At 30.5% G+C, this 57,671-nt stretch carries 58 protein-coding genes and 1 pseudogene; 16 read left to right on the top strand and 43 right to left on the bottom strand.

Annotated features, from left to right (window positions below; translation table 11 throughout):
* Positions 1 to 199: 199 nt before the first annotated feature.
* The 4 genes from AXY43_RS16240 to AXY43_RS16225 form a co-directional block, all read right to left on the bottom strand.
* Positions 200 to 1,087: a phosphatidylserine decarboxylase gene (locus AXY43_RS16240; RefSeq protein ID WP_105412514.1), complete on the bottom strand. Its 888-nt coding sequence runs from the start codon at positions 1,085 to 1,087 to the stop codon at positions 200 to 202.
* 314 nt (positions 1,088 to 1,401) lie between these two features.
* Positions 1,402 to 1,605 (bottom strand): 4Fe-4S binding protein, encoded by a 204-nt coding sequence (locus AXY43_RS16235; RefSeq protein ID WP_242986168.1) that lies wholly within the window; start codon positions 1,603 to 1,605, stop codon positions 1,402 to 1,404.
* An 11-nt stretch (positions 1,606 to 1,616) separates the two neighbouring features.
* The gene (locus AXY43_RS16230) at positions 1,617 to 2,540 is read right to left on the bottom strand and encodes an SIR2 family NAD-dependent protein deacylase (RefSeq protein WP_105411796.1); all 924 of its coding nucleotides are present in this window, start codon (positions 2,538 to 2,540) and stop codon (positions 1,617 to 1,619) included.
* A gap of 90 nt (positions 2,541 to 2,630) precedes the next feature.
* Positions 2,631 to 3,041 carry a pyridoxamine 5'-phosphate oxidase family protein gene (locus AXY43_RS16225; protein ID WP_242986169.1) on the bottom strand — a complete coding sequence of 137 codons (411 nt, stop codon included), beginning with the start codon at positions 3,039 to 3,041 and terminating at the stop codon, positions 2,631 to 2,633.
* Between the two features lie 172 nt (positions 3,042 to 3,213).
* Between AXY43_RS16225 and AXY43_RS16220 the strand changes: the two genes are divergently transcribed.
* The gene (locus AXY43_RS16220) at positions 3,214 to 3,609 is read left to right on the top strand and encodes a winged helix-turn-helix transcriptional regulator (RefSeq protein ID WP_105411794.1); all 396 of its coding nucleotides are present in this window, start codon (positions 3,214 to 3,216) and stop codon (positions 3,607 to 3,609) included.
* A 37-nt stretch (positions 3,610 to 3,646) separates the two neighbouring features.
* The gene (locus AXY43_RS16215) at positions 3,647 to 4,480 is read left to right on the top strand and encodes a protein-ADP-ribose hydrolase (RefSeq protein WP_105411793.1); all 834 of its coding nucleotides are present in this window, start codon (positions 3,647 to 3,649) and stop codon (positions 4,478 to 4,480) included.
* A gap of 614 nt (positions 4,481 to 5,094) precedes the next feature.
* On the opposite strand, the gene AXY43_RS16210 is transcribed toward AXY43_RS16215, so the two are convergent.
* The 4 genes from AXY43_RS16210 to AXY43_RS16195 form a co-directional block, all read right to left on the bottom strand.
* A complete protein-coding gene (locus AXY43_RS16210; protein ID WP_105411792.1) occupies positions 5,095 to 5,508 on the bottom strand; it encodes a GNAT family N-acetyltransferase in 414 nt (137 codons plus the stop codon).
* A gap of 48 nt (positions 5,509 to 5,556) precedes the next feature.
* Entirely contained in the window at positions 5,557 to 5,790 is a 234-nt protein-coding gene (locus AXY43_RS16205; RefSeq protein ID WP_242986170.1) for a winged helix-turn-helix transcriptional regulator, read from the bottom strand.
* Positions 5,791 to 5,906: 116 nt separating this feature from the next.
* Positions 5,907 to 6,494: a LysE family transporter gene (locus AXY43_RS16200; protein ID WP_105411791.1), complete on the bottom strand. Its 588-nt coding sequence runs from the start codon at positions 6,492 to 6,494 to the stop codon at positions 5,907 to 5,909.
* A 294-nt stretch (positions 6,495 to 6,788) separates the two neighbouring features.
* Complete coding sequence (locus AXY43_RS16195; RefSeq protein WP_105411790.1) at positions 6,789 to 7,163, bottom strand: winged helix-turn-helix transcriptional regulator; 375 nt, start codon at positions 7,161 to 7,163, stop codon at positions 6,789 to 6,791.
* Between the two features lie 66 nt (positions 7,164 to 7,229).
* Between AXY43_RS16195 and AXY43_RS16190 the strand changes: the two genes are divergently transcribed.
* Positions 7,230 to 7,994: an NADPH-dependent F420 reductase gene (locus AXY43_RS16190; RefSeq protein WP_278337358.1), complete on the top strand. Its 765-nt coding sequence runs from the start codon at positions 7,230 to 7,232 to the stop codon at positions 7,992 to 7,994.
* 151 nt (positions 7,995 to 8,145) lie between these two features.
* On the opposite strand, the gene AXY43_RS16185 is transcribed toward AXY43_RS16190, so the two are convergent.
* The 7 genes from AXY43_RS16185 to AXY43_RS16155 all read right to left on the bottom strand — a co-directional run bounded on the left by AXY43_RS16185 (position 8,146) and on the right by AXY43_RS16155 (position 15,061).
* Entirely contained in the window at positions 8,146 to 9,495 is a 1,350-nt protein-coding gene (locus AXY43_RS16185; protein ID WP_105411788.1) for a dihydrolipoyl dehydrogenase family protein, read from the bottom strand.
* A gap of 207 nt (positions 9,496 to 9,702) precedes the next feature.
* Complete coding sequence (locus AXY43_RS16180; RefSeq protein WP_105411787.1) at positions 9,703 to 10,665, bottom strand: zinc-binding dehydrogenase; 963 nt, start codon at positions 10,663 to 10,665, stop codon at positions 9,703 to 9,705.
* Positions 10,666 to 11,016: 351 nt separating this feature from the next.
* Entirely contained in the window at positions 11,017 to 11,331 is a 315-nt protein-coding gene (gene trxA, locus AXY43_RS16175) for a thioredoxin (RefSeq protein ID WP_105411786.1), read from the bottom strand.
* A 141-nt stretch (positions 11,332 to 11,472) separates the two neighbouring features.
* Complete coding sequence (trxA, locus tag AXY43_RS16170) at positions 11,473 to 11,790, bottom strand: thioredoxin (protein ID WP_105411785.1); 318 nt, start codon at positions 11,788 to 11,790, stop codon at positions 11,473 to 11,475.
* A 28-nt stretch (positions 11,791 to 11,818) separates the two neighbouring features.
* Positions 11,819 to 12,682 carry an NAD(P)/FAD-dependent oxidoreductase gene (locus AXY43_RS16165; RefSeq protein WP_105411784.1) on the bottom strand — a complete coding sequence of 288 codons (864 nt, stop codon included), beginning with the start codon at positions 12,680 to 12,682 and terminating at the stop codon, positions 11,819 to 11,821.
* Positions 12,683 to 12,732: 50 nt separating this feature from the next.
* Positions 12,733 to 14,370 carry a methyl-accepting chemotaxis protein gene (locus AXY43_RS16160; RefSeq protein ID WP_105411783.1) on the bottom strand — a complete coding sequence of 546 codons (1,638 nt, stop codon included), beginning with the start codon at positions 14,368 to 14,370 and terminating at the stop codon, positions 12,733 to 12,735.
* Positions 14,371 to 14,626: 256 nt separating this feature from the next.
* Positions 14,627 to 15,061: a MarR family transcriptional regulator gene (locus AXY43_RS16155; RefSeq protein WP_105411782.1), complete on the bottom strand. Its 435-nt coding sequence runs from the start codon at positions 15,059 to 15,061 to the stop codon at positions 14,627 to 14,629.
* A gap of 569 nt (positions 15,062 to 15,630) precedes the next feature.
* On the opposite strand from AXY43_RS16155, the gene AXY43_RS16150 reads away from it, so the two are divergent.
* From AXY43_RS16150 to AXY43_RS28655, 3 genes are all read left to right on the top strand, one after another.
* Positions 15,631 to 16,122: a MarR family winged helix-turn-helix transcriptional regulator gene (locus AXY43_RS16150; protein WP_105411781.1), complete on the top strand. Its 492-nt coding sequence runs from the start codon at positions 15,631 to 15,633 to the stop codon at positions 16,120 to 16,122.
* A 145-nt stretch (positions 16,123 to 16,267) separates the two neighbouring features.
* Positions 16,268 to 17,023: a MalY/PatB family protein gene (locus AXY43_RS28660; RefSeq protein ID WP_347501307.1), complete on the top strand. Its 756-nt coding sequence runs from the start codon at positions 16,268 to 16,270 to the stop codon at positions 17,021 to 17,023.
* Complete coding sequence (locus tag AXY43_RS28655) at positions 16,966 to 17,451, top strand: aminotransferase class I/II-fold pyridoxal phosphate-dependent enzyme (RefSeq protein ID WP_347501306.1); 486 nt, start codon at positions 16,966 to 16,968, stop codon at positions 17,449 to 17,451. Before AXY43_RS28660 ends, AXY43_RS28655 begins: the two co-directional genes overlap by 58 nt.
* Before the next feature lie 102 nt (positions 17,452 to 17,553).
* Here the strand turns inward: AXY43_RS28655 and AXY43_RS16140 are convergent, their stop codons facing one another.
* Positions 17,554 to 19,479 (bottom strand): NAD(P)/FAD-dependent oxidoreductase, encoded by a 1,926-nt coding sequence (locus AXY43_RS16140; RefSeq protein WP_105411780.1) that lies wholly within the window; start codon positions 19,477 to 19,479, stop codon positions 17,554 to 17,556.
* 190 nt (positions 19,480 to 19,669) lie between these two features.
* Between AXY43_RS16140 and AXY43_RS16135 the strand changes: the two genes are divergently transcribed.
* The gene (locus AXY43_RS16135; protein ID WP_181246082.1) at positions 19,670 to 20,860 is read left to right on the top strand and encodes an AraC family transcriptional regulator; all 1,191 of its coding nucleotides are present in this window, start codon (positions 19,670 to 19,672) and stop codon (positions 20,858 to 20,860) included.
* Between the two features lie 90 nt (positions 20,861 to 20,950).
* Here the strand turns inward: AXY43_RS16135 and AXY43_RS16130 are convergent, their stop codons facing one another.
* The 4 genes from AXY43_RS16130 to AXY43_RS16115 all read right to left on the bottom strand — a co-directional run bounded on the left by AXY43_RS16130 (position 20,951) and on the right by AXY43_RS16115 (position 24,168).
* Positions 20,951 to 21,274 (bottom strand): thioredoxin family protein, encoded by a 324-nt coding sequence (locus tag AXY43_RS16130; RefSeq protein WP_105411778.1) that lies wholly within the window; start codon positions 21,272 to 21,274, stop codon positions 20,951 to 20,953.
* Positions 21,275 to 21,491: 217 nt separating this feature from the next.
* Positions 21,492 to 22,022, bottom strand: coding sequence for a nitroreductase family protein (locus AXY43_RS16125; RefSeq protein WP_105411777.1), 531 nt, complete (start codon positions 22,020 to 22,022; stop codon positions 21,492 to 21,494).
* A gap of 209 nt (positions 22,023 to 22,231) precedes the next feature.
* Complete coding sequence (locus tag AXY43_RS16120; RefSeq protein ID WP_105411776.1) at positions 22,232 to 23,641, bottom strand: sensor domain-containing diguanylate cyclase; 1,410 nt, start codon at positions 23,639 to 23,641, stop codon at positions 22,232 to 22,234.
* A gap of 140 nt (positions 23,642 to 23,781) precedes the next feature.
* Positions 23,782 to 24,168, bottom strand: a complete 387-nt coding sequence (locus AXY43_RS16115) for a winged helix-turn-helix transcriptional regulator (protein WP_105411775.1) — start codon at positions 24,166 to 24,168, stop codon at positions 23,782 to 23,784.
* A 317-nt stretch (positions 24,169 to 24,485) separates the two neighbouring features.
* Here AXY43_RS16115 and AXY43_RS16110 point away from each other — a divergent pair, with 317 nt between their 5' ends.
* The 6 genes from AXY43_RS16110 (at position 24,486) to AXY43_RS16085 (ending at position 28,051) form a co-directional block, all read left to right on the top strand.
* Positions 24,486 to 24,773 (top strand): hypothetical protein, encoded by a 288-nt coding sequence (locus AXY43_RS16110; protein WP_105411774.1) that lies wholly within the window; start codon positions 24,486 to 24,488, stop codon positions 24,771 to 24,773.
* A 381-nt stretch (positions 24,774 to 25,154) separates the two neighbouring features.
* A complete protein-coding gene (locus AXY43_RS16105) occupies positions 25,155 to 25,499 on the top strand; it encodes a winged helix-turn-helix transcriptional regulator (RefSeq protein WP_105411773.1) in 345 nt (114 codons plus the stop codon).
* 146 nt (positions 25,500 to 25,645) lie between these two features.
* The gene (locus AXY43_RS16100; protein WP_105411772.1) at positions 25,646 to 26,296 is read left to right on the top strand and encodes a Crp/Fnr family transcriptional regulator; all 651 of its coding nucleotides are present in this window, start codon (positions 25,646 to 25,648) and stop codon (positions 26,294 to 26,296) included.
* A gap of 101 nt (positions 26,297 to 26,397) precedes the next feature.
* Positions 26,398 to 26,889, top strand: a complete 492-nt coding sequence (locus AXY43_RS16095; RefSeq protein WP_105411771.1) for an OsmC family protein — start codon at positions 26,398 to 26,400, stop codon at positions 26,887 to 26,889.
* A gap of 116 nt (positions 26,890 to 27,005) precedes the next feature.
* Positions 27,006 to 27,257, top strand: a complete 252-nt coding sequence (locus AXY43_RS16090) for a TIGR03905 family TSCPD domain-containing protein (RefSeq protein WP_105411770.1) — start codon at positions 27,006 to 27,008, stop codon at positions 27,255 to 27,257.
* Between the two features lie 248 nt (positions 27,258 to 27,505).
* Complete coding sequence (locus AXY43_RS16085; protein WP_105411769.1) at positions 27,506 to 28,051, top strand: glutathione peroxidase; 546 nt, start codon at positions 27,506 to 27,508, stop codon at positions 28,049 to 28,051.
* A 115-nt stretch (positions 28,052 to 28,166) separates the two neighbouring features.
* On the opposite strand, the gene AXY43_RS16080 is transcribed toward AXY43_RS16085, so the two are convergent.
* From AXY43_RS16080 to AXY43_RS16070, 3 genes are read right to left on the bottom strand one after another with little or no spacing between them, the layout of a single operon-like run.
* Positions 28,167 to 29,087, bottom strand: coding sequence for a DMT family transporter (locus AXY43_RS16080; RefSeq protein WP_105411768.1), 921 nt, complete (start codon positions 29,085 to 29,087; stop codon positions 28,167 to 28,169).
* 35 nt (positions 29,088 to 29,122) lie between these two features.
* A complete protein-coding gene (locus AXY43_RS16075; RefSeq protein WP_105411767.1) occupies positions 29,123 to 29,818 on the bottom strand; it encodes an aspartate/glutamate racemase family protein in 696 nt (231 codons plus the stop codon).
* Positions 29,819 to 29,820: 2 nt separating this feature from the next.
* Positions 29,821 to 30,345, bottom strand: a complete 525-nt coding sequence (locus tag AXY43_RS16070; RefSeq protein WP_105411766.1) for a GNAT family N-acetyltransferase — start codon at positions 30,343 to 30,345, stop codon at positions 29,821 to 29,823.
* A gap of 206 nt (positions 30,346 to 30,551) precedes the next feature.
* On the opposite strand from AXY43_RS16070, the gene AXY43_RS16065 reads away from it, so the two are divergent.
* Positions 30,552 to 31,205 (top strand): TetR/AcrR family transcriptional regulator, encoded by a 654-nt coding sequence (locus tag AXY43_RS16065; protein WP_181246083.1) that lies wholly within the window; start codon positions 30,552 to 30,554, stop codon positions 31,203 to 31,205.
* An 85-nt stretch (positions 31,206 to 31,290) separates the two neighbouring features.
* On the opposite strand, the gene AXY43_RS16060 is transcribed toward AXY43_RS16065, so the two are convergent.
* The 15 genes from AXY43_RS16060 to AXY43_RS15995 all read right to left on the bottom strand — a co-directional run bounded on the left by AXY43_RS16060 (position 31,291) and on the right by AXY43_RS15995 (position 47,703).
* Positions 31,291 to 32,037, bottom strand: a complete 747-nt coding sequence (locus AXY43_RS16060) for a hypothetical protein (protein WP_105411764.1) — start codon at positions 32,035 to 32,037, stop codon at positions 31,291 to 31,293.
* A 56-nt stretch (positions 32,038 to 32,093) separates the two neighbouring features.
* Positions 32,094 to 32,831: a hypothetical protein gene (locus AXY43_RS16055; RefSeq protein WP_105411763.1), complete on the bottom strand. Its 738-nt coding sequence runs from the start codon at positions 32,829 to 32,831 to the stop codon at positions 32,094 to 32,096.
* Between the two features lie 405 nt (positions 32,832 to 33,236).
* Entirely contained in the window at positions 33,237 to 33,359 is a 123-nt protein-coding gene (locus AXY43_RS28500) for a hypothetical protein (RefSeq protein ID WP_278337357.1), read from the bottom strand.
* Between the two features lie 23 nt (positions 33,360 to 33,382).
* The gene (locus AXY43_RS16050) at positions 33,383 to 33,649 is read right to left on the bottom strand and encodes a sugar phosphate nucleotidyltransferase (protein WP_105411762.1); all 267 of its coding nucleotides are present in this window, start codon (positions 33,647 to 33,649) and stop codon (positions 33,383 to 33,385) included.
* 115 nt (positions 33,650 to 33,764) lie between these two features.
* A complete protein-coding gene (locus AXY43_RS16045; protein ID WP_011967667.1) occupies positions 33,765 to 34,442 on the bottom strand; it encodes a transaldolase family protein in 678 nt (225 codons plus the stop codon).
* Positions 34,443 to 34,651: 209 nt separating this feature from the next.
* Positions 34,652 to 35,587, bottom strand: coding sequence for a glycyl-radical enzyme activating protein (locus tag AXY43_RS16040; RefSeq protein WP_039772610.1), 936 nt, complete (start codon positions 35,585 to 35,587; stop codon positions 34,652 to 34,654).
* Between the two features lie 3 nt (positions 35,588 to 35,590).
* A complete protein-coding gene (locus tag AXY43_RS16035; RefSeq protein WP_039772611.1) occupies positions 35,591 to 37,945 on the bottom strand; it encodes a glycyl radical protein in 2,355 nt (784 codons plus the stop codon).
* Between the two features lie 281 nt (positions 37,946 to 38,226).
* A complete protein-coding gene (locus AXY43_RS16030; protein ID WP_039772613.1) occupies positions 38,227 to 39,138 on the bottom strand; it encodes a hypothetical protein in 912 nt (303 codons plus the stop codon).
* 18 nt (positions 39,139 to 39,156) lie between these two features.
* Entirely contained in the window at positions 39,157 to 39,729 is a 573-nt protein-coding gene (locus AXY43_RS16025) for an RNA polymerase sigma factor (protein ID WP_039772615.1), read from the bottom strand.
* Between the two features lie 337 nt (positions 39,730 to 40,066).
* On the bottom strand, positions 40,067 to 41,470 hold the full coding sequence (locus AXY43_RS16020; RefSeq protein WP_011967662.1) for an FAD-binding oxidoreductase: 1,404 nt from the start codon (positions 41,468 to 41,470) through the stop codon (positions 40,067 to 40,069).
* Positions 41,471 to 41,473: 3 nt separating this feature from the next.
* Positions 41,474 to 42,664 (bottom strand): electron transfer flavoprotein subunit alpha, encoded by a 1,191-nt coding sequence (locus tag AXY43_RS16015; RefSeq protein ID WP_105411761.1) that lies wholly within the window; start codon positions 42,662 to 42,664, stop codon positions 41,474 to 41,476.
* 55 nt (positions 42,665 to 42,719) lie between these two features.
* Positions 42,720 to 43,508, bottom strand: a complete 789-nt coding sequence (locus AXY43_RS16010) for an electron transfer flavoprotein subunit beta/FixA family protein (protein WP_039772617.1) — start codon at positions 43,506 to 43,508, stop codon at positions 42,720 to 42,722.
* A gap of 523 nt (positions 43,509 to 44,031) precedes the next feature.
* Complete coding sequence (locus AXY43_RS16005; protein ID WP_011967659.1) at positions 44,032 to 44,733, bottom strand: FadR/GntR family transcriptional regulator; 702 nt, start codon at positions 44,731 to 44,733, stop codon at positions 44,032 to 44,034.
* Positions 44,734 to 44,916: 183 nt separating this feature from the next.
* Positions 44,917 to 45,759, bottom strand: coding sequence for a patatin-like phospholipase family protein (locus AXY43_RS16000; protein WP_023976421.1), 843 nt, complete (start codon positions 45,757 to 45,759; stop codon positions 44,917 to 44,919).
* A gap of 234 nt (positions 45,760 to 45,993) precedes the next feature.
* Positions 45,994 to 47,703, bottom strand: a complete 1,710-nt coding sequence (locus AXY43_RS15995; protein ID WP_039772619.1) for a methyl-accepting chemotaxis protein — start codon at positions 47,701 to 47,703, stop codon at positions 45,994 to 45,996.
* A gap of 587 nt (positions 47,704 to 48,290) precedes the next feature.
* On the opposite strand from AXY43_RS15995, the pseudogene AXY43_RS15990 reads away from it, so the two are divergent.
* Positions 48,291 to 50,953 (top strand): annotated as a pseudogene (locus tag AXY43_RS15990) (cation-translocating P-type ATPase).
* Between the two features lie 103 nt (positions 50,954 to 51,056).
* On the opposite strand, the gene adhE reads toward AXY43_RS15990, so the two are convergent.
* The 4 genes from adhE to AXY43_RS15970 all read right to left on the bottom strand — a co-directional run bounded on the left by adhE (position 51,057) and on the right by AXY43_RS15970 (position 55,237).
* Positions 51,057 to 53,651 (bottom strand): bifunctional acetaldehyde-CoA/alcohol dehydrogenase, encoded by a 2,595-nt coding sequence (adhE, locus tag AXY43_RS15985; RefSeq protein ID WP_023976424.1) that lies wholly within the window; start codon positions 53,649 to 53,651, stop codon positions 51,057 to 51,059.
* 298 nt (positions 53,652 to 53,949) lie between these two features.
* On the bottom strand, positions 53,950 to 54,276 hold the full coding sequence (locus AXY43_RS15980) for a DMT family transporter (RefSeq protein WP_069187767.1): 327 nt from the start codon (positions 54,274 to 54,276) through the stop codon (positions 53,950 to 53,952).
* A gap of 8 nt (positions 54,277 to 54,284) precedes the next feature.
* Complete coding sequence (locus tag AXY43_RS15975; RefSeq protein WP_242986172.1) at positions 54,285 to 54,614, bottom strand: DUF5360 family protein; 330 nt, start codon at positions 54,612 to 54,614, stop codon at positions 54,285 to 54,287.
* A 179-nt stretch (positions 54,615 to 54,793) separates the two neighbouring features.
* The gene (locus AXY43_RS15970; RefSeq protein WP_236887883.1) at positions 54,794 to 55,237 is read right to left on the bottom strand and encodes a MarR family transcriptional regulator; all 444 of its coding nucleotides are present in this window, start codon (positions 55,235 to 55,237) and stop codon (positions 54,794 to 54,796) included.
* A gap of 203 nt (positions 55,238 to 55,440) precedes the next feature.
* Here AXY43_RS15970 and hydE point away from each other — a divergent pair, with 203 nt between their 5' ends.
* Positions 55,441 to 56,487 carry a [FeFe] hydrogenase H-cluster radical SAM maturase HydE gene (gene hydE / locus AXY43_RS15965; RefSeq protein WP_039772624.1) on the top strand — a complete coding sequence of 349 codons (1,047 nt, stop codon included), beginning with the start codon at positions 55,441 to 55,443 and terminating at the stop codon, positions 56,485 to 56,487.
* 241 nt (positions 56,488 to 56,728) lie between these two features.
* Here the strand turns inward: hydE and AXY43_RS15960 are convergent, their stop codons facing one another.
* Positions 56,729 to 57,484: a DUF3298 and DUF4163 domain-containing protein gene (locus tag AXY43_RS15960; protein ID WP_023976425.1), complete on the bottom strand. Its 756-nt coding sequence runs from the start codon at positions 57,482 to 57,484 to the stop codon at positions 56,729 to 56,731.
* Positions 57,485 to 57,671: the final 187 nt, after the last annotated feature.

Below are 57,671 nucleotides of genomic sequence, written 5' to 3'. Positions count from 1 at the left end.
AAATATAAATCTGCAACTTATCAATCACTGCAATTACTCCCTCTTCTTTACCCACGTTACTCACTCAAAAAAAACTTTTTAATTATTGATCTTATTGCATTCTTTCATCTTTGTATTCATATTATTATAGTGTGAATTTTATATCAACAAATAAATTCTATATCTGTGTTAGTACAGATATAGAATTATAATTAACTCCCTAAATTTTACAGCCAACTTTTTCTCCCATAATCACCTTAGTTTCAAAGCCTTTCTTAGTTTGATATATTATATCACTATCTATCTTCACCATGCCTTTTTGGAACAGCATTATAATTGTAGATCCTCCAAATTTGAAATACCCCTTTTCATCTCCTTTAGTAACATATATATTAGGTTCATAAGTTTGAATTATTGAACCAACACAAGTTGCTCCGATCTCAATGTATAGCACACGTCCAAAATTTTCAGTTACAAAAATACTCCATTGCCTTTCATTTCTACAAAAAATCTCTGGAATCTTACTTAATGCAATCGGATTTACTGAATAGTAATCTCCATGTATTCTAAAGCTATCACTACATATCCCATTGTCTATGAAATGAAATCTATGATAGTCTGTGGGAGAAAGTCTTAAAATAAAACAAGTTCCACCTAAAAACTCTTTAGATATATTCTCATTATTAATTAGTTCATTTATCCTATATCTAGAACCTTTAATGTGAACCATTTTATTCAAATCAATCTTCTCATAAACTGCCAACTTTCCATCTCCTGGCGAGATTAAAGATTTCCCCTGCAAATCTATTGGTCTAAATTCCGTTTTTAACTTTCTTGTAAAAAAATCATTAAAGGATTCAAACTCACTTACTTTCTTTTTAAAAATTGAAGAATCTATCTTAAAATCATTTATAAATGAATTAATTTTCTTTCTACTTATCTTACTATCACAAAAATATCCATATAGTTTTGAAAAAAATTTCTTTTTAATTATTATTTCTAATAAACTCATTCCTATAGGCGACGAATATATATAATTAAGATACTTGTCACCCGCGACTTTTTCAATTTCGTATTTTTTTGTATTTCTATCAAAATACTTAATCATAATTATATCCTCTCTTTTTATTGCATCAATACTTAATTTCCTCATTTACTCCATCTTTTAATTCCTTTAATAATTCTCTCTTAGAATAAAAAATGTAATACTGAAAACTCTTATTGCTCTAGGTATTCCCTTTATACCTTTACTTTTTATCCATTATTGTAATATATACTTATATATTATTTTGATACTTATTAAGTTCTGCGTAAGTCTTGATTACAATACAAAACACCATAAAATTTTTGTGAATAATACGGTGCTTCATACTCTATGGAATAATCCAGTGTATATATTAAGAAATCGAAACAATAAATTATCTATACAATAATATATGGGGCACTCTTGTGGCAGATTTGGACACAGTTACCACAGGCACTGCATTTTTCTTGATCAACACTGCTTATCCAGCCGAGCTGCATAAAAATGGCATGTGTCGGACAGTTCTCAATACATGCTCCACATCCTACGCAACGGGCAAAATCAATATATGCTTTTCCTTTAAGCAGTTTTTTATCTGTCAACAATGTTCACCTCATTTCAATTGTTCTAAAATAGTTCCGATATCTTCATCGATGCAGATAGATTTGCTTTCTATTTCCTTAGGAACAATGGCCTCTCCTTTATTGATACAGACATATGCAGCATTAGGCCAACTTGCAGTCATATTCCAAAATGGATATTTAATAATGCCTGGGGTATTCCATCCTATACCCAAATCAAGAAATAGAATAGGATTATTTTTGTGCTTTTCAAGGAAATTCTGATACTGTTTCTGTGCTTTATGCCATCCTTCATCTTCAACAAAAGTAGAATCATTACGTAGATTCATATTCATCGGTTTATCACATAATGGGCACCTAGGAATCATATCTGTTGGAATACTCATCTTAGGAATTATATTTGGTGGAATAACCAGTTCATTATTTTCACCTATTTCATATCCCTGAGCTTTCAGCAGTTGAATTACCTGTTCTTTATTGTCATAGGTTTTTTGGTGACATGGTACAGAACACTGCCATAAGCCGTATTCTCCCTGTGTATAAAACAATCTCTCCTTTTGAAATCCGCTTTTTTGGAAACAGTGGTCAATATTTGTAGTCACCACAAAGTAGTCTTTATCTTTTACAATATCAAAAAGTGTGTGATAAGTGGGCTTTGGTGGATACATGTATCGGTTTAGCCAGCAGCTCCTTCTCCAGAAAGCCCATATATCTTCTAATGATTCATACTGAACAAACATACCAGAGTACATATCATGAAAAGCATATTTCTCCTCGAAATCACTGAAATATTTATAGAAACGTTCACCACCATAATTAAATCCAGCTGAAGTTGATAAACCAGCTCCGGCTCCTATGATGACCGTATTTGTTTTTTCTAATTCTTTTTTTAATTTTTCTATGTTTGTTAATGCATCAAAAGATGCTCCGCTCGAAGATTTTTTATTTAAAAACATGAAATCCTCCTATCATAAAAGGTGCAGGCCATTTTATGGCACTACACCTAACTGTCTCATGTAAAATCACGATATTGAATTTTACTGAAATTACAATTCTTTCTTATTTTCAGAACCAGGTGTTGTAACGATGACCTTTTCTGGAGTAATAATTAGCGCTCCCTTTGCTGTTGCAGCGCCATTGAACATTTTTTCTACCATTGCCTTAAATGTGTCAACAATGTTACCTTTTGTCACATATTCAGCTTTACCCTTGATTTGATAACCTTCAAGATTTTGTGCGTCGTACACTGAAATAGCAATCTTCCCAGCATTGGCTTGGATGTTTTTCAAAGTAGTCTCGAGAAACACATCTCCTATGATAAGTTTACCGTCTTCTGTTACATCTTTGAACGCAACAGGTACAACATTGGGTTCATTGTCTTTGCATGTTGCTAGATCCCACATGCTTTCTTTTAATACCTTTTTTACATTTTCATTTAACATTCTAAATACCTCCATCAGAATTTTTTTGTTGTTTACTTTGTTCACTTACGGTACTTATTATAGAAAATCACCTTTTGAATAACAAGATATTAAGAAATTAATTAGCTACTATTAAATTTCATAGTAACTTGTCAGTGTATAGAGAGTTACGTATAATAACTACAGACAAAGTAGGAGGCGAGGAAACATGTATCAAAAAAAATTGGATAAGGATATCCGCTGTCCTTTGGAATACGGTCTTGAAATTTTCGGCGGGAAATGGAAATCTAGGATTATCTGTGTGCTTAATGAAAAGAAAGTCTTGCGTTACAGTGAAATAAGGAAAGAAATGATGAACATCACGGATGCAGTACTAGCTTCGGCTTTAAAGGAACTGATTCGGGATGAGATTGTACACAGAAAGTCATATGATGAGATCCCTCCCAGAGTAGAGTACAGTCTTACGAAAAATGGGGAGTCTGTAGTTCCAATCCTGCAGAGTATCTGTGTCTGGTCTGGCATTTTTCATAAGAAAGACAATGACTATGTGTTGACGCAATGTCAGAAGTGCGATTATGATGCTCCGACTTCCGAGATACTGTAATCGAGAATATTCAAAAATTAAACAAGGAGGATGTGAGATGGTACAGAATAAAAAACAAGAGGAAAGACTTGATTATCTGTTACATGAATTCAAAAAAGATTCCGTAAAGTATAAAGATGTAGCGGTAAATGACAGTTATAATGATAAGAGACGGTTGCTCCGTTCTCTTATGAATATCCGTATGCCGGGGCGTATGGAGAAAAATGTGATGAAAGTACAGGATGAATTTCTGGCAGAGGAAGCACACGAAAATGGTATAATAACATTAACAGATATTTTAACTGTGAACCAACAGTATGGAAGTAAGAATCCATATGCAGATAAAATATCTGTCTATCAGGGGGATATTACAATGCTTGCGGTGGATGCCATCGTGAATGCGGCAAATTCGCAAATGCTGGGTTGTTTCGTCCCATGCCACGGATGTATTGACAATGCCATACATTCTGCTGCCGGAATACAGCTGCGTGAAGAATGCAACTGTATGATGAGGATACAAGGACATGAGGAAGAAACAGGGACAGCGAAACTAACTAAAGGATACAATTTGCCTTGTAAGCATATAATACATACGGTAGGACCGATTATCCGAGGAAGTTTGACGGAAAGAGATTGTCAATTGCTACGTTCATGTTACCGTTCTTGTCTGGAAATGGCTGATACAAATGGCTTAAAGTCTATTGCATTTTGCTGTGTATCAACAGGAGAATTTCATTTTCCAAATGAGAAAGCTGCAGAAATTGCAGTGGATACGGTAACAGAATATCTGAAAAACAGTGGCCTTGAAAGGGTGATTTTTAACGTATTTAAAGACTATGATTTAATCTTATATGAAGATATTTTGAAAGGGTGGGCTAGTCCTTATATATAGTAAACTGCTACCTATATAAAACAAAGTAATATATACTATTTTAATTATAAATACATTATCTTTAGATTTCTATAGAACCTTATTCAGAATACATTTATCCTTTAATTTATCACATTAATACCTGCTTAAAACAAATCAGCTATATCTGCCTATATTATTTCTAGATTACTTATTTATTTTTTATAGCAGAAAATTTTTATCAAAACAATGCATCTTGGATCTGTATAAGTCAGGACCACCCGTAAAACGCAACATCATAAACTTAAGAATTTTTTAAGTATTGTTACTGCCATTATTTATTGAATGCAGTATAATTATTTATTTGAAATTCAAAAAAGAGCATAAAAATCCAATTCAATAAAGATGATCTTTTTTACTCTTTTAAAAACTCCTTTTTTGATTATTTTTATATTGGTTAGAAATATTATGCTTTCTTTGCTTTTAAGATTTCTTATAGGAAATGAATGTAAGACAAATCATACTATTTAGAACCGCCATGTTTTGTATGTTGACACACATATTTATTTATGAACCCAAAGACGAACATAAATTCAATCCTAATAACATATAGAAGCACTACAAATTTTACGGTTGTAGTGCTTTTTCTGTATTTGTTAACATTGCTTATTAAAATTGCAAAGTTGCATTGCTACGCCATCTGACATAATATTGAATCCAAATTTCTCATAGAAAGCTGCATTTTTACTCTCTTCTGGCATAATTTCAAGATATAGATAATCCTTATATTTTTCCTTAACCATTTCAATCATTGTTGCAGCAATTTTCTGTCCTTGATAATCAGGATTTACCAAAACATAGTGCATATATGCTACCATTTCGCTGTCATCCAAGACTCGTACAAGCCCGACCATTTTATCTTTATCCCAAGCTGTTAATACTGTAGAAGAATTTATCAATGCTTTATACAATCTACTTGGATAATGTCCTGACACCCAGCCAACAGACAAGAATAATTTCTGCACTTCTTCTTGCGTAAATTTTTTTTCCTCCGTGTAAATAATCGTCATTGCAAAATACCTCTTTCCTTACTTATAATCACATTTTTTTACATTGCTTCATTGTATTCTCATTATCTTCCTTCTGATTGCTCCAGACCATCTGCAAATACTCTGCAAAATAGGAACCACTAAATTTCCCTTCTTAGTGAGACAATACTCCACACGAGACGGAATCTCGTCGAATGACTTTCTCTGCACAATATCATCTCCAATCAGTTGCTTTAGTGTTGATGCCAGAACTGAATCCGTGATATTGCTCATTTCTTTTAGAAGTGCACTGTATCGTAAAATGCCTTTTCCATCCGAAACGCATATGATTCGTGATTTCCACCTTCCACCGAAAATTTCAAGACCATATTCAAGTGGACATCTGATATCCTCTTCAATTTTATGTTGCTACATCAGATTCACCCCATTGCAATATCCAAAGCACAATACAGCAAAAATAGGCTTAATATAAAATTGATAGGTTTGTAGTGTTTTTCGTAAATGTGCTGCATCTTAATTCCGAGAAATGCCCATGTTAGACAGGCTGTACCCCCAACGCTGACCACTCCCACACCTGCAAAAAGCAAACCGGGCAAAGTGCTAATATGTGGAACAAAATAAACCATCAACAAAGTCATAATGTAAAAATAGATTTTAACATTTACAAATTGAAGAGAGAACCCCTCTCGAAAGGACGCTTGTTCATCCTTCTTATCATTTATCGGCTTGCTCCAAAAAATATGTACTGCCAGCCAAACCATATATATACTTCCAATATATTTCATCACTGCAAGTACTGGCATGAGATAAGCGTTCAATCCATATACCGCTAAGGTACAAAGAAACTGCACACAGGCATAACCTGCACAAATGCCAAGAATTAGTCGTTTTCCTTTTTGCCATCCAAATTGAGTAGTCGTGTTTAGGGCCAGAATATTTCCAGGGCCGGGCGTAAAAGAACAAACTAACATATATACTAACATTGTTCCAAAAACTGATATCGACATTTTACCCTCCTTTATTCAAACTAATGTAACACTATTATAGATGGCAGTCTGTATATTAACAAGTAACTATGAAATTTATTAGTAACTCATAATTTTGCTGATATATTTTTCTCTTGGAGCGATTGAAACATAATTATAAGATATTCTTGAGTATATTTAAATTTTTTATTCAGCACCAAGGCTATGTTTTTGTACATAAAAAAATCTGCTTAACAAACTATGTGTTTCTGCAACTTTCAAAAGTTATACCCTAAAGGGGCACAATGTCCACAAATTTGACCTGATTATAATCTTCTAAAGATATTTCACTCCCCATTTAAATAATTCAAAAAAAATAGGAAACAATTCTTTTCCTTTAATAGTAAGGGAATATTCTACATGCGGAGGAATTTCATTAAATTGTTTTCTAGATGCAATACCGCATTCTTCTAACTCCCGTAAGATTGTTGTTAGCATAGTATTTGTTATTCCGGGGATCATTCTTTTCAGTTCTCCAAATCGAAATGATGATTTTAGAGAGAGCTGAAATATTACAATCAATCTCCATTTTCCACTAAGAAGCTGAAGCGAATTGAGCACCAGATTGTCTGTAGAACATTCAACTTCGGAATGCGCTAAAGCTATATATTCTTCATAAGTTATGTCCTTAATTTGTTCATAAAGTCCCATGGTATACTCCTTTGTACTAAGTTAAAAATTTTTTCGTACTTGTATAGAATTTATTCTTAGTATAAAATATATTCTAAAGAAAATCAACCAAAATACGGAGGCGAAAAAATGAAAAATAAAATAGTAGGATTTATCGGAACAGGTTATATGGGATTTGAAGAAGCAAAAGCAGTTGTGAACGCAGGCTATCAGGTAATTGTGTCAAATTCCAGAGAACCAGAAACATTGAAAGATAAAGTGGCAGAACTTGGAGAAAATGCATGTGCTGCTACACCAACAGAAGTCGCTCAAAAAGCGGATATTGTTATGATAGCATTACCCTATCGACACTTTGATAAGCTTCCAATGAATGACTTGAAAAATAAAATTTCCGTCTTGATTTCAAATTATGATTATTCGGGAACTGTTCAGGAGATTGATAACAATAAGGTTAGTTTTGCGCAATATATTCAGGAAAAAAATCCAGACGTAAGATGGGTAAGAGGATTAAATAACTTAAATTCCGGTGTGTTTATGTCTTTGATTCGTCCCGAAGGGGATTCAGAACGTTCTGCCTTACCTGTTGCAAGTGATGACAGGGATGCGTTGCTACAGGTAGCAGAATTGATTCGAAACATTGGGTTTGACACAATAGAACTTGATTCTTTGAAAGAAAGCTGGAGATTTGAACCGATGACGCCAGCATTTCTATTTCCTTACCTTAATGATCCCGAATCTTTAATGAAATTCATGTCAAATTTAAATGGATCGTATCAAGCACCACCATATGATTCAGGACGAACAGTGACTGTATCTGAGCTTGAAGCCCTTTTGACAAAGGCTGAGAAATGATACTTTTTATATATTGGAGTAATTGGGGCATCCTCATGCACTAAACTTACTACGATTTTAATAAAAAAAGAACTCCTTTGGGGAGCTCTTTTTTAAGTGGTTTTCAACCACTTTTTTTATTATTTTTTACATTTATAGCTTAATTCTATAATTAAATAAAGTCTCGTACTTTATAAGCTAAAGCTGGAAAAGTAGGCAACAAATCTTTTTTCCAAGCATTTACTTCAACATCTAATCCAATTACATTGACAAAATTATTAATATCTTCAGCAGCTGTTTGACTAATTTCTGACGCACCTACTAGCTTATGGTTTTTGTCAAAAATTAATGTCAACTTAGCATTGTAATCATTTGTTCCAGTATAGAAGAAATCTAATGTTAAATCAAAATTAATAATTTCATAATTTGAATCTTTTAGAGCTTCTTCTACATCCATTCCAACTTGTGCGATTTGTGGAAATGTAAATGCCGTAGTACCAATAACCGGATACTTAATAGGTTCAGGTTTGTCGCTTTCTATATTTTCGCCTAGATATTCTCCTTCATATTGTGCAATAGGAGTCAATTTAGGTGCTACTTTAGGATCTTTTTTTGCCACGTCTCCAGCTGCATAAATTCCTTTAATATTTGTTTCTAAAAACTCATTTACATGTATTCCTGTACGATCATATACAATTCCTACTTTATCTAAATTTAATGCTTCTATATTAGGCACACGTCCACTTGCATCAACAACATAATCTGTATTAATACTCAAACCTTGATTAGATTTAACTATATATTCTGAATCTGTTTTAATAACTTCACTAACCATTTGACTAAAGTGGAATGTAATTCCTTGTTTCTTCATCTCATCTACAACATACTTAACATGTTCTGAGTAAAATGCTGTTAGTGGTCTCTCTGCATATTCAACAATTTCTACATGTGCACCTGCTGCATTAAGTATTGTAGCCAATTCCATACTTACATATCCTGCACCAATAAGAGTAATACGATTTGGTAAATCTTCCATCGAAAGTACATCATTACTGCTATATGTGTACTCATTTCCCTTAATAGGTAGTTTATTTGGTTTTTGTCCTGTAGCAATAATAATTTTTGCTCCATAATATTTCTCTTGGTTAATTTCTAATATATGTTCATCAATAAAAGTTGCTGTACCTTGTATTATTTCTGCACTATTATTTTGGAAACCTCTTTTAGCATTTTCAGGATAACTTGAAAATATTTCTTTCTTTCTCTTCATTAATTGTTTCCAGTCAATTTTTGCTGGTATGGAAATTCCTTTATTAAGAAGTTGACGAGTTGTTAATACTGCCTTTATAGCTCCATCAAGGAATATTTTAGGCTCACATCCATAATTAGGGCAAATTCCACCAAACGTATCACTTTCAACAACTAAGATTTTTTTATTTGAATTTCGTAGCTCTGCTGTCATTTTATATGCAACAGGTCCACTACCTATAATGATATAATCATATTTTTTCATATTTTCCATATAAATATCTCCTCGTACATTACATATTTTAACTTACTTGCTTTTCTATAAAGCAAACTTAAATTTCTATTTAATTTATTATTTCCTATTTAACTGTAGATAGAATATAGCACAATCACTTTTTGCAGTAATATGTTATTAATAATTTCTGTTGAGATTATCAAGAGCTTTACTTTTCTTAAGTAAAAGAAATTGGATTCAAAAAAATCATTCAGAAATATTTAATACAGCACGAAATCTTGTTGATGCTGACTTCATCTTATCGTATGCTTCACTAGCACGTTCAAGCGGGAAAGTTTCAATCATTGGCCTCACGTCAGTTAACACGCTAAATCTAATCGCTTCTGTGATTTCTTTTGCATGTCCAGTAAAGGAACCTCTAACAGTATTAGGCCCTTTTAAAAAATCCATTGCTGACAATTCTAATGGTTCTTCTGATCCTGCTATAATAATTAACTCACCATCTGAACCAAGTCCATTAATTAGAGATGAAATAGCTTTAGCATTCGGTGCTGTAGCAAGAATTACTTTTGCTCCACCTAATCTCTGTAATGCCTGAGATGGTTCTTCTTTCTCAGAATCTATGTAGTAATATGCTCCAAGTTGACGAGCTAATTTCTCTTTATCGCTGCCACGAGAGATGGCAACAGTACGAAAACCTGCTTTTTTTGCATACTGAATTGCTAAGTGCCCAAGACCACCAATACCTTGAATTGCAACAATATCACCTAGCCTAGCTTTGCTATTTTTTAACGCACTGAAAGTTGTTTCACCAGCACACATAAGTGGTGCTGCTTCTAGTGAAGATAAGTCACTAGGAATACTCGATAAACCTTCTTCATAAACAAGCATATATTCAGCGTAACCGCCATCTATTGTAAGACCTGTAACATGGTTGTGTCCTCCATTCCATCCAACACCAACTCGTTGTCCTATCTCAAACTTAGTTGAACCTACTCCAAGTTCTTCAACTATCCCAATCACTTCATGTCCTGGAATTCGTGGATACTCAGGTGCCCCACCTTCAATAGCCCTAGAATCCCCATTACACACTCCGCATGCTTCCACACGAATCCGCACTTGTCCTTCTTTCGGCTGAGGAACTGGAACCTTTACCAATTTCATCTTTTCACCCTTAGCCTGAATTTGCATAGCTTTCATCATTTTCATTAAATGTTACCTCCTTACATATTTAATTTACACATAATTATTAGTGTTCTAAGACTTAACTCCGTACACACTTAAACTATATATTTTTAGCATATAAGAATTGAATTTATCTTAAAAACAAGTGTCCCCTTAATTAAGTCTTGAACCACTAGGTTCATATCATTTTCATTAAATTTAAACTCTTTAACAGCAATATTCTCTTATTTAGAAATGTTTAACAATTATTTTATTATTATTCTAACACTTTATAGTTAAGAAAGATGTAATATAGCTTACACTTAATGCAATTAATACCTATTTTTCTTTTTGATTAAATTTAATTAATAAGTTTTCTTAATAAGTTTTCTTAAATTATTGTAAATAAGATTCTATCTCTGCTTTAATATCTTCTTTAGGTCTAAATCCAACTAGCTTATCTTTCATTTCACCATTTTTAAATATAACTAAAGATGGTATGCTTGCAATATTATATTCGTTCGCAACACTCTGATTATTGTCTACATTAACTTTCACAAATTTAACTGTCTCTTTCATTTCTAATGCCAATTCTTCAAATATAGGTGCTAACATTTTACATGGAGCACACCAATCTGCATAAAAATCTACAACTACTAACCCATCCTTTATTTCACTTTTAAATTCATTTTCTTTTAATATCTTTATCATGTTTTTCTCTCCTTAAATTTTGTATTATTTTTTATTGATTTAATATATGTAATAATATACATCTAACAATTTTAGTGTTCATTTATACTTTGTCCTTTCAAATTTTTTTTGCTTTCCGTATATTAACAGACATATTTATATTTACTTTTGTAAATAAGATTCTATTTGCACTTTAATATTCTCCTTAGGTCTAAATCCAACTGATATTTCTTTCATTTCACCATTTTTAAATATAACTAAAGCCGGTATGCTTGTAATATTATATTCGTTCGCAATACTCGTACTATTGTCTACATTAACCTTTACAAATTTAACTGTTTCTTTCATTTCTGATGCTAATTCTTCAAATATAGGTGCTAACATTTTACATGGAGCGCACCAATCTGCATAAAAATCTACAACTACTATTCCATCCTTTATTTCACTTTTAAATTCATTTTCTTTTAATATCTTTATCATTTTCTTCTCTCCTTAAATCTTATATTTATTATTTATTAATTTCATCTATGTAAGATACTGCTGATAGTGCTGCTATGTTTCCTTCACCAGCTGCTTTTATATACTGATATGGGGATCCAACTATATCTCCAGCAGCAAAACATCCCTTTAAATTAGTTTTCATTTTTCTGTCAACTTCAATATGATTTCCATCCATCTTTAATCCTGGAACTAATTGTCCTGGAGATATACTATCTCTTAATATGAAAATTCCATCTGTTTCAATCTCAATATTTTTAAGTATAAGTTTCCTAGCTTTTTTATCACCAGCTATCGCTATAGGTATATCGTTGATTATTTCAATATCTTCATTAACTTCTACCTTTTCCTTATACATTGGAATATAGTATACCTTTGATGCAATTGTTCCTATAAAGTTTACTTCTGCTTCTTCATGCTTGTTATAAGCTATTATAGTAACAACTTTATTTTTATATAGTGGTGCATCACATGTCGCACAATATCCAACTCCTCTTCCTAAAAATTCTTCTTCACCTTCAAATGGCTTTCCAAAATTAACACCAGTCGCCAGTATTATTGATGTTGCTTCATATACTTTTTCATTTGCCATTAATGCGAAGTAATCTCCCATAGCATAAATATTATTTATCCTTTCTTCTGTTATACTTATATCCATAGATTCTAAATGTTTCGCAAATTCATTCCTAATTTCCGCTCCACTTTTACCATAAAAGCCTAAATAATTATTTATTTTTTCGGCTTTTGTCAATTTAGTACTTAGATCTTTTGTTCCAAATATAATAAATTTTTTCTTTCTTATTTTGGCATTTAATGCTGCAGATAGTCCTGCAGGTCCACTACCTATTATGGCCAAATCATATCTTTCACTCATAGAAATCCCCTCCATTAATTAATTTATATTTATTAAACCCATTAAGAAAATCACACCTTAAAATTCGAAATATTATTTTCTAATGCATTTGATATATTAACTATTTTCTTTGATGTTATTGCTAATTCATTTGTTATAGCTGCTTGTTCTTCTGTTGATGCTGTTACTTCTTCTGAAAGAGATGAAATTTCTTGTGATTTTGAAGCTATATTTTCTATTGTCTCCAAAATCTCACCTCTGCCATTCATAGTTCCCTTAAGTACTAAGCGTACTTTATTAATTTCTTTAGGAATCCCATTTACTTTTTCGATAATTCCCTTAAGCGAATTTGTAACATTATAAACTTCATTTCTGCTTTCTTCTGCTATTTTAGTTACAAACTCTGTCGTGTCAGAAACATCTTTTGTTTCTTTCGTTACAGTATTTATTAATTGAGTTATGCTTTTTGATGAATTTAAAACTTCTTCTGCAAGTTTTCGTATTTCTTCTGCCACAACTGAAAATCCTTTTCCCGCATCCCCAGCTCTTGCTGCTTCAATAGATGCATTTAAAGCTAAAAGATTAGTTTGATTTGCCACACCATTTATAACATCAACTATGGAATTAATTTGTGATATAGTTTTATCCAAATTCTCTACTTTTGATTTTGCTATTAAAAATGAATTTAACATTTCATCAATAGTTTTGGCTAATTTATTTATAGTTTCAGATCCTTTATTTGTATCTTCTTTTATAGTATTTCCTACATCAGTTAACATGTCTAATTGATTTTCAACATTGTTTAAATCTACTGAAAAATTCTCTAATAATCTAATTGCCTCTTCTAAAGACTCTGTTTGTTTTATTCCTTCCTGAGATACAGTTGTTACTGAAGCTGCAATCTCTTCACTAGCTGATGCTACTGTAGCCCCACCATTCTCAATATTTTTAGATAAATCACTCAAACTTTCTGCTATCACCTTAATTTTTCTAACAAGATCTCTAATATTTCCTGTTGTTTCTTTACTAACTGCGGCAAGTCTTCCTATTTCATCTTTACTTGTAATTTGATACTCAGCAGTAAAATCTCCCTCACCTATTTTTTCAATAGTTTCCTTAATGCTTTCTATAGGTTTAGCAATTCGTTTTCCTATATATATCCCCACAATAGCAGCTAATATCAGAACTACAATAGCATAAATTATACTGTTTATAATTGTAGTATTAATAACTTTTTGCATGTTATTAATAGATATTCCCATTGAAAGACTATAAACTACATTATTCCCATCCTTGATTGGTATTCCTACATTATATGCTTTAGTTCCTTTCCACTCATAAATGCTCGCGTTTATTTTCCCTCCAAGTATAGTCTCTAATTCTGGTGAATCAAAATTTTCTCCAATAAAATCTTTTTCTGTTCCTGCTACAAGTATTTTATCTCTTGATAATAAACCTATATACCATAATCCCCCCTCGGAATTATCATATATTACATCTATTATTTCCTGTATTTTATCTATATTTTTTATTCCTGCCTTCTCAATATTTACTTTTATATTATTTGCAAGAATAATTCCATCTGCCTCCATTTGATTTTGTATTCCATTTATCATTTGATATGTGAAAAAAGATGTACAAATCAAAATTATTATTGTTGCAGTTAAAATAAAATTGAAAATTAATCTTTTTCTTATAGAATTTAGCATATAATCCTCCTCAAAATTTCAGTATTTTAAAATCTTAATTATAATTTCTATATTTTATTTAGTATCAAGTACAAATCCTTTTGTATAATATTTCGTACGCGTACGGATTATATGGCAAAATCTTAAGAACTTATTGTTCTTTTTAATAAATTAAACTAATTTTATCCAATAAATTTTCTACTACTTCCTTAATAATTTTACTCCCTTCTTTCACTTATATAATTCATACGCGTACGAATCATATTCCAGAAATGCTTTAAAGCACTTCTATTATATTTTTAAGAGCTTTGTCTATATTCCCCTCAAAGGCTTTCTTTTCTTCTTCTTCGAAATGTTTTAATAATTTTTCTAAAAATTCTTTTTCTATAATTTCAATCTTCTGTTTTATATAAATACCTTCACTGGTCAAATTAATATATACACTTCTCTTATCTTGATTACAAACACACTTATTTATTAATTTTCGACTCTCATATTTATTTATTATGTCAGACAAAGATGATTTAGATATTTTCCATATGCTTGCTATTTCATTAAAAAGTAACATTGAACCATCCTCTGGTAAAATCTCAAATAGCATTGCATGATTTTGTAATATATCTAATTGCTCTTCTTTTATTCTTTTTGTCAAATATTTATTGGAAGCTTCATTAATTATATTCAACTTTCCAACAACACATTTCCTTTCCATATTCTCACCTCATTCATTCGTTCGGGTATGAACTAATTATAGTGTCATTATATTTTTCTGTCAATATATTTTTTTATTTTATCTTAAAATTTTATAATAATAACCATAGAATTTGAGTTCATGACTAATTCGGGATAATATATATTTTAAAATAGTATTTAATACTTCAATGTTATTTAACTAACATATATAGTAAATGCTACTTTTTTTATTTATATTATGTTACTGAAAGTTTATGTTATAATAAATTTTATTCAGAATAACAAAATATTACGGAGAAAATATTACTTATATTTTAAGAAGATTAGTGTACTGGACATCAAAATTAGATGAGTATCTTTAAAATACTTAGCTGTAGTAACAGAAGTGAAAAATATATTTTCCAGCGGCAGCGGCTGCGGCTGCTACTAAGGCATCATTCGAACAACAAATTTTAAGATATTTTATTAATATCTGTAATTTATATCTAATTGACAGTATCAAATTATCAGTAATAAAAACGCTGACTCTTATAACTAGTGAACATAAACTTCTGGGGTTAATTATACAAGAAAGGTGGTTTGAGCAAAATGAACGATACTGAAATTGCAATCCAAAGAAATATTAAATATCATGAATTAGATGCAAAGGCAAATATTATTTATAAATTTGTTATGACTTATAGTGACTATATAAAAACAGCTCGTGATTATGGGACTGGAGATATAATCAATATGGTTGAATTACACACTTTGACTGTCATTGAAGAGAATCCAGGAATTACTGTTACTGAGGTGGCATTGGAGTGGAATCGTACTAAAGGTGCCGTATCACAGATTATTTCAAAACTAGAAAAACGTGATTTCATTATACGAAAAAAAGAAGATGGTAACGCAAAAAACGTGCATTTATATGCTACTGACAGGGGTGAACTCCTAAGTAAGGCACATAAAGCTTATGATATTAAGGAACTCACTTGGGCTGATAAAACACTGCATAATAATTTTACTACCGAAGAAATTGATGTATTTTATAAAGTTATGAAACAATATACTGAATTATTAAATATACCTAGTGAATAATAAAAAAGAATATTGGTATTTCAAAATACATAACTAAAAACTCTCTTGACAAAAAATTGTTTAGATTCTAAACTATAAACAGTATAATATATAAATATTTTTTGTTTTTATATTATAATTTAAATATAGGTAGGGATGAAATATTATGATAAAATACAACTTTGATGAAATAATTAACAGAGTAAAAACAGACTCTGTAAAATGGTCTAAAAAACACCTTAAAGACAATTTTGGAGATGAGAGCTGTATTCCAATGTGGATCGCAGACATGGATTTTAGAACAGCTGAGCCGATTATTCAGGCAATAGCAGATAGAGCACAGCAAGGCATTTTTGGTTATGGTCATAAAAGTGATGAGTTTTTAGAAGCTGCAGTCAAATGGCAAAAAAAGAGGAATGGATGGAATATTCAAAAAGAATGGATACTATTCACTCCAGGAATAATACCAGCACTTAATTTTATAGTAGAAACATTTTGTAATCCAGGTGATAAAGTAATAATTCAGAGTCCTGTATATTATCCTTTTACTAATATTATTACTAGCAATGGCTGTCACATTGCCGATAATCCATTGGTACTTAATGGCGGCAAATATGAAATGAATTTTTCAGAATTAGAAAGAATTGCTCAAGATAGTAGAACTAAGCTAATGATTTTATGTAGTCCACATAATCCAGTTGGACGTGTATGGACTGATGATGAGCTACAACGCTTAGGTGAAATTTGTTTAAAACATAATGTATTGGTAGTTTCAGATGAAATTCACTCAGATTTAATCTACAAGCCCAATTGCCACACACCATTCGGTAAGATTTCTGAGGAGTTTAAGATGAACTCAATTGTATGTCATCACCTTCAAAGACATTCAATCTTGCAGGTTTACAACTTTCTAACATTATAGTCCCAAATGAAAGATTAAGAAAAGAATTAAACCATAAACTATTAGCAATTGATATCGATCCAGGATCATTTGCATCTGTTGCTCAAATAGCAGCATACAATGAAGGAGAAGAATGGCTAGATCAGCTTATAATATATCTACAAGCTAATCTTGATTTTATGGATAAATTTCTAAAAGAACGAATTCCAAGAGTAAAGTTGATTAAGCCAGAGGGAACTTATTTGGCATGGCTTGATTTTAATGATTTTGACTTCACAGATATAGAGCTTCAACAATTGATGCAGACAAAAGCTAAAATCGCATTGGATGATGGCTATATCTTTGGTTCTGGAGGAGAACATTTCCAAAGAATTAATTTTGCATGCCCTAGAAGAATATTAGAAAAAGCTTTAAAGAGCATTGAAAAATGTCTAGAAGGGATTAACTAACTAGTAGGTAGCTTTACTTTAACATAAAGCTGCCTACTATAATTCAATAGAACTATTTTTCTTTAACCTCTATTAAAGATCCACGTAACTTAAATCATACTTCTATAGGTTTAAAGCCACATGTGCCCCAGCATCTACAGCTGCAGCAATACTCTTTGCTCTTCCAGGTGCTGCATCCCCTATTAAATACAGTTCTTTTACTTGATTTCTTAGCTCTTCTTCTAATGGGTTATAAGATTTAGTTCCCATAGCAAGTACCACCATATCATAACCAGTTAATTTAATCTCTTCATTATTTTTAGAACAAATTGCACCATCAGTTGTAAACTTCTCTACTTTTGCTCCAGTTATTATTTCTATATTATTTTCTTGTAATGCCTTAAGTAAGAAGAATTTTACACTCTGTCCAATTTCTTTTCCAACTTCATCCATCATTTCTACTACAGTTGATTGTCTTAATTGTGAAGCTAAGAATTCAGCAGTTTCTAACCCTACTAATCCTCCACCAATTACTAGTACACGATTGCCAGCTTGTACTTTTCCACCTAGTATGTCTAATGCTTGAACAACAGGAATGCCGTCATTTTTAATATTAGGTTGTATTGGCTTTGCACCTGTAGCTAAAACAACCGCATCTGGATTAAAAGTCTTGATATTTTCTTTAGTTGCCTCAAAATTCATCTTAATATCTACACCATATTTTTTACACATAGTAATGTAATATTTTACTGCACGAGATAATTCTACCTTCTTAGGAGGAACACATCCATAAACAATCTGCCCACCAAGTTTATCTGATTTTTCTAGTAAAGTGACTTTATGTCCACAAGCTGCTGCTACCCATGCAGTTTCTAATCCTCCAACACCGCCGCCTACTACTACAACAGTTTTAGGTGAATCTGATTTTTTAATTTTCATAGTAGTTTCATGTCCTGAAAGTGGATTAAATGCACATGATATTCCTGATTTACTAGGATCATATCCTGAACTACCTTGACAACGTGTATTGCATCCTACACATGGAGAAATCTCATCAATTACTCCTTCTTTAACTTTATTCGGGAATTCAGCATCTGCAATACTTGTTCTTCCTAATGCCACAAAGTCACAAAGTCCATCTTCTATAGCCGTATCCATAAGTATAGGATCATTAAGTCTACCAACTGAAATAATAGGAATATTAACTGCTTTTTTTATAGCCTCTGCTGCTGAAATATTAAATCCTAAATCTGCAGGATATGGAGCAACCATAAACTCAGGAGTTGCATATACACCTGTTGAAATATTAAAGGCATCAACACCTGCTGCTTCTAATAATTTTGCCAAAATAACTGTTTCACTTAATCTTCTTCCGCTATCAACAAGTTCATCTCCACTTAATCTCATGCAAACTGGAAAATCATCTCCACATTTTTTCTTTATATTTTTAACAATATCAACACCAAACTTAGCACGGCCTGTTATGTCTCCACCAAATTCATCTGTACGTCTATTTACATAAGCAGACATAAACTGAGTTGGTAAATATCCATGTCCAGCATGAATTTCAACACCATCAAATCCAGCTTTCTTTGCTCTCAAAGCAGTATCTCCAAATTTTTCTATAAGTTCATAAACCTCTTCAGTTGTTAATTCTCTTGGAAGTTCACGATTAACAGGACATGGTATTGCAGAAGCAGAAACCGGTTGTCCATTTATAACTAAACTATTTGTTTCACGCCCAGCATGATGTATCTGCATAAATATCTTAGTACCATAATTATGAACCTCTTCAGGCAACTTAGATAACATTGGTATTATGTCATCATTATCAAGAACAATCTCCCCAGGAACAGCTTTTCCTAGAGAATCAACAGCAAAAAATTCAGTAATAATTAAACCAAATCCTCCCTTAGCACGTGCTGCATACCATGCAACAGTAACTTCATCTACAGTTCCATTTTCATTAACTCCCATTCCTGGCATAACAAAGCGATTTTGTAACTCTAATTTACCGATTTTGTGAGGGCTTAACACACATTTAAACATTTAAATTCTTCTCCTTCTATCTTTTTCAAAGTTAGTTTTATAGTATACTTATTACATAATTATTCTTTAGATAAATAATTAACAATCTAAGCAAATACTTATTGTTATTTTAAATTAGATAAACATGTTTGTATTGCATTATAGTTGTCTTATTTGTATAATTGTTGCAACTAATGAAGGGGTGGTTAGAATGGGCGATATTATAAAGCTTTGTGAGTATTTATATAATTCTATGCGTATTCCAATTTATATTTACAATAATACTAAAGAACTGATTACCTATTTCCCAAATCAAGAAAAAGATACATTCCCCACAACAGAATACATATCAAGATTATGGAATATATATAGAGATGTGTCTTATATTCAAACTAGTATCTACTCCTTTTATGGATGTGTTAAAGTAAAAAATAGTCAAATTACTATTATAATTGGTCCAATTAATCCATTGCCCTATAGTAAAGATAATTTGTTTATTATGCAAAAAGATTTTCTTATTGAAGATTCAAAAAAAGAATCCTTTAATAATTTCTTTTACAACATACCCGCTCAAGATTTAGATGCTTTTATTGATGACCTTTTACTTATCAATTACATAGTAAATAATACGCAGTTCTCAAAAACTGATATAATTAGTATTTCAAATCCAATGTTACATAACGAAATTAACACCAAATATTATGAAAAGTTCTTTTCATCTGTAGAAGATCATTCTGTCAATAGCAACTATGAAATTGAAAAAGAGTTATACGACTATATTGAGGCAGGTAATATAAAAAAATTAGATACGTTTTATAAAAATTTATCATATCATAATTATGATACTGGAATAACATCTAATAATTATTTGATACATAAGAAAAATAATTTTATAACTGGTATATCTTTAATTACACGTGCTGCAATCAGAGGAGGATTCCCTACAAATAGTGCTTATAAGTTGTCTGATGTTTACCTCCAACAAGTTGAACACTTAAGTGAAGTAAGCGCTGTTGATTCACTGCTAATTCAAGCAACTTATGACTATGCAAATCGCGTAGCAAATTTTAAAATGCCTGTAGAAACAAATAAACTATTCTATGAGGTGTCAAAGTATGTTAATGAAAACATATACAAAGATATTACTGTTTCTGACATAGCTAAGTCTCTTCATTTCAACTGCTCTTATCTTTCACATAAATTTAAAAGTGAATTTGGAATGACATTAGGCAAGTATATTCAAGATTGTAAGCTTAAGGAAAGTGAAAATTTATTAAAATATTCAAATAAGAGTATAGGTGAGATTAGTAATTTATTGTGTTTTTCAAGCCAAAGTCACTTTCAAAATGCCTTCAAGAAGCAATTTGAAATGACACCACGAGCATATCGTAATAGAATATAAAACAAATAAAAAGTAAGCAGTAGATGATATCACATTTCTGCTGCTTACTCCTAAAGAATCATTTTTTAACATATATATTAACTTAATCTTCTAGAATAACATACTATAATACCTCATAATACTTTTTTCTAATTCTAGCAAATCAACATTCCTTCCAACTCTTATTGTTTCATTTCCATTAACATAAAGTATCAATAGTGGAAATGAAAAAACATTATTTATCGCTGCAAATTCTATTTGTTTTTCACCCTCAATTTCAATGCTCTTTACTTTAGGATAAGATTCTAATATTTTTTCAACTTTAGTCCTAATTACTTCACAAGCTCCACAGCTCTTATTACTAAAATATATAATCGCCATTTCATTATCACTAATCATATTTTTAATTTCTTCATTACTATTTATTATTAACAATCAATTTTCACCTCCCAAACGCTCTATATACATATTAAGACTCTTTTAGTGCTTTCACAATTTCTTTAGAAAAAAAGTACTCTTATTATCCATTTATCAGCGATTTCCTTTACATCATGCCCAATTAGAAAATACCTTGATATTCTACGTTATAATATCAAGGTATAAATATCCACTAAAGCTCTAATTTAATCAAATATTTCAAACTATATTTAATTTAAAGTGTTTCATAAAATACTGTCTCATTTAAAGATTTACGTGTTTCAATATGTCTATCAGGTGAGGCAGCTTTGGATTCAGCTTCAACAGCAGAATATCCTATTGCTAAAATATTAATAGGTTCAATGTTATCTGGAATATTAAAACACTCTTTTATTATCTTTGCGTCAAAAATACCTATACATACTGATCCAAGTCCTAGTTCAGTAGCTTGTAGCATCATATGATCTGTCACAATACCAGCATCAACATCTGCTGAATCTTTTCCATCATTAGATCTTTTCCATGATTGGCTATGATCTGAACAAACAATAATTACAAGTGGTGCTCCATATGCATTTGTTCCAGTTTTAAGTTTTTCTAAATTCTCCTTATTTTGAACTACTATAAGTTTCTGAGGCTGAAAATTTGCAGCAGTAGGTGCTACTCTTCCTGCCTCAAGTATTTTATCCAATTTCTCCTTTTCAACAATTTTATCCTCATATTTTCTTACTGAATATCTAATTTTAGCTAAATCTAAAAAATTCATTTTATTCATCCTTTCAAAATTTAATTTTATTTATGCTGGATTGCGCAATCATTATTACTCTCTTTACAAATTTAATTATACATACATAAAAAAAATATATAAGTACGCAAATTAATTATATACTGTATAAAAAAGTATACTTACATATAGCAACTTAACAAATTAAATTTCCATCTGTTAGATTCCATCACTAAAAAGGAGACCATCGATTACTTTCCAGTCGCCATATCTTCTCGCTCCCAACAACAAACTAAATTACGACCTAATCGTTTTGATTTGTACAAAGCTTTATCTGCATTACCTATAACTTGTTCTATTGATAATCCTTCTAAAAATTCACTTACCCCAAAACTTGATGTCACAATTATATTATTTTTGAAAGCATGACTTTCTATTCTTTTACGCAATGATTCAGCTAGTAAAATTACCTCTTCTATTTCAGTATGCTCACAAACAATCAAAAATTCTTCTCCTCCCCATCTTCCAACTGAATCTGTTTTTCTAATACTTTTTCTTAACAATTGAGCAACATCGGCAAGAACCTTATCTCCAACATTATGACCATATGTATCATTTATATCTTTAAAATAGTCTATATCTATTAGTATTACCGAACACTTCTCCTTATATCTATCAAAAGAATCTTTCTGTTTTTCCAATATCCTTTCAATCATCATTCTATTGTTAATTCCTGTTAATTTATCTGTTTCAGAAGCTATTCGAAGTTCACCTACAAGACGTTTAACTTCTAAATTTACTTTAATCATTTGTGTTACAGACTCAATTAACTTACATAAACAGTTATATTCTTCTTTCCATTCCTTCAAGAGATACTCAGAGCTAACAAAGTCAATTATAATAATTCTTTCCTTGCTCTGCATCCTCTCATCATTAACTCTAAGAATAACTGTATAATCTTCTCTGTCATATCTAAATATATTCACTTTACCACTAATACAACTACACATAATCTGATTTCTAACATCATCTAGTCTATTTATCTGAACTTCACTAAGATTATGTATTTCATCATAATTTGGTTCTATAATTGCTTGCTTTATTTCAGGTGGCTTATTCATTATTTCAGTCAATGACTCATAATAATTATAGCTATCAGATTTAAGTAATAATGATGTTATATTAGACCTTACACATCCAATCATTCTAAAAAATTTCTCTTTCGTCAAAAGTTGCTTTATTTCTTCAATAGAGTTTATAAAATAATCTAGTGACCTCCATTCACAAAATGTACGCTCAAAATCACCATCATTCGTATATTTAGATGTACTATTTAGTATAATTTCCATGATAATACCATCTTTTCGCTTTAGCTTCAGGCGGACATCGTTAACAAATCCGTAGTCTTTAAGATATTGAAATTCTCTTTTTGCAATTGAAAGGCTTTCCTCTAATACAAATTCACCGAAGAAATGCCCTATTACTTCCTCTCTTTCATATCCAGTTACTTCTAACCACTTAGGACTTACATCAATAATGATACCATCTGAATTTAATGAATGTACCATTTCCGTAGTACTTAACAAATCCATTGAATGTTCATTTTTTCTAATATTATACATATTAATAAAATTCTTATTATTCAAATTTTTCTCAGTCATTGCTATCAATAACCCCTTTATATTTTTCTTATAAATAACTCAGCGCTTATAAACTTATTATTTTATCTTCTTACTACTATATTTGCGATTATTATTTCCAACATTATAGGATATATTCAAAAATCATATATATATCAAACTCATTCACCCTGATAATTATAATCACATTTTTGACATTGTGTAAGAACACTTTTATTATCATTTTTATGATAAGCCCCAGACCATCTACATATACTTTGTAAAATTGGAATAACCGTCCTTCCTTTTTCTGTAAGTGCGTATTCCACCCTTGGTGGAATTTCATTGTATTGCATTCTAGTAATAATATTATCAGCAATCAATTCCTTTAATGTAGCAGATAGTACTGCGTCTGTAATATCAGTTAATTCACGACGAACTTCATTATATCTTAGTAGTCCTTTCTCAGAAAGAATGCAAATAATCCGTGCTTTCCACTTACCTCCAAAAATATCAATTCCATATTCAAGAGGGCAACGGATTTCTTTATCTAATTTATGTTTATACATAGCTGTCTCCTTTCGTAAAAGTAACTCTATTTTAAATATCTCTTATTTTTATTTTTATTATAGTGCATCTGTATTATAGTTCATCTATATTAAATAAACAACTCACATCTTATTAAATCACCATTACTATTAAATTTAATAGTTACAAATAAATTTATTAGTAGCTAATAAATTTCTTTATATCTTCACCATTAATATTTAATCAGCTATACTGAATGAGTAGATAAGCAAAATGTTTTTATCGCTCGCTATACGTCCGACAAAATGCATTTTGAAAAATATTAATACTATTTAGAACAATTTTAGGAGGAATTACTATGAAAGTAAAAGCTTATTTAGAAATCACAATGAAAATCAACTCTGAGAATCGCCCTGCGGCTGCAAAGGTTTATAACGATTATCGTGGACCTTTTTTAAACGAAATCAAAGGTGCTTTAACTAAAGATCTTTTAATTCGTGATGAAGATGTTCAAGTACTTCACGGATTTGACAGCGTAGAAAATGCACAAGCATACCTAAGTAGTGATTTGTTCAAAAACGATGTATTCGTTGGATTAAAAGATTTATGGACAATCGATCCAGATGTAAGAATTTATAGTCTGTAATAGTTTGTTAGTAAAAGAGAAATCTTATAAATAAATAGAATTTCCTTTTATCAATTTGTAGCTCTACTGAATTAAAATTTTTGTTTATGAGCTAAAATTATAAAATATTCTGCTACAATATATTCACCTAACGGTGGTTTTGGAGAAAATCAAAACCGCCGTTTTCCTATTTTGAAAAGAATGGGCCCTTTTTTACTTACATGAGTAACAGCAACACATTAATTATTTAGTGTTGCAGAAAGAACCTCTAAGTTTATCAGTTATTTAAATAAAGTAGTTATCTACTCCGAATCCATTTTTTTTATAATGAATGCATTTTCTTTATATAGTATACTATATACATCTTAAGTATCATTATTATACTCATTAGGAGCTGATAACATGAATAAAGAAACAATAAACTTGAATTGTCAAGATAAACCATGTCCAGTAGAAACTACGCTCAACATCATCAGTGGAAAATGGAAAGGTATTATCTTATACCGTTTACTTGGAGGTAAAATAAGATTCAACGAATTTAAACGCATGATGCCAAATATAACCCACAGAGCATTAACTATCCAATTGCGTCAATTGGAACAAGATGGTGTTGTAAAGCGTACAGTCTATCCTGAAGTTCCTCCACGTGTAGAATACGAATTAACATCACTTGGTTTTTCTATGGAACCAATTATTAAAGCTATGTATGATTGGGGTTCAACTTATCAAAAAAATTCCACCCCGTGAATAGATATACTACAAAGAATTAATTATTTACTTTTATACACCTATTACTACATAAACATTAAACTATTTATGACATTGAAATACTAAGCCACATGCTTTTCTTAACAAATTGTTATCTCTATTGAAATCAGAAAGGATATAAAAAAATGTTACATGCAAATAAAAGTTTTTTTAAACGCACTATAAATTTATTTCCCGAAAATTATCTTAATGCATTAATAAAAGATGAAATGGAATTTACTTTTAAAAAGGGAGAGCTGATTTGTACCGCGGGAAAATCAAATAAATGTTTTTTTATTATAAAAGAAGGATATCTATGTAATTTTCATATTTATATAGATGGCAAAGAATGCATTATAGGTTTATTATCAAGTGGTGACATAATTGGACTTACAAATATATTTTTAGAAAAACAAAATAATGTATTTTCTAGAGCTTTAACAGAAGTTAAAGCTGTTTCTATTTCTGGTGAAAAGCTTAAAACACTTGTAGAACAAGACTCATTACTTGCAATGTCTCTATTAAATTATTTTTCTGAGACACATCATGATATCATTGAAACTTTAGAGCAAATTAGTTATGGAACTGTTGAAAACCGCCTTATTTTTTTATTTAAAAAACTTATAGATTTTGAGCTAGAAAACAATGGATGGTATCCTATTTCTGTTTCCCTTACTCATAAAGATATAGCTGGTATGATTGGCTCAAGTCGTGAAACTGTTACTACTACTATAAACAGACTTTTGAAAGATGGTGTAATTAAACGCCTTGAAAATATCATATGGATTCAATTATAGAAATTAAGCGAAGTGTAAGCTATCTTACATCTTTATTTAGCATCTAGTGTTAAAATTCTAATATATTAATCAATAAAAATTAAAAACAGGAGGATATCATCATGAATAATATTATGTTAGATGCTATTATTCAAACTGAAAAAACAGTAAGGAAAGATCCAAGTTCCGGCATGACAAAATTCAATGCACATCTTGATTGGGAAGATGGTACTAAAAACAATGTATTTATAAGAGATTTTTCTCCCATAGTTATTGATGAACCAGATTCATTTGGTGGAACAAATAAAGGACCTAATCCAGTTGAATATATATTAGCAGGAGCTGCTAGTTGTTTTTCAATCACCTTTGAAATTTTTGCAAGCCAAGAAGGTATTAAACTAGAAAAAGTTAGTGTAGATATTGAAGCAGACCTTGATTTTGCTGTATTTTTCGGAATTAAAGAGGGTGAGCGTGGAATTACAAGTCCTACGATAAAATTGAATGCAGTTACTTCTGCTCCTATTGAAAAAGTAAAAGAAATAGCAACTCTTGCACTTTCAGCCTCAGTAGTTTTGAATAGCCTTAAAGCAAAGGTCGAACTAACTGTTAAGTAACCATCAGTAGTCGCAAGGTATAGTTACATATTATGTTTTAATAACACCATCATATCTAAAGATTATGATGACAAACAGATAAATATAAAATTAATGAAAGAAAGTAGGATGTATATATGATTGAGTATAAAACTGAAGGCGTATGTTCAAAAAAAATCGAATTTATAGTTGAAGATGGCATATTAAAAGATGTCGCATTTACTTCTGGATGCAATGGTAATCTTCAAGGTATCAGTAAATTAGTTGAAGGTATGAAAGTAGAAGATGTTATCAATAAACTTGAAGGAATAAAATGTGGACCAAGAAATACTTCCTGTCCTGCACAACTAGCAAAGGCTTTGAAGCAACAATTAGAAAAAAATAATTAACTCATAGCCTTATCTTTACCTAATAATAAAATAACACATCCTCAAAAGTTTTAAGGATGTGTTTAAAAATGCTCAGAAAATATTTTTTAACTTGCTTGCTCTTCTAATGCTTTATTTTAGCATCTCATTAACAATACCTTTTAATTTTTTAGTTCTATTTCATTACTACAAAAGCTTCATAAACTTTATATTTGTAATTTTGAAAAGCAGTATATTCAAAGATTTAATACTTTAAGGAGGACGTAGATATGTCTATTTATGATTTTAATGCAAATTTAATTGATGGGGAGGAAATAAAATTAGATCAATATAAAGGAAAAGTTTTAATAATTGTAAATACAGCCAGCAAATGTTCATATACCCCTCAATACAAAGATTTAGAAAGTTTATATAAAAAATATAATGGAAAAGGTCTAGAGATTTTAGGCTTTCCATGTAATCAATTTGCAGAACAAGATCCAGCAGATAACAATGAGATAAAGAGTTTTTGTCAAATTAATTTTGGTGTAACATTTCCACTTTTTGAAAAGATTGATGTAAGAGGAGGAAATGCACATCCACTATTTAAATATCTGACAGAATCTGCTCCATTCCAAGGAATTAATGAAGATACTGCAAGTAGCCGAATGCTCTACGCATTTCTAAAAGAAAAGTTCCCAGATTATTTATTAGGAGACTCTATAAAATGGAATTTCACAAAATTCTTAATTGATAGGTCTGGAAAAGTAGTAAAAAGATTTGAGCCTTCTTTCGAACCTATGGATATGGACTCTGATATTGATATCTTACTTTAATACAAAAAAATATTTAAGCACTTACTACATAATTCTAGAAATGACGTACCGTATTACTTTATATGGTACGTCATTTCTAGAATTGTTAAATTTAGCGAAATTAGATTTTGCTCTATCAATTTTGTCTACTCTCTTTTTTAGTATTAATAAAAGCACCAATTTTTTGAACTGGAAGACTTAACAATATCAATAAAGCAGCAAAAAATTCTATCATCGTTAACTTTTCACCTAGCAATAAAAAAATAAATACCAAAGTGACACAAGGTGAAAAAAAAGTAAAACTTGCAATCAAAGATGCTGGTGAATATTTTAAAGCTTGAAAATAAAGAAAGAACGCTGCCACTATATGACTAATACTTAACCATAAAAGTCCATAGACATCTGCTATTTCTGAAACATTAAATCTTGAAAATAAAATCACTCCGAATATAGATAAAACAAAAGATATAAATGTAGTGAAAAATGTGCTTATCAATGTATCTTTTGTATTTTTCTTAACAAGATTGCTAAAAAGTCCCCAACTTACAGCTGCTAGAATTGCCATTATATCTCCCTTAAAATTTGTGAAGTTTAAGTTTGATAAGTCCCCTTTTGTAATCAACACAATAGTTCCTATAAATCCAATTGTTATTGAAATTATCTTATAAACATTTAACTTTTCTTTATTTATAGGGATAGCAAAAACAACAATGAAAATTGGAAATAAATAATTAAGCATAGAGGCTTCTACTGCTGGAATAACCTCAAGTGCTTTAACATATAATATATCATAAAGAAAAGCTAATACTCCACATGAAATCAACAAACAAATTTCTGATACTTTCCATAATAAAATTTCTTTTAGACTTCCCTTAAATATTAAAATTATAAAAAACATAATAATTGCAAGTCCATACATATAAAATAAAACTTGATAATTATCTAAATGCCTCAAAAGTAATTTACTTGCTGCTGCAAATGACCCCCACATAAATAATAAAATAGGCATCAAAATAAAGGGGTTTTTTGACACCTCCAATCCTTTGTCATTTTTCATAATCACTTATTTCTCCTTCATATAATCTACATTATTTAATCTTCTAATATCATCTCTATGAGTTCTTGAATATGTATCTGCATTGTATCTAAACATGGTACTGATAATTGAACTCCTTTGAAAAGTAGCGGTAGCTCAGTACACCCTAAGATAATTGCTTCAATTTTTTCTTCATTAATCATTTTATTTATAATATCTAAAAAAGCTGATATTGTTTCACCCCTTACTATTCCCAATTCTAATTCATCAGAAATTTTTCCCCCAATAAAAGACTTTTCTTTTTCATTTGGAACTATAACTGATATTCCCGCATTTATAAATGGTTTTCTAAAAAAGTCTCCATTCATAGTAACTTCTGTTCCCAGTAAACCAATTTTAGTAAAACCTTTTTTCTTTACTTCATTACAAGTAGCCTCTACAATACTTACAATAGGTACTGGACTATTGCTTTTTAATTCATCAAAGATAATATGAGGTGTATTTCCAGTCATTGCAACAAAATCTGCACCTCCTGTTGCAAGGTTATTGATACCTCTTAAGATATAATTTTCTAATGAAATATAATCATTTTCCGCACACATTCTCAAAACCTCAAAAACACTTAAGCTTTCAATATTTAAATTAGGGAAAAATGATTTACCAACTCTCTGCTGAACCCCATAAACAATGTCATGATAATAAAGTATTGTAGATTCTGGTCCAATACCGCCTATAAGTCCTAATTTTTTCATTATTATTCTCCTATTCTCATTTCAAAAAATATTTGTTGTTCTCTAATAACACCTTGTAGCATTACTTCTGCTATTCCTGAATATAAGAATCCTAAACCAGTATATAAATTTGCTGCTGGCTTATTTCCAGCGAAAGTATCCAGTCTTATTGATTTGCATTTCATCTCTTTTGCCTTTTCTATAGCATATAAAATCATTTTTTTCCCATATCCATTTCCAGCTTTCGATGGTGGAACACAAAGTGTATGTATAACAAGAACTTCATTTAATTCAGCAGGATATTTCCAACTAATTACTTTGTACTCATCTGGCTGAATTTGGTTCAAAATCATACTGACACATACTTGATTATTGTCGTCCAATACATACAATGTGCCTTCAGAAAGACTATCTATAGCTACTTTTCTTGTTGGATATACATCAAGTACCCAATTAGAATTACTTCCATACTTGTTTTCATGTGTTAGTAATTCAACATAACTTTGCTCTATTTTATCAATGTCACTTTCTAATGCTAGCCTTATCATGTATAGCCCCTCCATTAAATTACATCTATACTGCTTAACAGTTATACATTATTGTAAATCAATTATAGCATATTCACCTCTACTTTACTTGCTGTTTATATCACCTACAATTTATACCTTTATCAAACTAACAATAGTTCATCCTAAATTAATTTTCAAAATGTGTTATAATATTTTCAAAAACATTAAGATTTGAGGGATTTACTTTGGGCAGACCTAAAAACACACAAAATAGAGATTTAATAGCCAAAACAGCATTTAACCTCTTTTTAAATAAAGGATATAATAAAACATCATATAAAGATATTGCTGACAATAGCTCCAATGAGCGAACTTTAATTCAATATTACTTTCCTAAGAAAGAACTTTTAATTACTGACTTTCTTAATAAACTTTTATCGCTTTCTGAACAATATATCACAGAAAAATCTTTAAAAAGTGATAATAATTTTATTAATTTATATATAATTGGTCAAATTCATTTTTCTTTTTTACTTATGAATGATGAGATGAAGACACTTACACTTGATATAGTATCAAACAGGGCAATCACTAAAGAAATTGTATTTTTTAATGAAAATTGGGTATTTTCATTTTTTAATTTGTCTGCCGAACTTAACAAAGAACTATCAGATGATATAGTTATGATTATGGGTGGCACATATGAGCTTATATATAGATACATAAGCAAAAGTGAGTCACTTAATGTTCCTAATTTACTTAAAAAAATCATGCTTCACTTTCTGACTGCTATGGGTCATGAAAATAGTATATATAGAGAGCTTTTGTCCAGTCATGCATTGAGTGAAGAAACTTTATGCGAAGCGAATTCCTATTTAAAAACAGCACTATTAAAATGAATCATTGAACTACATTAATAAAATATTTGCCACTTGAAAGATAATTCTCTCAAGTGGCATTTTTTAAATTAAAATAAATGTCTATTTATAAAATAGGTCTTTTACCATCTACCGATTGCTTTTTAGGGAACTTTAGTAAAACTATAAGATACCTAACAGAGCATATTAATGATACAATGCCCAATGCGTAATACCATGGTTGATTAAACACTGGAGCAGCAGTAGTCCACATACCTATACCAGGAGGTGCAAAAGTAAAAATAGTTCCTCCAATAATAAACAACGCTAATATAATTGATCCTCCCGCCCTGCTTTTACGCTCTTCAGCAAGGAATTGAGGTGCTAAAGCTACAGTAACATTAGTTGACATCATAAGTCCAAGACACATAATATCTCCTATAGCAAGACGAATTGTGTAAAATAGTACAAAACCAATGATGTACCCAATTATACCTCTAATCCAAGCTGATTTCTCACTAATTTTTCCATCAGAATTATATTTCCCCCAAATTTCATTACGCTCATATTTTACTGCCATGTAAAGACTAAATATTTCAATAAAGACAAATGCAACACATCCAGCCCATAAGACTTTAAATATCCAAAAGTCTATTGTATAGAACCACATTCCAAACAGTGTAACAAATGTTAAATCATGTCCAAAATACCATGCATGCTGCCAAAAATAAAAAGGTGCTTTCTTTTCACGAATTACTAAAGCCATACTAGTGAAATATTGAGCAAAACCGAAACCGTAAACTAAAAACGCAAGAATTGCAAACCCCCAAGGATCTTTGTTTACAGCTCTCATAACTAGTTCAATTGTATACATTACATTCCCTCCAAGTATATATATTTATTTTTTCAATCCTATTTGAATACAGATAATTACCAAATTACTTTTTTCCCGTCATTTTTTTCTTTTATCGGAAACCTCAAAAGCATTATCACATTTCTAAGTGCATATAAAGATACAATCACTCCTGTGATATAAAACCATGGCTGGTCAAAATACTTTGAAGCTGTAGTCCACATACCATACTCTGGTGGCAAGAATGTATTAACTGTACCAATAAATATTACAATTGCAAGTCCAATGGAACTTCCCTTACGGCTTTTTCGTTCATTCCACAAATATCCTGGTGCAACTGCTATAAGAATATTGGTAAATGCAAACCACTTAAACATAACTTCATCATTCATAAATACTCTGAATAGATTCACTACTACAGCCATTAAAGCTACTTGACCCATAATTCTTAATATAGCTTGTCTTACTGTAACTGGAGAATCATAGAACTTTCCCCATATTTCCTGTCTCTCAACTTTAACAGCCATATACAAATTGAAAAGTTCAAAACAATTCCAAATAAGTAAAGCTACAGATGCCGTTGTAAAGAACCAGAACCAATTATTATTCTTTGCTAACATAAAAAATACAACTGATCCTGTAAAATCATGTGCTAGATAAAATGTGTGCATCCAAATGGGATAAGGTGCACTCTTTTCTCTGATAACTAACCTAAAACTATAGATATATTCCACATAGCCAATTAAAAATGTAAATGCTGATATGATTATTAAATTTGTGTTGTTTGTGTATGAATTCATAATTTCACTGATCATTATTTTCGCACTCCTTAAAATAGAATTTTATAATATACTATACATGTATAGTATATTATAAAAAAAAATAAATCAACACATTTTCTAAAAATATTTACGCCACTTCTAACACCACCTAAAATTACACTTATAACTATGTAAGTACTGCCATATTTTTAATGTACAACAAGCCTTAATCACTATTATATTAGTAATTAAAGCTTGTTACTCTATCAGAGAAAATATACTACATTATTTGAAATATTTTCTTATAAAATTACATATATAAAACCTTACTATAAGTCTATACAAACTAAATAACTAACGAAAATGAACGTGGGGTTCATGGTAGAGGCGAGTCTTAACCAGCCTACATACTCTTCTTAATTGTTTAATTTCTTAATCTCAATCATCAATTTGTATAAATTATTTATAGTTATTGCTTTCATATGATTTAAACTTAACTTCAATGACTTCTCTAATCTCTGAAATTAAAACTTCCTTTATGTATGCTAAAATAAGTCTAGATTTAAATACTACCCATCCCAATTTTTCAAAAAGACCTTTATCGTCTACAAAGCAGTTTCTTTATTAGCAGGCTCTACAAAAATATTTTCCTCTCTAATTCCTATTAGTTCATCCTTAACTTTTTCTTTGTAGTCCATATTGGTTACAATATAAATATTATCCCTGTCTATTAATGGCATTATCCTATCAACAGTATTAACTAAGAAACTTTTATCGTTAATTAGCTTTAAAAATTGTTTTGGTTGATCGGCTCTTGATAGAGGATATAGTCTACTGCCCTTACCTCCAGCTAAAATCAGCCCGTATATCACGCATTTTCAACTCCATGTAATGATACTAGTTCATTATATGTCAAAATATTTGTATGTGTGAGTCTATAGTAAAAAGAACAATAAATTATTTCCCTTAAATGTTCTTCTTCCTGAATTATAGCCCCTCCATTGTGTTCCCTTCACCAACCAAGCTATAGAAATCTTTTGTAAATACATCTACTGCATTTTTAGTTGCATCATGTTTTATTAATCCTTCTATTACATCTGGTGCTGCTGTAACTGATCCAATTCCATACTTGCATAAATTCAAAACTTGTTGTGAATTTTTGAAGCTTGCAGCTAATACATCCGAATTTAATCCATGCATTTTAAACATGTCATGAATATCTTTTGCAACTTGAACTCCATCAGCTCCCATATTATCAATCCTATTTACATAAGGTGCTGTATATCTTGCCCCTGCTTTTGCTGCCATGAAGGCTTGCATCGAAGTATAAATAGCTGTTGCTGTAATATTTACATTTTCCTTACTTAATAATTTCATAGCTTTTATTCCTTCAGGTGTTACAGGAATTTTAATATAAGTGTCCTTTCCAAGTACTTCAATCATATGTTGTGCTTCATCGACCATTTTTTCAGCAGTTAATGATACAACTTGAGCATGTAATTGTGCCCCTTCTGGTAAGAATTCTCTAATTGCTTTTAATACCTCCATAGGATTTCCACCTTGTTTTTTTAGAATAGATGGATTAGTTGTCACCCCATCACATGGGTAAAATTCATAAATCCTTTTAATTTCATCTAAGTTTGCATCATCAATTAACATTAACATTTTTTCTTCTCCCTCTCTCTTTTTAATTTCTATACTTAAATTAAGTAAATGCGTTATAAATACTATAAAACAATACTCTATTCCAAGAATATATATTCTTATATTGTAATATTCTAAACAATATATATTCTTAAGAATTTTAGAATATTAAAATAAAAACATTTTTATTTATACCTTTTTATTCAGCAATCAATGAATATCCGAAACAACTATTTAACTAAATTTCTTATTCCTGCTGAATAAGCTATATCATAAAATTCCTCCATTTGAGTCTCAGTATACATTTTAGGATTCTCTTCAAAACAATAATCTAAATTATTGATTAAGTTGTATTTTGATTTTGCAAGTGGATTATAATTTAATAGTTCATACCTTACTTTTGAGTAAATGCTTGAAATATATCCACTTATATCATGAATATTAATTTTATTTGCTGTAAATTGAGGTATTAATGGAGTTCTGATAATCACATTATCTTTCTTATTGCTTTCTAAAATAAACTTGATGTTCTTTTTGATTAGTTCATTACCTACGCCAGTAAAAATCTTATGCTTATCATTATCAAATACCTTTAAATCTGCAAAAATTGTATCTAGATACGGTAGCGCTTCTATTATATATTCAGTAGGGACGAATAAAGATGTTTCAATCGCTGTATTTATTCCAGCTTCTTTTAACATTTTAAGTAATACAACTACAAATTCTTTCTGGTACAATGGTTCTCCACCAGATAAAGTTACCCCACCACCATATTTAAAAAACGCTTTATCCTTCAGTGCTATTTCTATAACTTCATCTAAAGTATAATTTTTAGAATCCATAGTTAACGCACCAGTCGGACAAATATCTGTAACAATTTCATTTTGTTCATCTATACATTTATCTTGAACAACACATATTTTATTATTTTCTCGTATAACTGATTGATTAGAGCATTTTTTAATACATAGATCACAATTAATACATTTATTTTCAAAATGAATTAATTGTTCCTTTGGAGAAATACCTTCAGGATTTTGACACCAAACACATTTAAGCGGACATCCTTTTAAAAAAATCGTTGTTCTTATTCCCTCTCCATCATGTGTTGAAAATCTTCTTATATCAAAAATCTTTCCTGTTAAAGACGAATAATCTTTTTCCATAGGCTATATATCCCCATAACTTGTTCTTGCTATAATTTCATTTTGCAATTCTCCTGCAAGTTCAGTGAAATATGCTGTATATCCCGCTACACGTACAGTTAAACTACGATAATTTTCAGGATACTTTTGCGCTGCTAATAAATCTTCTTTACGTAAAACATTAAATTGAATATGTGGTATTTCTAAATCTACAAAGGTTCTTAAGAATCTTGCAAACTTATCCCGTCCAATCTCATGCTTAAAAAACTCAGGTAAGAACTTCATATTTAATAAACCACCATTAGTAGTTAATACATTATCTAATTTTGATACAGACTTTAAAACAGCAGTAGGTCCTGCAATATCTCTTCCATATACAGGTGACATACCACCGTCAGCTAAAGGTGCCTTTGCATATCTTCCATCTGCAGATGCTCCTACATTTTCACCCATTGGAACATGGGCAGATACTGTATACATTCCTGTATGATATTTACCTCCACGATAGTTTGTATAAGATTTAAGCTTTCCATTGAAATATCTTGCCCACTTAGCACCAATTTCATCTACCCATTGAATATCATTCCCGTATTTAGGTGCACGATTTAATAGCATAGCCCTTATCACTTCATATCCTTCAAAGTTATTTTGAAGAGCTTTTAACAATTCTTCTTTAGAAATTCTCTTTTCATCATATACTAAAAGTTTTATTGCTGCCAAGCTATCCGCTAAATTTGCAACTTGTATCATTTGAATTCCTGACAGATTATATACTGCTCCACCTGCAGTAACATCTACACCTTTCTCAATGCAGTCGTCAATAACTGACGATAAGAATGGCGAAGGTAAAACATCTATGTGGGCTTTTTCAACTTGTTCACAAGCTAAAATCATTCTATCAATGAAATAATCTATTTGCTTAGCAAATGCTTCCTCTAAATCTTCATACTTTTCGTAAGTGGTTAGATTACCTAAGTCTTGAGACAATGAATCTCCTGAAATTAAGCATTTTCCACCATTTAGAGTGATCTCTAAAACCTTATTTAAATTGAACATTGCTGCATCACTCCAACCAAGATTATTACCTTGAGTTGTAAGCTCTACGCATCCAACAATTGCATAGTCTCTTGCATCTTTTTCTTTAATTCCTAAGTCTATCATAGACGGCACTACTGATTCATCATTAAAGAACTGCGGCATTCCACTGCCTTTTGCCACAACTTTTATGCTCTCTTTCAATAGTTTTTCTGATGTGTTCTTATGAAGTCTCACAGATAAGTTAGGTTGTGGCAGACCTAAATGTTCTTGAGCTTTTAGGAATAAGAAAGATAATTCATTTGAAAAATCATTACTCTTTTCATCTTGGCCACCAATTGCAATATTAAATCCTATAGGAAATCCTGCAAAAAATTTAGCACTATGAGAATTTCTTAAATAAACTATTTCATTAAACTTAAGCCAAAGACATTCAATTATTTCTAAAGCCTTTTTATCATCTATATTTCCAAGATGTATATCTCTTTTATAATATGGATATAAAAATTCATCCATTCTTCCTGGTGAGAATGATGATGCATTTGATTCCATATGAAGTATAACAAATAAAAACCAAATTGCTTGCACCGCCTCATGGAAAGTTTGTGCCGGCCTTCTAGAGATATTCTTACAAATCTCTGCAACTTGAAGCATATCTGCTACTAATTCTTCCTCGCAGATTGACTCAGCTTTTTCTTTCATTAAGTCATGGTATCTCATCATAAATTCTTGAGCACCTTCCATAACAATAATTACACTTTCATAAAATTCCTTACTTTCTTTTGTAGAATTCTTCATTTTTTCAATGGCTCTTTGCTTAATTCCTTCTGGGCCTAAAGCAAGCCACTCTCTGCAATTTGGACAAATATGCCCTTGAGCATGGTCTTTTTGATTTATTTTTACCACTTTTGCAATTTCATCAATTTCTTTTCCATATCTCTGTCTAATGACATCCTCTAATGAGTGTCCATCCCAATATGGTTTAATCACTTTTCGAAATGTTTCTATATCATTTAAATTCACATTAAATTTGTCTTGAGGTCTAGTTGGTAGAGATTCAAATTCTTTATCGATCCATGAGCTACCGCTCTCTGGAAAAACAACACCATATCTAACCCCTTTAGTACGGTTACCTACTATTAACTCTTCATCATCAATACCGATTTCTAATTTTGAAAGAGAATTCTTTAATGCTAATGCTCTTTTTATAATAACTGGCTTATCTTCATTCTCTTTATAAGTTTCAGTTATTATAAGTGCTTGTTCAATAGATGCATATCTTTTTTCGGATAACATCTTCTTCTTTAAATTTTCAATTCTTCGAGACATTATTAATTCATCCATTTCTCTTTCTCCTTTCTGCTTATTTATTATCATTTATTATTACTATATTCTTATTTTATATTATTTCAAATTATTTTTCAATGTATTTTTTATTATTTCATACAGTTTTATTAAAATAATATTGATTTATTTAAAGAAGATTATTTAATCTTAAACATCTAAAGGTTCAATTTCCTAACTTATTCTATAAATCATAGATTTTATATTATATTTTTTATTAAAGTTCATATATCCCTTTCAAAACAAAGGGTAAGAGATCACTCCCTTACCCTTTGTTTTTTCTATTCTTGTTTTAGAATCTTTATATAATCTTTTGCAAACTGTGTTGCTACATCAATATCTGCAGAATTTTCTCCAATGTATATCCTGTAGCTTACTCCATTATAATCCCAAACCATATAATATATTTTGTTAACACTAATAGGCTTCTTTGTAACATCATCGCCATTTTCACTTCTTTCATATTTAGCCCTATTTTCTTCTAAAACTCTACATTTTATATTATCAATAGTTGTTTCTTTAACACTATTCATTTCTGAATCCTCACTAAATTTTGATAAGTATATAAAAAATTTATGTTTCTCACTATCTTCATATGATTCACAAATGTTTCTTATAATCTTATAATCTTTACTAAGCTCATTAAATATTTGATCATCTCCTACCGCTTTTCTAAACTTATCTAATGAGTTTTCTTCATCTTTATATTTCAAATCTTTAACAGTCATCATCGCTACTGGAGACACAGGATATCCTGCAATTTCTGTAATGGAGAAATTCCCAACTTTTTTAGGAAAATTAAATTCAAATCCGAATTTCCCCTCTATCTCATTCTTGTTTTTATCCGTTATCTCAAAACCTCCAACGGTAACATCATCAACTGCCTCATCTTCTGATTTCTCAATAATATTACCTGATTTATCAAGTAAAAATATTGTCTTCAATGCTTCCTGCGCAGCAGCCCTTGCTACTGGCGAAAATGTAAAAACACCAACAATAGCAAATAATACACAGCATATAGGAACTAATACCTCCTTTCTTATATTTTTTATACTAAAATACTTTTTCTTTCCCATTTCTTTCTCCTTATTATTCCAAGCCTCATTAAAAATATCTCTTGAAGCTTTAATATTAAAAATACTATCATCTATAGCACTCTTTATTACCTTATCCAAATAACCCTTATCTTTCATTTTTAATTAGACTCCTTTCTATTTAACTATGCTCATCCCACTTTCCACCTCAAAGCAATTGGCTAACTGCTTCTTCAAAGCAGCTCTGGCATAAAACAACCGTGATTTTACCGTGGCCTTAAAACAACCTGTAACCTTTGAAATTTCTTCCATTGTCATGTCATTGTAATAATAAAGAATAACAACTGTTTTTAAATTAGGACTTAATTTGTTGATTGCACTCCGCATTACATGTTTTATCTCATATCTATCAATTATGTTTTCTTTTTCTTGATTCTCATCAAAAAATAAACCTTCATTTTCTGATGTTATTTCTAACGGAACTAACTCTGACTGCTTTTTTGTCATTTTCCAGCCTGTTCGCATAAGAATTTTAAAAAACCATACTTTAAACGCTTGTGGCTCTTGAAGTTTATTTATTTCCATGAAGCATTTCATATATGTCTCTTGAAGTATGTCTTCAGCAATTCCTCTATTTCCTGATAAAAAATATGCAGTAGCCAACGCCTTTTTTTCTACAATTTGAAAAAGTTCGCGAAATGCTTCCTTCTCTCCGAGCTTGCAACGCGTTACTATTTCTTCTATATCCATCTTTGCACCTCTCTTCCTTTTGGAGCTCCTATAATATAAGAGGATTAATTTAGTAAAAAGGTTTTATTCATTTTAATTTTTTCTTTTAATGAGAACTATAATTTATAAATCTCAATGACATTTTATAATTCTTCTGTATTAATTTATTCTTTAGCTATAAATAAATTATACATAAAAAGGTATATTGTTATGAGTTTGCTTTTTTATGTATAAAAATAAGCTGTCCCAAAATAGAAATTAAATTTCTATTTTAAGACAGCTTTGATTTGTAAATAAAGCTCAGTTAAATTACTTATATTTATAATTTGCTAGTATTCAAATTAAATACTTTTTTATTCTATTCACATACCTTTCCTGGATTTAATATGTTCTTAGGATCAAAAGCTAATTTAATTCCTTGCATTATTCCAATACATTCACTTGGAAGTGATTCTTTTAAATATCCCTTCTTTGCAAATCCTATTCCATGTTCTCCTGACACCTGGCCATCTAATTCTTTAGCTTTATTATACATTATTTGCATAACTTCTTTTAATTTAGATTCCCATGCTTCTTGGTCAAGGTCATCTCTTAATATATATATGTGAAGATTTCCATCACCTGCATGCCCAAAGCTTTTTATTCTTATATTAGCAGTACGTTCAAGTTCATGAGTGAAGGTTACAAACTTTCCTATTTGATTTCTTGGAACAACAACATCAACTTCATCCATTTCAGTAGTTAATGCTTTAATTGCTTCAAGGAAACAACCTCTAGCTGACCATATTGATTCTTGTCTTTCTTCAGTATCTGAGATTAATACATCTAAAGCTCCAGCTTCTAAACAAATATTAGCTACATTTTCATAATCCTTTTCAATTTCTTCTGTGGAATTTCCATCGAAAGTTAATAATAGGTATGCATCAGATGATTTATCTGGAAAACTTTTTCCTAAAAATTCTTCTGCAGCAAGTATCGCTTCTCTCTGCATAAATTCGATTGCTGTTGGTATTGACTTAGATTTAATTATTTTAGGCACAGTCTCTATCGCTCTTTCGAGACTTTCAAAAGGAATAAGCAAACTTAAAGCCTTTTTAGGAAGTGGTAATAACTTTAAAATAGCCTTTGTTACTATTCCTAAAGTTCCTTCTGAACCAACAATTAAATCTTTTAGTGCATATCCAGAGCTGTTTTTAACTACTTTTCCTCCTAAATTCACTATATCACCATTTGGTAATACAACCTCAAGTCCTCTTACATAGTCTCTAGTCACTCCATATTTTACAGCTCTCATACCTCCTGCATTAGTACTTATATTTCCTCCAATTGTTGCTGATTTTTCACCTGGATCTGGTGGATAAAATAAGTCAAATTCTTGAACATATTTACCTATCTCCATAAGTAATACACCTGGTTCTAATGTAAGAGTCAAATTTTCTTCATCTAATTCTAAAATTTTATTCATCCTGCTAAGGTCTATAACTATTCCGCCTTTAAGTGGAACCGCTGCTCCAACAAGTCCTGTTCCTGATCCCCTTGGAGTAACAGGAATATTATTCTCATAGGCATATTTCATTACTTTTGAAACTTCATCAGCACTTATAGTTTGAATAACTATATCAGGCATTTTCTTAATTCCGCCTAATTCATCATGGCTATAGTCTTCATTTATTTCTTCTCTAAAGAAAACTCTCTCCAAATCATTCTCTGCTATAGATAATATATATTCATAATCTTTTAATTCAACTTCTTTGTAACTCATCACCTATGCCTCCTTAGCCATTTTTATTTTTTCTATTAATTCTGGAATTATTTCATACAAGTTTCCAACAACTCCATAGTGAGCAACCTTAAATATTGGTGCTTTATCATCAGCATTTATAGCAAATATATAATCTGAATTATTCATTCCAGCTGTAAATTGAACTGCTCCAGATATTCCACAAGCTATGATAAGCCTTGGCCTTACAGTTCTACCGCTTAATCCAATTTGTCTCTTTGCATCAACCCAGCCTGCCTCTATTAGAGGTCTAGTACATGCAAATTCTGCTCCTAAAAGTTTAGCTAATTCTTTTACTAATTCTAAATCCTTTTCTGATTTAATTCCTCTTCCTGCTGCAACTATTACTTCAGCATCACTTATTCCTACTTCAGCATCTTTTTTCTTTATACTAAGGGCTGTAATTTCAGATAAAAGTTTTTCCTTATCTATAGAACATTCTACTATTTCTCCTGAAATATCATCGTTTCTTTTTGGAGCTGTCATAACTTTATATCTAACAGTTGCTAATTGAGGTCTAGAATTTGGAGTAACTATCTGAGCCATTATATTACCACCAAATGCCGGTCTAATTTGAACTAAATCTGTATTTTCCTTCATATCTAATATTGTACAATCTGCTGTAAGTCCAGTTTTAAATCTGGCAGCTATTCTTGGCGCTAAAGATCTACCTATAGTTGTAGCACCAACTAAAATCGCTGTTGGTTTTACATTATTTATAAAATCTCCGAAAGCAGCTGTATATGGTTCTATTCTAAAATACTTTAATTCCTCGTCATCATATACAAATACCTTATCTACACCATAGTGTAATAATTCTTCAGCTTTATGAGAAATATTATTTCCGATAAATACAGCATATACTGGATGATTTATCTTTCCTGCTAATTCTCTCGCCTTTCCTATTAGCTCATAAGTAACAGGATGTATTTCTCCATCTACATGATCAACATAAACGCCTATTCCATTCCAAAGACTTTTATCTATCTCTTTGACTTCTTCCTCTATATATTCAACAGCTCCCTTAGGCCCCTTTTTAACGCAAAGCTTGCACATTTTACATGCTCCACTTATTTCAACAACTCCATTATTATTTTCAAGGGCACCAAAAGGACATATTTTAATTAACTCATCAATATCTAATATTTTCTCTTGATTTACTACTAACTTTGCCATAACGCATTCTCCCCTTTAATTATCTTTGTGAGATATCTTTACTAATATTTAATACCTAAATAAATTTCAATTCTTTTAATTTATCTCCCATTTTTCCACTTAATTCACCCGAACTACCTGTCCACATTTCTCTATCATTATTAACCTCTGGTGGAAATATTCTCTCTACTTGAGTTGGTGATCCATTAAGTCCATAATTCTTCTCATCTTTATCATCAAAATCTTTTAGGCTTAATATTTTTATTTCTCTGTCCTTAGTTGAAAGTTTTTTTCTATAAGAAGGTAACCTTGGTTCAAAAATTCCTTTATCTACAGTGATTAGACATGGGTACGCTATCTTTACTGTTTCAATACTTTCTGGCATATCCATTTCAACTGTGATTGTTGAGTCTTCTACTTTAACTATGTCCTTAACGTTAGCTACATGTGGTATGTTTAACCATTCAGCCATTTCAGATCCTACCTGCGCTGTATCTCCATCTGTTGTTTGCTTACCGCAAATAATAAGTTCGAAATCCCCCATCTTTTTCACGCCTTGAGCTATTGTATACGATGTAGCTAAAACATCAGCTCCTCCAAATTTCCTGTCTGATAATAATGTGCCTTCATCAGCTCCCATTGTGTAGGCTTCCTTAATTACGCTTAAAGCTTGATTAGGTCCCATACTTAGGACTTTAACAGTTCCTCCTTCACTCTCCCTAATCTTAAGAGCTGTTTCAAGAGCATACAAATCATATGGATTCATTTTGGAGTCTATGCCATCTCTTTTCAAAACTCCTGTAACTGGATCAACCTCAACTTTAGATGTTCCTGGCACCTGCTTAATGCAAACTAAAATATTCATGATAACTTCCTCCTAAAACTGTATTTTAAATTCCAAACACTGATTGGCAAAGTGATAGTAGTAGTTTTGTCAAAACAATGTGGAATAAACAAACTTTTAAAAATTACTTCAATTTATTTCTTGATAAAATCCAATATCAGTTTAATTATTCCGCTATATATAATAGTTTTTGCTAGAGTCACAATAAAACTAATTTATTCCTCCTCTTTTCCAACATGTCATACCAATATCAAATTGGTATGACCAATTTCAATTTAATTATACTTTCCAAAATATAGTTTGTAAAGTATTGTTATTTATTTAACAGAAAATGTTTACATTGACTCTATTCCAATATACTCCTTAGTGCCTTATATTCTATATCTTTTTGCCCATATAAAATTTAATAAAAATTTAATTTATATTTTTAATTAATCGTATTTAAGCATTTTTTGTTTAAAATATAACAAAAATAAAATGGATAAAAAAAATAACCTCACTGACGATTATCTTTTATCCATCTTATTTTTAAAACAATATATTTTTATTTTTTATACCCATAGGATCCTCGAATTAAATCAAAGTGCTCTACCATAGCATTATGAGCTTTACTAGCATCTCTGCATTTCAAAGCTCTTACTAAATTCTCATGAATCTCTAATAAATTCTCCCTAGTTTTTCCTGTATGTAAAATTTGCGCTCTTGATTTTCGAATGAATTCATCCATAAGCTGAGATATAACTTCAAGAACATTTATAAGTAAAGTATTTCTTGAGGTTTTTGCAATTAAATAATGGAACTTAATATCAAGTTCAAGACTCTCGTCCTCATTTTCTGCTATATACATTCTATCTAATATTGCTGTTAAAAGCTCTAGCTCATTATTTTCTATATTTTTAGCGGATAACCTAGCGCAACGAAGCTCCAGCGTTTCTCTTAAATCATACATTTCTTCAATTGAACTTTCTTGTAACATAAACATGACAGAAAGAGGTTCAAATAATGAATTATCAAAATTAGTTTTTATATAATTTCCTGCGCCTTGCCTGCTTTCCACAAGACCTACCACTTCTAATGCTCTCAATGCCTCTCTTATGGATGCACGTGATACTCCAAGAGATTCTGACATTTCTCTTTCTGATGGCAATCTATCTCCCTTTTTTAATTTACCACTTTTTATGTTGTTCTTAATTTGTTCTATAACTTGATGATATACTTTAGGTGTTTTGCTATTGGATGTAAACATATATATCTCCCTTGTTCGCTTTATTGTCTAAAATTTTATATTTTATTAGTACATTATACATTAAAAACAGCTAGAATCCTACATTTGTAGATTTTATAATTCATTCTATTCTATTTATAAACATTCATAATATATATAATTTATCTATTTGAAAATACTTCTCTAAAATATTATATTTAAATACTATCCAATATATTTAAGTATTTTTTCTTTATTTTGAATAATCAAATCATACCCATTTTGATATATTGCTTTTAGTTTACTTTTATTTCGCTCAAATCTACTTATATCCATACTTATACTTGGTCTTATTATAAATGCTTTCCCACTTTCCTCTAATTCTTTGCAGTAATCAAGTTGCTCATTATATTTAATATGCCTATTTTTTAGCACATCTGCAAGCTTTGGATACTTATTTTTATAAAGCCTATAAGTTACTTCATTGGCTTTAGATTTTGTCTTTCTATACCCCTCATTCCTTGTTAATACTATTATATGTTTGTCATTACCATCCTCTATTGACTTATTAATTGGTATAGGCTCTGAAAGGCCTCCATCAGCGTAATATTGTCCTTCTATCTTTTCAAATGGAAATACTAATGGTATCGCTATGCTTGCTCTAAGAATTGAATTTCTCTTATCCAATAAATCTTTATCAAAGTACTCATTCTTTCCAGTCTCAATATTAAAAGCACCTGCTAACATCTTTCCATCAAATTCATAAAACGCCTTATAATCAAATGGACAATGCTTATTAGGTATCTCGTCAAATACAAATTCTAAATCCATAAGAGATTTACATCTAATTAAATTTCTATAGCTGATATACCTCTTATTATCCATAAATCTTTCCATTATCTCTAAGTTTCTTCCTCTTTGCCTAGAGACATAAGAATATGCATTAGTGGCACCTGCAGATACTCCTACTATATATTTTATTTCTGCCTTTATATCTAGAAATGCGTCTAACACACCTGCTGTAAATAATCCTCTGAATGCTCCGCCTTCAAGTACAAGTCCTGTCATAAAAAAACCTCCATACACAATAAATACTATTATATATTATAACTTAAATAATAAATTTAATCACATAAAAACTTACATCAATGGAATTTCTAGTTTTTTAATCAAGTCATTTATTCTTAGTTACTATATATTAAATTTCTTAAATTTGTAATAAAAATGAGAACCTCTATAATTCTAATAGCATAGAGATTCCCATGATAAACTAATATTTATCCATATTTAATTATTTTTATTTTAAAGAACAAACTTCTCAATTTGAGATGTAATCTGCTGCATTATATCTTTCAATTCTTCTGCAGATTTAGAAACCTTATATGCTGAATTATCCATTTCATGGGCTGATGCGGATATCTCTTGGGATGCAGCAGAATTTTCTTCAGATACAGCGGATGATAATTCCACATTTTCTACTATATTATTTTTTCTATTATTAATATCAACTATTGCATCATTTATCTCATGAACTTGAGGTACTATATCACCTATAGATTCTACTATTTCTTTAAATGAAACTATAGTTGATGCTATTGTATGAATCTGCTCCTCTAATTTCTTGTTAGCAATACCTGTTGTTTCTTCAACTAATTTAGTTTCGGAACTTATGTCACCTAGCAAATTATTAATATCTTCTGATGAACTTTTAGATTGCTCTGCTAATTTTCTAATTTCATCTGCAACAATTGAAAATCCCTTACCTGCTTCACCTGCTCTTGCCGCTTCAATAGCTGCATTTAAGGCTAACAAATTAGTTTCATCTGCTATTTCATTAATCATATTAGTTATTTCTGTTATTTTATTTACACTTAGGCTTAATTTATTAACTTTCCTTTGTGCTTCATTATAAGATTCTGCAATTTCATTTATCGATATACCTATATTTCTCAATCTTTCATCACTAATATTGGCTTCATTACTAATATTAATAGTGCTTTTATCCACTTTCTCTACAGATCTTGTTATTGAATCTAATTTATCACTAAAAGAACTTAAATTATTGTTTATTGACATAAGTCTTTCAGATTGTTCATTAGATCCTTCTGCTATATCATGAATTGAACTGGATACATCTCCTATATAATGCTTCATTTTTTCTGAAACCCTTGAAAGCTCTATTGATTGCTCTGTAACAAGGCTCGAATCCTCCTTTACTGTATATATAATTGATGCGATAGATGTTATGGTCTTGCTTAATGCATTCTTCATCACTCCAAATTCGTTTGCGGATTCAGTATCAAACTTTACAGTGAAATTTCCTTCTGATAAGATTGAAACTTTATGTACAAATTCTTTAATAGAATTCTTAATCATAAATATTATATATGCTGACATAAACGCTAGAGCCAGAATTGACACGCTCAATATACTTATAAACATAAATATATTTTTTCTATATGCACTCATAGATTTATTAATCTCATTTGTAGCTTTATCCTTTTGAAGTTGAACTAGTGCTTTATTATCTTGAGCAATTTGATTTCCGTATACACCCATAGCATCATTTGTAATCTTTTTATCTGGAGTTAAATCTTGTTTTCTTTGGTCAATAATACCTGGTATGTACGAATAATATTGTTCATATTCTTCTTTAAATTTCATAACTAATTGGTGTTCTTCTGAATTATTTTCTGATTCTTTAGCCTGCCTATTCACTATTTCCGTTATATTTGTATTTAATTCTAGCATGGCCTTTTCATTTGCCTCATCAAATGGTCTATCTATTATTTTTGTTAAAGTATTTCTTAAAACACCCATGCTGCCATTAACATCACCCCAATCACTAAGTTTTGGAATAACATTATTATACATTGTCAAGTTGGCATCGTACATTTTAGATGTATTTAAATAACCCAAAACTCCAATAGTAATTGTTGATATCAAAGATAAAATTACTATTATAATTATACTCCTTATGATTTTTACATCTTTTACTTTTTTTAATCTCACTTCAACGTCCCCCTATGGCTTAAATATATAATTACATACATAACATAATATTGTTAACGTGTGCAGTTATAATTATACATATTAACCAATATGATAACAATAGTTATAATTTTACATATACCTTAAACAGTAATTTACTTATTTATATTTTTGTGAAATATAAATAATATATAGTACAAAATACCCCTTAGTGTGTTGACTAAAACTATATAAAATGCTATAATCATTCTATAAAATAAATCACTATATTAAAAGGGAGTAGTTATAAATATAACATCAACAATCGCGACTATATTGTTAGTCTGGTGTTATATACCCTAACAGGTAACGAGACTTTTAATATAACTTCAAATTGTTGAAGTTATATTAAAAGTCTTTTTTGTTGTTAATTTATCCAATATCTATCATTAGTAACAACTCTTCTTCACTTGGGTATAACAACTGTACATTTCTGGAGTATGTACCACTTGAGGGTATATGTTCAACTAAATTCAGTCAGAGTTAAACTCTACCTGAAAATGTTCACTTTATAGACTTTAGTTAATTATATACTTATTAAATTTTTTCTTTGAAAGGAAGATGCCATAATGAAAAAATATTTTTCTAAAACAGTAGAAGAATCTCTTAAAAACTTCGATGTGACTTTAAAAGGGCTGACGAGTGAAAAAGCTAATGAAATATTAGACTCTGTAGGCGAAAATACCTTAAATGAAAAAAAGAAAAAAAGCATTTTATCTGTATTTCTAGAACAATTTAAGGACTTATTAGTAATTATATTGATTGCTGCTGCTATAATTTCAGCTATGACTGGAAATATAGAAAGCACTTTTGTAATTTTAGCTGTTATAACTATGAATGCTATTTTAGGTACTGTTCAATACGTTAAAGCTGAACAATCTCTAGCTAGTCTAAAAGCGCTATCTGCACCTAATGCTAAAGTTATTCGGAATGGAGTTAAAATTGAGATACCTTCTAAGACTGTAGTCCCAGGAGATATTTTGATATTAGAGGCTGGAGACCTAGTTGTTGCTGATGGTAGAATTTTAGAAAACTTCTCTCTCAAAGTTAATGAGAGTTCATTAACTGGTGAATCCGAAAGTGTGGACAAATTCTCTGATGTTATTGACAAAGATGAAGTTGCTTTAGGTGATCAAAAAAATATGGTTTTCTCTAGTTCACTAGTCACTTATGGACGTGCTACTGTTCTTGTAACGAATACTGGTATGAATACTGAGCTTGGTAAAATAGCTACCCTTATGGAAGAAACTCAAGAAAAAAGTACCCCACTTCAGATTTCCTTGGATGAATTCTCCAAGAAGTTAGCCTTTGGAATAATTGGTATCTGTGTTATTGTATTTGGATTAAGTATGTATAGAGGTATTGATCTATTAGATTCATTAATGTTTGCTGTTGCTCTTGCTGTTGCTGCTATTCCTGAAGCGCTTAGTTCTATAGTTACAATTGTACTTGCCATAGGTACACAATCAATGGCCAAAGAGAATGCCATCATTAAAAAGCTAAAAGCTGTTGAAGGTCTTGGATGTGTATCTGTTATCTGTTCTGATAAAACTGGTACATTAACACAAAATAAGATGACTGTTAAAAAGATTTTCGTTGATAATAAGTTAATTGATAGTACTAAAATAGATTTCAAAAATTCTGATTCAAATTTCCTTTTAACTAGCTCTGTACTATGTAACGATTCTACTTCAAAAGATGGTGCTGAGATAGGAGATCCAACAGAGGTTGCTTTAGTAAACTTGGGTCATAAATACTCCTTAAATGAAATTGAATGTAGAAATAATTACCCAAGGCTTAAAGAGATTCCTTTTGATTCTGATAGAAAACTAATGAGTACTCTTCACGAGATTAATGGAAAATATATAATGGTTACTAAAGGTGCTCTTGATGTATTACTAGATAGGGTAACTTCCATAAAAACTTCAGCTGGCGTAACAAACTTCACTAACAACGATAAGATCAATATAAATAATGTTAATAGAGAATTATCATCTCAAGGATTAAAGTTTTAGCATTTGCTTATAGAGAGCTTAATGAAAATAAAGAACTCACTTTAGATGATGAATATGATTATACTTTCTTAGGTTTAATTTCAATGATTGATCCACCTAGAGAAGAATCTAAAGCAGCTGTTAGTGACTGTATTAAAGCTTCTATTAAACCAATTATGATTACTGGAGACCACAAGATTACAGCTTCTGCTATTGCTAAAGAAATTGGAATATTACAAGATGGTGACTTAGCTGTAGAAGGCTTGGAACTTGATAAAATGTCCGATGACGAACTCAACTCAAAATTAAAGCACATTTCCGTTTACGCAAGAGTATCTCCAGAACATAAAATAAGAATAGTTAAAGCATGGCAAAACAAAGGTAAAATTGTAGCTATGACTGGAGATGGTGTTAATGATGCACCTGCACTAAAGCAAGCTGATATTGGTATTGCAATGGGTATAACAGGTACTGAAGTTTCAAAAGATGCTGCTTCAATGATTTTAACAGACGATAACTTTGCTACTATTGTTAAATCGGTCACTAATGGGCGAAACATTTATGCTAATATAAAGAATTCAATAAAATTCTTACTTTCAGGTAATACTTCTGGAATTCTTGCAGTACTCTATTCATCAATATTTGCGCTTCCTGTTCCATTTGCTGCAGTACACTTATTATTCATAAACTTATTAACAGATAGTTTACCTGCTATAGCAATTGGTATGGAGAAATCTAAGAAAGATGTTTTAAAAGATAAACCTAGAGATGCTAAAGAATCTATTTTAACTAAAGATTTTATCATAGATATCTTCAGTCAGGGCTTGCTTATTGGAATATTTACTATGATCTCTTACCATATTGGTTTAGCTACAGGAAGCCATGGGCTTGCGATGACTATGGCATTTAGCACTTTATGTTTAGCTAGATTATTCCACGGATTTAACTGCCGAGGTAAAAAATCAATATTTGCTCTTGGAGTTTTTAATAATAAATTCAGTTGGATTGCCTTTATATCAGGCGTTGTACTTGTAAATGCAGTTTTACTTATACCAGCACTTCAAGGATTATTTGAAATAACTCCACTTACTAGTAATGAATTAATGTTAGTTCACTTATTTGCTTTCATTCCAACTTTAATAATACAAACTGTTAAGGTTGTTAGAGATTTTATTGAAGAAAACAATGAAAAGAATAGAAATAGAGACGCTAATGATTCAACTATGAGAGCTGCATAAAACAACCTTTGAGATTATATAATTAGATTAACGAAAGAGCTGTATCAAGATTACTTGGTTGTCTTGATATAGCTCTTTTGTTTTTGTTTATTATTTATCGTTTTTATTTATTGCTGCCATTATACGATTTTATATACATCTCTTTAATTTCGCTCATTAAAGGATATCTTGGATTTGCACCTGTGCATTGATCATCAAACGCCTGCTCAACCATTTCATCCATTGAAGCATAGAACTTTTCTTCTGAAACTCCAAATTCTTTTATGCTCTTTGGTATTCCAACTTTGGCCTTTAAATCATCTATTGCTTTAATTAATAATTCAACCTTTTCTTCTTCTGTATTTCCTCCTAAATTTAAATAATCCGCAATTCTAGCATATCTCCATCCTGCATTTGGATATTTATATTGTGGGAACGCTGCTTGCTTTCTAGGTGCATCTGTTGCATTAAATCTGATTACTTCATCTATTAATAATGCATTTGCTATTCCGTGAGGTACATGATGGAATGCACCTAACTTATGAGCCATTGAGTGGCATATTCCTAAAAATGCATTGGCAAAAGCCATCCCTGCTACAGAAGACGCATGGGCCATCTTTTCTCTAGCTTTAATATTTGTAGTTCCTCCATTATATGCATGGGGTAAATATTTAAATGTTAACCTTATTGCTTCAAGTGCTAATCCGTTTGTATACTCAGATGCTAACACTGAAACATAGGCCTCAATTGCATGAACTAAAGCATCTATACCAGAGGCTGCTGTTAATCCTTTAGGCATGCTCATCATAAGTTCTGCATCTATTATAGCCATATTAGGAGTTAATGCATAATCTGCAAGTGGATACTTAACTCCTGTTTGTTGATCTGTTATAACTGCAAATGGAGTTACTTCTGATCCAGTTCCTGCTGATGTTGGAATTGCAACTAAAATTGCCTTTTCTCCCATTGGAGGGAACTCATATACTCTCTTTCTAATATCCATAAATCTCATTGCTAAGTCTTCAAATCTAACATCTGGATGCTCATACATTACCCACATAATTTTAGCTGCATCCATAGGCGACCCTCCACCTATAGCTATAATAACATCTGGATTAAAGTCTCTCATTGCATCTGCACCTAAATTTGCAGCCTTTAATGTTGGATCAGGTTCTACATCTGAAAATATCTTGTATTCTATATGATTTTCACTTAAAATATCTGTAATCTTATGCGTATAACCCAAATCAAATAATACTCTATCTGTTACTATGAATGCCCTTTTCTTCTTCATTGCGTTTAATTCTTCTAAAGCAATTGGAAGACATCCAAATTTAAAGTAGATTTTGTCTGGAACTCTGAACCAAAGCATATTTTCTCTCCTCTCAGCAATTCTTTTAACATTAATTAAATGCTTAGGGCCTACATTTTCCGATATTGAATTTCCCCCCCAAGATCCACAGCCAAGAGTCAATGATGGTGCTAACTTAAAGTTATATATATCCCCGATTGCACCCTGAGATGCAGGCATATTTATTAAAGTTCTAGCGGTCTTCATGGCTACTCCGAACTTCTCTATTCTGTCTACTGATTCCATTTGATTTGTATAAAGTATTGATGTATGACCGAATCCGCCTAATTCTATCATTCTGGAAGCTAATCTTAGCGCATCATCAAAAGTTTTAGCTTTATACATACCTAATATTGGTGACAATTTTTCATGTGAAAATGGTTCTTCTAATTCAGGTGATTCAACTTCACCTATTAATACTTTAGCAGCTTCTGATATCTCTACTCCAGCCATTTTTGCAATCTTGTAAGCTGACTGACCAACAATCTCTGAATTTAAAGATCCCTTTGAATCTAATATTATACTTCTGACCTTATCAATTTCTTCACCTCTAAGTATATAAGCTCCTCTTTCATCTAATTCCTTTAGAACCTCATCATATACTGATTCCATAGCTATTATGCTCTGTTCTGATGCACAAACTACCCCGTTATCAAAAGTCTTAGAAAGCAAAATCGAGTTTACAGCCATTTTTATATGAGCTGTATCATCAATTATAGCTGGAGTATTTCCTGCTCCAACTCCAATAGCTGGTTTTCCTGATGAATACGCAGCTCTAACCATTCCAGGACCACCTGTAGCTAGTATAATATCAGATTCTGCCATAACGTTTCTGGATAATTCTATTGATGGCTCATCTATCCATCCAATTATTCCTTTTGGTGCACCAGCTCTTTCTGCTGCTTCTAGAACTATTTTTGCGGCTGCTATTGTTGAATTCTTTGCCCTAGGATGTGGACTTATAATTATTCCGTTCCTTGTCTTTAATGCAATCAATGTTTTAAATATGGCTGTTGATGTTGGGTTTGTTGTTGGCACGATTGCAGCTATTACCCCTATAGGTTCAGCGATATGAGTTATTCCGAACATTTCATCTCTCTCTATAACTCCACAGGTCTTTGTATCTTTATATTGGTTATATATGTACTCAGCTGCGAAGTGATTTTTTATTACCTTATCTTCTACTATTCCCATTCCGCTTTCTTCTACTGCCATTTTAGCAAGAGTAATTCTCGCATCGTTCGCTGCCATGGCTGCTTGCCTAAATATTTCATCTACCTCTTCTTGAGAAAATTTTGCAAATTCTCTTTGGGCTTCCCTTATTTGCTCTATTCTTTTTGTCAATTCTTCTGGATTCGTAACTCTCATTTTCTACCTCCAACATTATCTTCTAAATTTTCATACTCAAGCTGCTTTTGTATAGCAATTTTACTTACTATAAACAAACTGTGTATAGTTTATCCTGAAAATAATATTTAATTTATCCCATCTCAAAAAAATTGCTAATGAATCTAATGAAAATATAAATTATATATTCATTTGCAATGAGAATAAAGCACATATTATTCTATTATTTTCCAAAAAACATAAAATAATAGACATGATAGAATAGATTATTCTTTTTCCTATTCTACATGCCTCTAACAAAACTTCTTTTATATTGATATTAATGTATTGTAGATGTTAAATTTAATCCTATGACTCCTATTATTATAAGTCCTATAAAAACTGTCTTCTGCAGATTAATCGATTCCTTAAAAAATATAATCCCGATAGCTGACAGCAATATTATCCCAATGCCTGACCAAGTTGCGTATGCAACTCCAATTTGTACTTTCTTTAAAGCTAATGTTAACATGCTTAAGCTTAATATATAAAAACCTAGCATAACAATTGCATATTTTATATTTGTAAAACCTTCTGATAACTTCATTGATATGGTTCCTGAAACTTCAAATATTATGGCAAAAATTAAATAAATCCAACTTATCATAATACACCTCACTCAATAGCATCCGTTAATAAACTTTTTATAAAGAATAATGGATATATCATTAAATACAAATTAAAAATCCACCACAATAAATCGAAATCATATCTCATAGTCCAGAAAGAAATGGCTTGAAGTCCTGAACAAAAAGTTAATACAAGCGAAATCAGACTAAATTTTTTCCATAATTCATTTGTAGTGTAATACATATACAAACTAATAAATCCTGTTAATGAAATTAATAAATCAAGCGGTAAGAATGACCAATTCCATGATACTAAAATAGGATTTTCGTAATCTTTAAATAGCAAGCTCTCTGGAATCAGATGGAATAAGGTAATAAACCAGTAAACTATAAAACCAATATCTGTGACTAAAAAAACTGCTTTAATATTTTCATTTTCACTTCTCCTATTTTGATATAAGATTCTAAATTCAGATTTTAATTTTCTTGCATATTAATTCAAACAATTTAATTAAATTCATTTAACTAAATTTCTAAAAAAATTTGTTTTTCCTATTATTCTTTACTTTTTAATACTTTAACAACCTTACTAAAAAGAATACTTAGCTCCTCTAATTTCTCCTCCGACGTAATTTCACTTATTAAATTAGCGAATTGCTTATAGATTGCATTGTCGCCTTCTATTATCTTTATCCCCTTCTTCGTAACTTTTAAATAATAAATTCTTCCATCTTCTTCTGATTTTACTTTTTCAACTAGTTCATTTTTTATTAATCTCTTAGCCAATGCAGATATTGCTGGTTTAGTCAGTTTTAATTTTTCTGCTATCTCTCCTAGATTTGGATTTTCCATATTATATATTGTTGTCAAATAATAATAGTCCGTTATGTTAAACTGCTTCTTTTCTTCAGTTGATAAAATTAAATTAATATTATTCATGGACTGCTGCCATAAATAATTTGCTATATATTCAAAATGTTTTTCAATCAAAATATTCATCTCCTAAAATAGTTCAATTCATTTAACTAATTCTATGGGTTTATATTAATTTATTTGTATACCTGATGTCAAGGGATATATTCAAAACATATGTTTCAATGTGAATGTCATATTTTACACAAACTACTATGTTGTTATGTTGTTAGATTGTATAGTATACTAATATCAGTTAGCTATTAATTTCTTTTAACTTAGGAGGAACTATGAATAAAATTATTGAAAAAGCTAAAATTACACATGAGTTAAATAAAGATGAAATACTTGAATTACTACAAAGCGATGATATAAATGAAGAACTATTTAAAGCCGCTGATGAAGTACGTCAAAAATACTTAGGGGATTATGTTCATTTAAGAGGGCTTATAGAATTTACAAATATCTGCAAAAGAAATTGCCTTTATTGTGGTTTACGTAGAGACAATAAAAATCTTGAAAGATATAGATTAACTGAAGAAGAAATTCTAGACTTTGCTAAAAAGGCTGTTAGCTATGGCTACAAAACACTTGTGCTTCAAGGTGGAGAAGATGATTATTTTACTAAAGAAAGAATGACAAACATAGTAAAAGAGATAAAGAAATTAAATGTCGCTTTAACCTTAAGTTTAGGTGAAAAAACTTATGAGGAATATAAAGCATTTAAAGAAGCTGGAGCTGATAGATATTTAATAAGAATTGAAACTACTGATAAGAAGCTCTATGAAGATATGGATCCTAACATGAGCTTCGAGGAAAGATTAAATTGTTTAAAGAATTTAAGAGACTTAGGATATGAAGTTGGAAGTGGTATTCTAGTTGGTCTACCAAATCAAACATTAGAATCTATAGCTAGTGATATACTTTTCTTTAAAGAAATTAATGCAGATATGATTGGTATAGGTCCATTTATACCAAATGAAGATACACCTTTAAAGGATGCTCAAGGTGGAAATCTTACTCTAGCATTAAAGGTTATGGCTTTAACCAGATTAATACTTCCTGATATAAATATTCCTGCAACAACCGCAATGGAATCTTTAACTCCAAACGGAAGAATAGTTGCACTTCAAAGCGGTGCTAATGTTGTAATGCCTAACGTTACTGAAGGTGAATATAGAAAGCTTTATGCATTATATCCAGGTAAAATATGTACAGGCGATACACCTGCACACTGCAGAGGATGCATAACTGGTAAGGTAACTGGAATAGGCAGAATAATTTCAGATGGTTATGGATTTAGAGGAAATCAAAACACTAGTGCCTATAATAATTAAAAAAATATTAGTAACAATAAGTTAAATCATAGTATTAAGTAGAATATACCATACAGGATAGATAATATAATCCTATATGGTATATTTTTATGAATTGCTATGATTTAACTTCTATTTATATTTCTTTTATTTAAATTTGTTCTATTATTTATTACTATCTATTTTAAGTCTATAAGTTAAAGTTGATCATGAGATGTCAATTAGCTTATTATTTAATGACCTATCTAATTAAAATTATTATCTACTTCTTGCTTCCCGAATCCCAATTTTTATAATAAACAAAATCCTTATCAAATAGTTTTAGAGGAATTTTAAATTCAGGGATTCCAAATACATATGGCGCTATATCATACAGCTGGTAGTATATTACTAGGTTATCGTCTCTTATATAAAAACTTTGATTTTCACTAATGCCCTTAAATACATTACCTGAATCAAAATAATTTTCTGGATTCTCTTTTATTTGATTTTCTATTTCTTTATTTATTATGTCAGAATAATTATATCCTTCACTGAATAATTCCTTTAAAGTTAGCAGCGCTTCTTTCTTCTTATCTATTGTATATGAAGTCCTTGTTGTCATACCATGAGCTCCACCAAGAAACTCATAATAGTCATTATATAAGCTAAGAATTTGATTATTATCTGCTGAGGTTGTGTATCTTGAATAAATTTCATATGGAAATCTTGGGGTTTCTTGTCCCTTTTCTCCGAAGTATTCTTTCGCCGTTTTTTCGGACTCCTCAGCTCTTGGCAAAATATCTTGATTAATTACATTATTTATCAAATTTATTCTTTTTTCATCATTTCCACCTACTAATTGAGGCATATTTATGTCTAATTTTAAGTAATTTAGATTTTTAGTTATAGATTTATCCACAATTTTAATTTTGCTTTCACTTTGCATTTTATTAGTTATAAACATTTCCTGTGGACAAGCAGTGGATAACATTGAACTTACTATTAATAGCCCCGTTATATTAGCTATAATACCCATTTTAGCGCCTCCCTGATTTATGCATTTTGCGACATAATATATTTTATATCCACAAAACCAACATGTAAAATTATGTATGTTAACAGCTTTATAACATTTTATCCACAAGCGAATGTGGATAATGTTAGTAAGTTGTACTATTTTTATATTATGCTACTTTTTTCAATAAGTTATTCCGCTAAAACTC

This window comes from Clostridium sp. MF28, from assembly GCF_002969175.1.
GTDB lineage: Bacteria > Bacillota > Clostridia > Clostridiales > Clostridiaceae > Clostridium > Clostridium beijerinckii.
This window is presented reverse-complemented; position numbering and strand designations above follow the sequence as displayed.

Excerpts from the sequence above, each read along its gene's own strand:
- AXY43_RS16095 (WP_105411771.1), top strand. The coding sequence starts at position 26,398 with ATGAATAATATTATGTTAGATGCTATTATTCAAACTGAAAAAACAGTA.
- AXY43_RS16035 (WP_039772611.1), bottom strand. The coding sequence starts at position 37,945 with ATGGATGAATTAATAATGTCTCGAAGAATTGAAAATTTAAAGAAGAAG.
- AXY43_RS16090 (WP_105411770.1), top strand. The coding sequence starts at position 27,006 with ATGATTGAGTATAAAACTGAAGGCGTATGTTCAAAAAAAATCGAATTT.
- AXY43_RS16045 (WP_011967667.1), bottom strand. The coding sequence starts at position 34,442 with ATGTTAATGTTAATTGATGATGCAAACTTAGATGAAATTAAAAGGATT.
- AXY43_RS16215 (WP_105411793.1), top strand. The coding sequence starts at position 3,647 with ATGGTACAGAATAAAAAACAAGAGGAAAGACTTGATTATCTGTTACAT.
- AXY43_RS16005 (WP_011967659.1), bottom strand. The coding sequence starts at position 44,733 with ATGTTTACATCCAATAGCAAAACACCTAAAGTATATCATCAAGTTATA.
- AXY43_RS16040 (WP_039772610.1), bottom strand. The coding sequence starts at position 35,587 with ATGGAAAAAGATTATTCGTCTTTAACAGGAAAGATTTTTGATATAAGA.
- AXY43_RS16185 (WP_105411788.1), bottom strand. The coding sequence starts at position 9,495 with ATGGAAAATATGAAAAAATATGATTATATCATTATAGGTAGTGGACCT.
- AXY43_RS16140 (WP_105411780.1), bottom strand. The coding sequence starts at position 19,479 with ATGTTTAAATGTGTGTTAAGCCCTCACAAAATCGGTAAATTAGAGTTA.
- AXY43_RS15960 (WP_023976425.1), bottom strand. The coding sequence starts at position 57,484 with ATGGGTATTATAGCTAATATAACGGGGCTATTAATAGTAAGTTCAATG.
- AXY43_RS16010 (WP_039772617.1), bottom strand. The coding sequence starts at position 43,508 with ATGAATATTTTAGTTTGCATTAAGCAGGTGCCAGGAACATCTAAAGTT.
- AXY43_RS16120 (WP_105411776.1), bottom strand. The coding sequence starts at position 23,641 with ATGACTGAGAAAAATTTGAATAATAAGAATTTTATTAATATGTATAAT.
- AXY43_RS15970 (WP_236887883.1), bottom strand. The coding sequence starts at position 55,237 with ATGAATATTTTGATTGAAAAACATTTTGAATATATAGCAAATTATTTA.
- AXY43_RS16195 (WP_105411790.1), bottom strand. The coding sequence starts at position 7,163 with ATGGGACTTTATGAACAAATTAAGGACATAACTTATGAAGAATATATA.
- AXY43_RS16155 (WP_105411782.1), bottom strand. The coding sequence starts at position 15,061 with ATGGAAAGGAAATGTGTTGTTGGAAAGTTGAATATAATTAATGAAGCT.
- AXY43_RS16030 (WP_039772613.1), bottom strand. The coding sequence starts at position 39,138 with ATGAAAGATAAGGGTTATTTGGATAAGGTAATAAAGAGTGCTATAGAT.
- AXY43_RS16060 (WP_105411764.1), bottom strand. The coding sequence starts at position 32,037 with ATGTATACAATTGAACTAGTTATGAGAGCTGTAAACAAAGATCCTTGG.
- AXY43_RS16180 (WP_105411787.1), bottom strand. The coding sequence starts at position 10,665 with ATGAAAATGATGAAAGCTATGCAAATTCAGGCTAAGGGTGAAAAGATG.
- AXY43_RS16020 (WP_011967662.1), bottom strand. The coding sequence starts at position 41,470 with ATGAGTTACAAAGAAGTTGAATTAAAAGATTATGAATATATATTATCT.
- AXY43_RS16105 (WP_105411773.1), top strand. The coding sequence starts at position 25,155 with ATGAATAAAGAAACAATAAACTTGAATTGTCAAGATAAACCATGTCCA.
- AXY43_RS16225 (WP_242986169.1), bottom strand. The coding sequence starts at position 3,041 with ATGGAGGTATTTAGAATGTTAAATGAAAATGTAAAAAAGGTATTAAAA.
- AXY43_RS16200 (WP_105411791.1), bottom strand. The coding sequence starts at position 6,494 with ATGTCGATATCAGTTTTTGGAACAATGTTAGTATATATGTTAGTTTGT.
- AXY43_RS16100 (WP_105411772.1), top strand. The coding sequence starts at position 25,646 with ATGTTACATGCAAATAAAAGTTTTTTTAAACGCACTATAAATTTATTT.
- AXY43_RS16150 (WP_105411781.1), top strand. The coding sequence starts at position 15,631 with ATGAACGATACTGAAATTGCAATCCAAAGAAATATTAAATATCATGAA.
- AXY43_RS16160 (WP_105411783.1), bottom strand. The coding sequence starts at position 14,370 with ATGCTAAATTCTATAAGAAAAAGATTAATTTTCAATTTTATTTTAACT.
- AXY43_RS28655 (WP_347501306.1), top strand. The coding sequence starts at position 16,966 with ATGTCATCACCTTCAAAGACATTCAATCTTGCAGGTTTACAACTTTCT.
- AXY43_RS15980 (WP_069187767.1), bottom strand. The coding sequence starts at position 54,276 with ATGATAAGTTGGATTTATTTAATTTTTGCCATAATATTTGAAGTTTCA.
- AXY43_RS16135 (WP_181246082.1), top strand. The coding sequence starts at position 19,670 with ATGGGCGATATTATAAAGCTTTGTGAGTATTTATATAATTCTATGCGT.
- adhE (WP_023976424.1), bottom strand. The coding sequence starts at position 53,651 with ATGAGAGTTACGAATCCAGAAGAATTGACAAAAAGAATAGAGCAAATA.
- AXY43_RS16000 (WP_023976421.1), bottom strand. The coding sequence starts at position 45,759 with ATGACAGGACTTGTACTTGAAGGCGGAGCATTCAGAGGATTATTTACA.
- AXY43_RS16230 (WP_105411796.1), bottom strand. The coding sequence starts at position 2,540 with ATGTTTTTAAATAAAAAATCTTCGAGCGGAGCATCTTTTGATGCATTA.
- AXY43_RS16210 (WP_105411792.1), bottom strand. The coding sequence starts at position 5,508 with ATGACGATTATTTACACGGAGGAAAAAAAATTTACGCAAGAAGAAGTG.
- AXY43_RS16220 (WP_105411794.1), top strand. The coding sequence starts at position 3,214 with ATGTATCAAAAAAAATTGGATAAGGATATCCGCTGTCCTTTGGAATAC.
- AXY43_RS16240 (WP_105412514.1), bottom strand. The coding sequence starts at position 1,087 with ATGATTAAGTATTTTGATAGAAATACAAAAAAATACGAAATTGAAAAA.
- AXY43_RS16110 (WP_105411774.1), top strand. The coding sequence starts at position 24,486 with ATGAAAGTAAAAGCTTATTTAGAAATCACAATGAAAATCAACTCTGAG.
- AXY43_RS16075 (WP_105411767.1), bottom strand. The coding sequence starts at position 29,818 with ATGAAAAAATTAGGACTTATAGGCGGTATTGGACCAGAATCTACAATA.
- AXY43_RS16070 (WP_105411766.1), bottom strand. The coding sequence starts at position 30,345 with ATGATAAGGCTAGCATTAGAAAGTGACATTGATAAAATAGAGCAAAGT.
- trxA (WP_105411786.1), bottom strand. The coding sequence starts at position 11,331 with ATGATAAAGATATTAAAAGAAAATGAATTTAAAAGTGAAATAAAGGAT.
- AXY43_RS16080 (WP_105411768.1), bottom strand. The coding sequence starts at position 29,087 with ATGAAAAATGACAAAGGATTGGAGGTGTCAAAAAACCCCTTTATTTTG.
- AXY43_RS16115 (WP_105411775.1), bottom strand. The coding sequence starts at position 24,168 with ATGTATAAACATAAATTAGATAAAGAAATCCGTTGCCCTCTTGAATAT.
- AXY43_RS16165 (WP_105411784.1), bottom strand. The coding sequence starts at position 12,682 with ATGAGTGAAAGATATGATTTGGCCATAATAGGTAGTGGACCTGCAGGA.
- AXY43_RS16085 (WP_105411769.1), top strand. The coding sequence starts at position 27,506 with ATGTCTATTTATGATTTTAATGCAAATTTAATTGATGGGGAGGAAATA.
- AXY43_RS16025 (WP_039772615.1), bottom strand. The coding sequence starts at position 39,729 with ATGGATATAGAAGAAATAGTAACGCGTTGCAAGCTCGGAGAGAAGGAA.
- AXY43_RS16125 (WP_105411777.1), bottom strand. The coding sequence starts at position 22,022 with ATGAATTTTTTAGATTTAGCTAAAATTAGATATTCAGTAAGAAAATAT.
- hydE (WP_039772624.1), top strand. The coding sequence starts at position 55,441 with ATGAATAAAATTATTGAAAAAGCTAAAATTACACATGAGTTAAATAAA.
- AXY43_RS16055 (WP_105411763.1), bottom strand. The coding sequence starts at position 32,831 with ATGATCAGTGAAATTATGAATTCATACACAAACAACACAAATTTAATA.
- AXY43_RS28660 (WP_347501307.1), top strand. The coding sequence starts at position 16,268 with ATGATAAAATACAACTTTGATGAAATAATTAACAGAGTAAAAACAGAC.
- trxA (WP_105411785.1), bottom strand. The coding sequence starts at position 11,790 with ATGATAAAGATATTAAAAGAAAATGAATTTAAAAGTGAAATAAAGGAT.
- AXY43_RS16015 (WP_105411761.1), bottom strand. The coding sequence starts at position 42,664 with ATGGCAAAGTTAGTAGTAAATCAAGAGAAAATATTAGATATTGATGAG.